Source organism: Microbacterium sp. NPDC079356, from assembly GCF_049545465.1.
Classification (GTDB): domain Bacteria; phylum Actinomycetota; class Actinomycetes; order Actinomycetales; family Microbacteriaceae; genus Microbacterium; species Microbacterium gawkjiense.
Map to the genome: position 1 here is coordinate 1 of NZ_JBMWDN010000002.1, position 55,247 is coordinate 55,247.

Here is a 55,247-nt window from a genome sequence, read left to right on the forward strand (position 1 = left end):
TCGACGGTCGAGGACCCGACGCGTTTGCGGCGACGCCGCTGCGGGACGCGCAGTCCCTCCTCGCGCCACAGCCGTTGGATCTTCTTGTGGTTCACGCCCCAGCCCTCGGCTCGGGCGTCGTGATACGCCCGCCGATACCCGTAGCGGGGATGGTCCTTCGCCCAGGCGCGCAGCCAGTCCCGCAGCGCCATGTCCGGATCGTCGGTGGTTTCGCCCTTGAGCGGGCGCCGGTATGCGGAGCGTGAGAGCCCGGCCAGGCGGCACGCCATCCGTTCGCTCACCTGCAGTGTCCTGAGCAGGTGCGAGACGGCGGCGCGACGTCTGCCCGGGCCTAGAAGTTTCCCTCAGCCAACTCCTTCAGCGCCGCCTTCTCCAGCTCCGCTTCGGCGAGTAGCCGCTTGAGGGTGGCGTTCTGCTTCTCCAGCTCCTTCAGGCGCTTCGCGTCGTCGGCCTTGAGCCCGCCGAACTGGTTCCGCCACCGGTAGTACGTCTGCTCGGACACCCCGAGCTCCCGACACACCGCCGCGACATCCTGCCCGTCGGCGAGCATCCTGTCGGCCTGCCCGAGCTTACGGACGACCTGCTCCGGGGTGTGACGCTTCCTGCTGTTCGACATGATCTGACCAGTCTCCCTGCCCGCGACTCCGGGCGACAGGACGACTCTCAGAACCACCGGACCTACGAAACGGGGTCAGCCCATCTCCACCGCGGATCAGGACCTCACATCGCAGCGAGACGCGCTGCTGCGACTCGGAGTCCTCGATCGAAACATCTACGTCGATCATGGGCTGACCGGCACCAACCGGGCCCGGCCCGGGCTGCGCGAGGCACTCGCAGCGATTCGAGAAGCCGACACACTCGTCGTGACGAAACTCGATCGGCTCGCCCGTTCGCTGAAGGACGCGCGCGACATCGCCGACGAACTCACAACGAAGGGTGTCGCGCTCAGTCTCGGAGGGAGCAGGTACGACCCCACCGACCCGGTGGGGCGACTGCTCTTCAATGTGCTCGCGATGGTCGCAGAGTTCGAGCGCGACCTCATCAGCATGCGCACAAAGGAGGGGATGGCGGTGGCGCGCGCGAAGGGTCACCTGAGAGGCCGACAGCCGAAGCTCTCGACAACGCAGCGGAAGCTGTTGTTCGACGTCCAGGACCGGGGCGAGTACACGCAGACGGAGATCGCCGAGTTGTTCAACGTGTCCCGTGCGACCGTCTATCGCGAATTGCAGCGCCGCCGAGCGGCGTTCCTAGCTACCTGTGAGGCGCACATCTACTGAGCCGCTCGCATCCCAGTTGGGACAGCGCCGCGACAACGGGCTGTCAGCCGCCGGGCCGGAGGACGGCCCAACCCGCGTTCAGCCCGTCCGCGAAAATCTTGAGTTGCACGAGGGTGTCCGCGTCGTAGGCGATGCCCTCGATCCGGCCGGGCGCGGCGCAGTCCTGTGCGACGGACGTCGGTCCCACGGGATTGGCCGGCTCCTCGCCCGCGGCGGGCGCTGGGGCCCATTCGAGCGTCACCCGAGCGGTCGACGGACTGCAGTCGAAGTCGATCACGTACCGCTCCCCCGTCACCACGACACCCGAGACGGCCGCCTCGCCTTCCGAGATGCCACCGGCCCCCTCAGCGACGAAGGTGATCCGCGAGAACTCGTCGTCAGCGACGCCGGGCACGGCGTAGTCGCCAAGGCCCGCCACGGCCATTCAGCACCACGATCGCCTGACCCCCGACCCCGCGGGACGGGGCCGGGGTGCACGCGCCGGCTTACTTCATGCGCCCGAACGTGGCGTCGATGTCGGCCATCTCCATCGCCGCGGTCGCCTCGATCAGCGCGCGGAGATCCTTGTCCGCGCCCGGCGAGAACTCCTCGGGCCGTTCGGGCGAGATGGTCATCGGCGATCCGACGGGTGCCTGCTCACTGGCATCCAACTCGGTGCCGTCGTTCGACGGCGAGGCGCCCTGGAAGATACGGCCGGCCTCGGACTGGTTGCCGAGATCGAACGAGTACTGCTTGCTCTGCAGGCCCATGTCGACGAGCTTCTTCACCTCGGGGAACTGCTCGGCGTTCGTCTTCGGGATCGGCAGCGCGGTGCGCCAGCTCACCCCGAGCGTCTCGAGCGCCTTCGCGTACGCGTTCTCGTGCGCCTGGTCACGGACGATGAGGTACGAGATCGTGCTGCGGGCCATCTTGTTGTCGGTCATCTCGTACAGGCGGCACTTCTGTAGCCGGCCCGTCGACTCGAGCATGAGGTTGTAGAGCAGGTCGAGCACGAGGTTGCCCGAGTTGTAGACGTAGCTGCCCATCCATGGGTTGCCCGCCGCATCCACCGGCAGCGCACCCTGCGCGCCGACGAGGTAGTGGTGGATGTTGCTGTGGTCGACGGCGATGCTCAGCGGCGTCGCACCGCCGGCACCCGGCTCGTCCACGGGGTCGGTCGGCTTGCCCTTGTACCGCGGCGATCCGTCGAGCAGGCGCGAGATCGTCGTGCCGATGAGCTCGACGTGGCTGATCTCCTCGGTCCCGATGCCCTGGATGAGGTCCTTGAACGGCTTGCCCGAGGGCCCGCGGAAGTTGATGCTCTGGAAGAGGTACTGCATCATCGTGCGCATCTCGCCGAACTGGCCGCCGAGACCCTCCTGCAGTGCGTTCGCGGCAGCGGGATCCGGCTCGTCCTGCGCGATCTCGTTGATGAACTCTTGAACCCCTCGCCAAGCGGAGCCACAGCGCGTACCCTCCCGTATCAGCCCCGCGCCTCCCCCTCGATGCGCTCGTGCGTCGCGCGGACGAACGCCGCGTAGCCCCCCGCGGTCCGGCCCCAGAAGCGGCCGGAGGTAGTCACCTCGGTCTCATCCGTCGCGTGCACCCGCGCGCCAACAGTGCGAGCGGCGCGGACCAGCTCGACATCCTCGTGCTGGTCGAGGTCGGCGAACTCCCCCGCCGCGATGTAGACGTCCGCCCGCAGCCCCAGGTTCGCGCCGTGCACGTTGCCGGCGGGACGACCCCGCGGGTGGGTCGCGAGCCAGTGCGCAGCGTGCTCGACGGTGAGGTCGGCGAAGTCGGGACGGACCGTGCCCAGGACGACATCGGTCCCCGCTGCCCGCAAGTCGAGCTGATGGCTGAGCCACGCGACCGGCACCGTCGAGTCACCGTCGGTCGTGGCGATCCAGGTGGCGCCCAGCGGCACGTCCCGCAGTGCTGCGAGCGCGGCGGCGACGCCGAGCCGCCGCGCGGTGCCCACGTTCCGTGCGTCGATGTGCAGCGTCTGCACGGGCCACGACGCCGCGATCTGCTCGGACGCGTCCGTGCAGGCATCCAGGACGACGACGGTCACGACTCGCACGTCCGGATGCGTCCGGCGGGTGTGCGCGATCGCTGCGTCGAGCGCCGCGAGACAGCCACCCAGCAGGGCGGCCTCGTTGTGCACCGGGACCACGATCGCGACGGCGGCGACGGCATCCGACTCCGCCGCTGTCACGCGATGAGCCCGGTCTCGGCAGCGACCGACCGCGCGCCCGCCAGCCCGTAGACCTCGAGCACGTAGTCCTCCTCCTCGTGCACCACCAATCGGACGAGGCCGTCCGCGGCCCGGAGCGCCGCGTGGACGTCGTCTCCCGACAGCGGGTACTCCTCGACGGGATGCCGCCAGTGGCACGCGAGCAGCTGCCCGTCGCGCGTGAGGGCGGCCCGCATCCGCTCGACCCCGTCGGCCAGGTCGGCTGCGCCCCAGTAGTAGCCGGCCTCGGACAGGACGATGAGGTCGAACGAGCCCTGGGGCCACTCACCCGGCAGCGCGCGGCGCTCGAGGCGCACATCCGCCCCCTCACCGATGCGGCGACGCGCGGTCTCGAGCGGCGCCTCGGCGATGTCGATGGCGAGCACAGCGTCGCACCGCTCGGCCAGCAGCTGGGTCAGCGCGCCGGTCGAGCACCCCAGCTCGAGCGCGCGGCCGTACCGGGGTCGCGGTAAGCACGCCATCGTGACCGCACGCTTCCGCTGCTCGTACCACCGCGATTCGAACCCCCACGGGTCGTCGCCGTTGCGACGGTAGAACGCGTCGAAGTAGGTCTCGTCCAGGCTGCCGCGCTCACTTGCGGGCCGGATGAAGACCTCGAACGGACGGTCGAAGTGCGCCTGCATCCGTTCGTGCAGCATCACTTCGTCGCCCGGCGCGTCGGACAGCGGCTCGATCTGGCTGCGGTGGCGATGCAAGGCGTGCCGCTTCGCGTCGACGGTCGCATCATCGAGTGAAAGGACCTCGATCTCGTCCCACGGCACATCGTCGGGCGTGCCCCAGTGCCACAGCCAGATCGGGTACCACCGGTACGGGATGCCCCGCTCGGCGCACACCTCGGCCGTCACCTCGCCGACCACGCGGTGATCGCGATGCCCATCGCCGGTCCATGGCGCGACGACGAGACATGAGCCCGCGTCGGCGACGGTCTCGCGGAGCGCCGTGGCGATAGGGGTGCGGTGACCGTCGGTCCCACCGTCGGGGATGCCGAGGAACCGCAGCTCGGTTGACGGCGCCAGCTGCGCGAGCGCGTCGGCCGCCTCGCGGCGGCGCAGCGCGCCGAGCTCGACGGGTGTCGCGGACGGCGAGTCGGGGTGCGACCCCTCCCCGTCCGTGACGACGAGCACGGTCGCCCTCGCCCCGCGGCGAGCGGCGGCGGCCATCAGCCCTGCCGCTCCGAGGGTCTCGTCATCGGGGTGCGCTGCAACGACGACGAGGTGATCGAACTCGACGTCGAGGCTCGCGGGGTTCCGCCCGGCGAAGGTCTCGGCCCACACGTCCTCGCCCGTCCCGGGGTCGAGGTGGCTGAAGCTCACCATGCGCCGCGACCCTGACCGAGGTCGGCGCCGATCCGAGCGAGGTCCCGCTCGCCGTGGTGCTGGCGGAGGTAGATCCCCAAATCCGCGACCCGACGCGCGTGCGCGTCGTCGGCGACCAGCGGCAACGGTCCGAGCGCACGGGCTGACTCGGCGAGCGTGGTCTCGACGGCGCCCGCCACGATGGCCCGCACGCGGGCGGCCAGGATGCCGGGGTCGGGAGCACGGTCGGATGCGGCGGGCGCGGCATCCATCTGGTCCGCAGCCGACCGCAGCGCGAGCCGCGCCGCCCACAACGCCGTGTCCACGCGACCGAGATGCAGACGCGACAGCTGGTCGGCGCCGTCGCGCTGCGCCGCTGCGAGGAGCGCCGCGCGGAGCGGCAGCGCACCGCCCCACCAGCACGCGGCTACCCCGACCCCGCCGGCCACGAACCCCGGCCGCCTGAGGTACCAGCCGGGCTCGCCGACCGGCACGGCCGGCGCCGACGCGAAGTCCACCGGAGCGCTCACGACCTGGCGCAGCCCGCGCGCATGCCATGGCCCGTCGTGAGGGCTGACCGCGGGCCCTCGCAGGGCCACCGCGAAGAGGCGACGCTCGTCGCCGACCCAAGCGGTGACGAGCGCGTGGGTCAGGTGCTGCGCGAGCGAGCACCACGGCTTGGTTCCCGTCAGCAACCAGCCGGAGCCGTCGTCCCGCGCATCGAGGCGCACGCCCGCACCTTCGGCGGCGAACACGCCCCACGACGAGCCCGGGCCGGCACCGATCGCTTCGAGGTCCGGCCCGACGGCCGCGCGTTGCGCCTGGTCGAGGATGTCGAGCGCGTCGAGGTGCGGTTCGAGGATGCGGGCGGCCGCGACATCCCGCTCCGCGACCGCCGCCAGGAACGACCAGTCGTCGGCGAGGGAGCGGGCGTCGTCGCGGGCGGCGCCGACGCCGATCGCCCACGCAAGGGTGGCGGACACATCGGTGCCGAACCCAGCGAGCTCGTCGGCTTCGGCGAGCGCGGACCGCTGTGCGCTGGGAAGCGGGTGGTCGCCGAGGGCGCACGACGTCGAGGGATCTGCAGCGGGAGAGCTCACACTCGTGAGTCTCGGGTCGTGGGTCGCGGGACGGCAGAGGCTTGCCATCGCATCCACCTGTTCGCTAGCGGTCGACGACCCGCGCCTCACGCACCGCCGTCGACGGAAGTCAAGCCTGTCGTGCAGATGGACGAAGATCCACGAGCCTGAAGCCCTACCACCCGATGAGAGGAGTCGGTCGTGACGCAGGCCAAACCATCATCCGAACCGTCGACCGCGGAGCTGATCTCCCGTCTGTCCGAGCAGACGTCTCGCCTCGTGCGGGATGAGATGCGCCTCGCCCGAGCGGAGCTCTCCTCGAAGGCGAAGCAGGGCGGACTCGGCGTGGGGCTGCTCGGCGCGGGCGGTGTGCTCGCGTGGTTCGGCGTCGGCACGCTCATCGCGACAGCGATCATCGCGCTGTCGCTGCTCCTCCCCGCATGGGCCGCCGCCCTGATTGTGACCGCCGTGCTGTTCATCGTCGCCGGCATCCTCGCGCTCGTCGGCAAGAAGAAGGTGTCGGCCCTGTCGCCGACGCCGGAGCGGACCGTGCAGAACGTGAAACAGGACATCACCGAAGTGAAGGAGCGCACCCACCATGACCACGCCTGACGTCCCCGCACGCGAAGTGCCCCTCTCGTCCACCCCCGCGGCGAAGCCGGAACCCGCGGAGGACGCGTCGGTCGCCGAGATCGAAGCCGACATCGCACAGACCCGCGCGGAGCTCGGGGACACGGTGGAGCAGCTCGCAGGCAAGCTCGACGTGAAGGCGAGGGCGAAGCAGCAGGTCGAGACCGTGAAGACGAACGTCGCTGCGCAGATCGGCGACGCCCGCGAGCACGCCGCCGATTACGTGCATCAGGCGACGGATGCCCTCACGGACGACGCCGGCAGGCCGAACCGCAACGGCTGGATCGCCCTGGCCCTCGCGGTCGTCGCGATCGGCGCCGTCATCACCGCTGTCGCACGCCGCGGCCGCTGAGACACACCTCGAAAGGACCCCCGCATGTCGAAGAAGACCTCGAAGCCGGAGAAGAAGTCGAGCACGTCGGCGAAGATCCTGTACCGCCCGATCGGGCTCATCAGCGGCATGGTGAGCGGCGCCCTCGCCGGTGTGATCTTCAAGCAGCTCTGGAAGCGGGCGAGCCCGACCCACCGCGAAGACAGCCCGAAGGCCCTGGAGTCAGAATTCGGCCTCGGCGAGGTGCTGATCGCAGCCGCCTTGCAGGGCGCCTTGTTCGCTCTGGTGAAGGCGCTCGTCGACCGCGGCGGCGCCCGGGCGTTCGAGCGCGCGACCGGGGAGTGGCCCGGCGACTGAGCCCGCGGTCAGCCCCCGATCGCGTTCATCCCCCGCGCGGGCTGCAGGAACGACGGGTCGTTGATCGCGTGCCCGGGGAGCTTGCCCAGCACGCACGCGTGCAGCACCTCGGCAATCACGCGCCGACGATCGGCGGGCGCGGCATCCACCGGCATCCTTCGCACCGCGGTCGTCACGTCGTACTCGGTCAGCGAGAACAGGCAATTGCGGAACTGTCCGTCGGCGGTCAGGCGCAGCCGGTCGCACGCACCGCAGAAGGGCGCCGTCACCGACGCAATCACGCCGACCTCGTGCGGGCCACGGTCAATCCGCCACTTCTCGGCCGGAGCGCCGCCGCGGCCGGGCACCGGCTCCAGCGACCACCGCTCCGACAGCGCCGCGAGGATCTCCTCGCGCGTCACCATCGCGCTGCGATCCCACGTGTGTCCCGCATCCAGCGGCATCTGCTCGATGAACCGCAGCTGCGCGCCCACCTCCATCGCGAACGCGACGAGGTCGACGAGCTGATCGTCGTTCACTCCTCGCATCGCGACGGCGTTGAGCTTCAACGGCTTCAGGTCGGATGCCGCGGCTGCCGCAATCCCTTCGAGCACGTCATCGAGCCGGTCACGCCGCGTCAGCGCGGCGAACCGTTCGCGATCGATCGTGTCGATGCTGATGTTCAGCCGCGTCAGGCCCGCGTCGATCAGGTCCGGTAGCACCTCGGCCAGCCGGATCCCGTTCGTCGTCATCGCCACCTCGACCGGACCCTCGGGGCCGGATATCTCGGCCACCCGACGCACCACGTCGACGATGTCCGTCCGCAGCAGCGGCTCCCCGCCGGTCAGCCGGAACGTACGGATGCCGAGACTCGCCGCCACCTGCGCGATCTCGACGATCTCATCCGTCGTCAGGATGCTCGTGCGCGCCAGCCACTCGTTGCCCTGCTCGGGCATGCAGTACGTGCAGCGCAGCGAGCACCGGTCGGTCAGTGAGATGCGCAGATCGCGGTGGACACGGCCGTGCGTGTCGACGAGGCCGACGGCCGGGTCGGGCACCGTTGCGGCGGGTACCTGCGGCGCTCGGCCGAGCGAGATCGGCACGGCCGTCACCGGCTCATCCCCCCGCGGCATCCCATTTTCCGAGCCTAATCGCCCTGACCGGCGAGGCGGCCTGTCAGACTGCCCACGGGCTGGGAAGTCGGCACCAATCCCCCCGTCGGGTGACGATCCCGCGGCACGTTTCGGCGCATGAGCCTCCGCCGCATCGCCCTGCCGGTCCTCGCCGCGTCCGCCCTGCTCCTCACGGCGTGCGCGCCGACCGAGTTCGCCCGCGAGCAGACCGCCGCTGACCGCCCCGACGCCGTCGTCGACGGGGCCGACGGCGCGATCGACATCGCGACGCTGCGATACGTCGGGAAAGCCGACGCGTACGACGTCTACCTGGCGCGCGCAGCGGGTGACAGCGATTCGCTGTGCCTGTCGCTCACCCTCGACGACGCCTGGCAGACCACGGAATGCGCGCGCGACTCCATCTCGGTGCGGATCAGCGACAGCGCGAGCGTCGCCGCCGACCTCAGCTACCGCAGCGGCGAGGACCGCGACATGCTCTCCGACAACGTCTGGGTCAACCGGAAGTAGCCGGTACCGCGACGAACCGCACGCGGGACGGGTCGACCTGCAGCCATACCGTCTCGCCCACCGAGAGCGACATCTCCCGCACGTCCACCGCACCCGCCGTCGTCCGCACTCGCGCTCCCGACAGCGTCGGCTCCACCCCCACCACCGTCGCCGACCACGCGTTGTCGCCCGCAGCGCCCACGATCCGCACGTCGCCCGGCCGGAACACAGCGGCGAGCCCGACACCGTCCCCGGCGGCGAGCGCGGTCGACGCGGCATCCGTGCTCGTCAGCACCTGCCCCGCCGCACCCCGCCACACGCCGCGCGCGGCGACCCCCGGCATCCGATTCATGTCCGCGATCGACGCGACGAAAGCGGATGCCGGGGCCCGCAGCACCTCGCGCACCCCGCCGCTCTGCACCACGCTTCCCGCCTCGATCACGAACAGCCGCTCGGCGAGGGCGACGGCGTCGCCGGCGTCGTGCGTGACCGCGACGGTCGTCGTGCCGGCGAGCTGCTCGCGCAGCATCCCTCGGATCGCGGACGCCGTCACGGGATCCAGCGCGACCAACGGCTCGTCGAGCAGCACCACCCGCGGCGACGCCGACAGCGCCCGCGCGATGGCGACACGCTGCTGCTCGCCTCCCGACAACTCGCGCGGCATCCGCGCACCCGTCCCGCCGAGACCCACCCGCTCGAGCCACGCGTCGGCCTCGGCGCGCGCCTGGGCGGCGCGCATCCCGGTGGCGCGCGGACCGAACGCGACGTTCTCGCGCGCGCTGAGGTGCGGGAACAGCCGCGGGTCCTGCCCGAGCAGCACCACGCCGCGCTGCATCGGCGGCGTGCGCACCCGCGGAACGGCCGCCCGCTCGACCGTGCAACCGGCCACCGCGATCTCGCCGCCGTCGAGCGGCACGAGACCGGCGAGCGCCTCGAGCAGCGTCGACTTGCCGGCGCCGCTTGGACCCATGACCGCGACCGTCTCCCCGGCATCCGCGTCGATCTCGACGTCCACCCGGAACCGCGGACGCTCCACCACGACGCGCGCCCGCAGCCCGCTCATCGCACCGCTCCCGGTCGCCAGCCGCGCACCAGCATCAGCACCACGACCGCCGCCGCGAGCAGCAACAGCGCGAGCGCGACGGCCGTGCCCTGCGTCACTCCGGCGCCGTTGAACGCCGTGTAGATCGCGAGCGGCATCGTCTGCGTGACGCCGGGCCGGTTGCCGGCGAAGAGCGCGGTCGCGCCGAACTCGCCGATCGCGCGGGCGAAGCACAGCACGACGCCGGCCACGATCCCGGGGGCGGCGAGCGGCAGCGTGATGCGCCGCAGGATCGTCCAGCGTCCGGCGCCCAACGCGGCGGCGGTGCGCTCGAACTCCACCCCGGTCGAGCGCACGGCGCCCTCGACGGCGAGCACGAGGAACGGCAGCGCCACGAACGTCTGCGCGACCACGACGGCGGGCGTCGTGAACGACAGCCCCCACCCGCCCAGCCAGCCCTGCCGGCCGAAGAGGTACAGCAGCGCAATGCCCCCGACCATCGGCGGCAGCACGAGCGGCACCGTCACCGCGGCCCGCAGCACCGCAGCCAGACGCGGACCCGTCCGCGCGATCAGCAGCGCCAGCGGCACACCGATCACGACGCAGATCGCGGTCGCCGCCGCCCCCGTGCCGAGCGAGAGGCCCAGCGCCGACAGCGCCGCGGGCGACGTCACGTCGGCGACGAACGTCGACCACTGCACCCGGGCGATGAGCGCGACCAGCGGCAGGATCAGGAACGACAACCCGACCAGCGCCGGCACCGACAGCGTGCGCGGGACGTAGCCGCGCCCCGCGCTCACGGCGCCCCGAACCCGCGGTCCGCGAGGATCCGCTGCCCGGGCTCCGACAGCACGAACGCGACGAACGCGTCGGCGGCCGCGGGGTTCGCGGCATCCGTCAGCGCCGCGATCTCGTACCGGTTCACGACGTCGCCGCTGCCCTCGGGGACGATCGACTCGACGTCGTCGCGCCCGACCACGTCGGTCGCGTAGACGAGGCCCGCATCGGCCTCACCCGCCGCCACCTTCGCGAGCACGGCGGTCACGTTCTGCTCGAGGCTCGCGGCGTCGACCGTGACATCCGCGCCCTCGAGCAGTCGAGCGGATGCCGCGCCGCACGGCACCTCCGGAGCGCAGAGCACCGTCACGACGCCGGCCAGATCGGCCAGCGAGGCGACGCGTTCCGGGTTGCCCGCCGGGACGACGATCACGAGCGTGTTCGTCGTGAAGACCGCGGAGTCGGGTGCGAACTCCGACACCTTCGCCATCGTCGACACATCGGCCGACGCGAAGACATCCGCGGGCGCGCCCTCGGCGATCTGCGTGGCGAGCGTCGACGACCCGTCGTACACGGGACTGATCCGCACGTCCGGATGCTGCGCCGTGAACGCCTCGGCGACCTCGTCGAACGACGCCTGCAGGGATGCTGCGGCGTACACGGTCAGGGTGCCGTTCATGTCGTCGTCCAACGCCTGCGGAGTCGAGGCGGCGCAGCCGGTCAGCGCGAGCACGAGCGCAGCGAGCGCGACGGCCGGGCGGCGCACGTCAGCCCCCCGCCAGCTCGACGACGACGTTCGTCGCCTTCACCGATGCGCGCGCTGTCGTCCCGACCTCGAGCTGCAGCTCGCGCACCGCCTCGGCCGACAGCAGCGACACCACCCGGTGAGGACCGGCCTGGATGTCGACCTGCGCCATGACCCCGTCGACCTGCACCCGCGTGACGATCCCGACGAAGGTATTGCGCGCGCTGGAGCGATGCTCGAAGCCGTCACCGGGGTCGTTCGCCATGGTCACCGCGAACGCCGCGAGGGCTTCGCCGGGGATCTCGGCGGGCACGGCATCGGTCACGGGGAGCAGGCCCTGGTCGATCCAGCGCCGCACGGAGTCGTCGCTCACACCCAGCAGACGGGCGGCCCGGGCCACACGGTAGGTCGTCATGATTCGATCATGCCGCATACGCGGATGATTCGGACCCGAAGATGCCGCATCTGCGGACCCGTTCGCTCGTTGGCATCCGATTCCGCGGCGGCCCTGCCATCACCGACACACGTACACTCGGGACATGCGCCCGTTGGTCGATCCCGTGCCCGAGTTGGATCCCGACGAGCGTCGGCGCACCGCGCGCCACACCGTGCTGAAGGGCATCGGCGACGAGGGTCAGCGGCGGCTCGCGAACACCCGCGTCGCCGTCGTCGGCGCGGGCGGCATCGGCTCGCCGGCGATCCTCGCCCTCGCCGCCGCGGGCATCGGCGCGATCACCGTCATCGACGACGACACGGTCGAGCTGCACAACCTGCAGCGCCAGATCGCGCACCGTATCGAGGACATCGGGGTGCACAAAACCGTCAGCTCGGTGCGCGCAGTCGCCGCCCTCTCCCCCGTCACCGTCGTCACCCCCGTGACCGCCCGACTCGACGAGACGAACGCGCGGGAGTTCTTCGCGGGCGCCGACATCGTCATCGACACGAGCGACTCGTTCGCCACCCGACGCGCAGTCGCCGCGGCGACCGAGACGCTCGGCGTGCCGCTCGTCTGGGGCGCCGTCCGCGAATGGCACGCGCAGATCACGGTGTTCTGGTCGCGGCCGATCGAGGGCGACCCCGTCGTTTTGAACGACCTCTTCGCCGTCGGCACCGAGGGCGATCCGCCGACGTGCGCCCAGGTCGGCGTGCTCGGCGCGCTGTGCGTGCAGGTCGGCGGCATCCTCGCCACCGAGGTCGTCAAGCTCGAGATCGGCGTCGGGCAGCCGCTGCTCGGCCGCATGCTCGTGCTCGACGCCCTCTCGAGCCGACAGCACGAACTGCCGCTGCGGTCGGCGGCGAGCGCGGCGGCGCGCGCATGAGCGGCCTCCGCACAGTCGAGGAACAGCTCGCCCGCGTCCTGGCCGCGGTGCGCCCGATCGCCGGCGAGACGCTCCGCGTCGGCGACGCCGCGGGGCGCACGCTCACGGCACCCGCCGTCGCCGCGCACGACATCCCCCTCTTCGACAACTCGGCGATGGACGGGTTCGCCGTGCGCGCCGCCGACGTCGCCGCGGCGGGGCCCGGGCATCCCGTGTCTCTCCGTGTCGTCGCGGACCTGCCGGCGGGAGTCGCCACCGATCCCCCGCTCGCTGCGGGCGAGGCGGCGCGCATCATGACCGGGTCGCCGACACCCACCGCCGCCGATGCCGTCGTGCCTTTCGAGAGCACGGTGGGCGGCCTGGCCGACTCGCTCGGCACCGTCGAGGTGCTCGAGACGCCGACCCCGGGCGCGTTCATCCGCCGCCGCGGCGCCGACCTGCGCGCCGGCGACGTGGTCGTCGACGCGGGCGAGCGCCTGGGACCGTTCCAGGTGGCCGCGGCAGTCGCGGCGGGCATCGACGTGGTGACCGTCGCCCGGGCACCCCGCGTCGCCGTGGTCTCCACCGGCAGCGAGCTGCTCGCCCCGGGTGAGCCCGTGCGGCGCGGGCTCATTCCCGACTCGAACGGACCGCTCCTCGCGCAGCTCGTCGTCGACGCGGATGCCGAGCTCGTCCTCACCGCGCGCGTGTCGGACGACGTTGCGGAGGTCGCGCAGGTGACGGCCGACGCCCGCACCGCCGGAGCCGACGTCATCGTCTTCACCGGCGGCGTGAGCGCCGGCGCCTACGAACCCGTCCGTGCCGCCTTCGACGGCCACGGCGAGGTCGAGTTCACCCGGGTGTCGATGCAGCCGGGCAAGCCGCAGGCGTTCGGCACAGTGGGTGACGGATGCCTCGTGTTCGGCCTTCCCGGCAACCCGGTCAGCGTCGCCGTGTCGTTCGAGGTGTTCGTGCGCCCCGCCCTCCTCGCCCTGCAGGGGCGCTCGGTCATCCAGCGCCCGCGGATCACCCTCACCGCCACGGAGTCGTGGACGACACCGCCCGGACGGCGCCAGTACCTGCCCGCGGTCGTCGACCTCGCCGTCCGCACGGTGCGTCCCGCGACGGCGGGCGGCTCGGGCTCGCACCTGGCCGGCGGGCTCGCCCGGGCATCCGCTTTCGCGATCGTCCCCGCCGAGGTCGCGAGCGTCGCCGCGGGTGACGAGGTAGATGTCATGCTGGTCGGATGACGTTCCCCCACCTCGACTCCGCCGGCCGCGCGCACATGGTCGACGTCAGCGCGAAGAGCCCGACGGTCCGCACCGCGACCGCGCGCGGGTTCGTGCGCTGCAGCGCCGACGTCGTCGCCGCCCTCCGCGACGGCACCGCGCCGAAGGGCGACGTGCTCGCCGTGGCCCGGATCGCCGGCATCCAGGCGGCGAAGTCCACCGCCACGCTGCTGCCCCTGGCGCACCTCATCGGGGTGCACCGGGCGTCGGTCGAGCTCGAGATCACCGACGAGGGCGTCGAGATCGAGGCCACCGTGGGGACCGCCGACCGCACCGGCGTCGAGATGGAGGCCATCACCTCGGTGTCGGTCGCCGCGCTCGCCGTCGTCGACATGATCAAGGGACTCGACCGCGCAGTCGTCATCGAGAACGTCCGCATCGTCGCGAAGTCCGGCGGTCGCTCGGGCGACTGGGTGCGCCCCGGCGAGAAGGTGCGGGCATGACCCTCGTGCGCTACTTCGCGGCAGCCGCCGAGGCCGCCGGGACCGAGAGCGAGGAGCGGACCGAGGCGACCCTCGACGAGCTCCGCACCGCCGTGCTCGACGAGCACCCGAAGCTGTGGTTCGTGCTGCCCGACTGCGCCGTGCTGGTCGACGGCGTGCGGACCGACGGCGACGCCTCGCTCGCCGGCGCGCGCCTCATCGACGTGCTGCCGCCGTTCGCCGGCGGATAAGGGCGGGCGGGTGAGCGCGGGTCAGCCGCCGATGCCCTTCCAGGCGGTCGTACCGTCTTCCTCGACCTGACGCTTCCACACCGGCAGGTCGGTCTTGATCGTCTCGATGATGGCGCGGCAGACCTCGAACGCCTCGGCGCGATGCTCCGACGCGACCGCGATGACCACTGCCGCGTCGCCGACGGCGAGGCTGCCGACGCGGTGACTGACGGCGACGACGGTGTCCGCGGCATCCCCCGCCTCGGCGGCGATGCGGTGCAGCGTCGTCTCGGCGTCGGGGTGGGCGCTGTACTCGAGCCCGACGACCGTGGTCGCGGCATCCGGATCGTTGTCGCGCACCCGCCCGATGAACGTCGTCACCGCGCCGTACCGGGGGTCCTCGACGGCGCGCAGGTGCGCCTCGACGTCGAGCGCGGCCTCTTCGAGCCGCGCGATCCGCACCGTGTTCACGAGTGGTCCCCACCCTTCGCCTGATCGACCACGTGCCGGGCGACCGACACGATCACCGGGATGCCGGAGGTCACCGCGCGGGTCGAGCCCGGCAGGTTGACGACCAGCGCCCCCTCGGGCTCGACGACGCCCGCGAAGCCGCGGGAGAGCAGCGACATGGGGGTGTCGGCGAGGCCGACGCGACGGAGCTCCTCGGCGATGCCCGGGATCGTTCGCGTCACCACGCGCTCCGTGCCCTCGGGGGTGCGGTCTCGCGGACCCACTCCGGTGCCGCCGGTCGTGACGATGAGCCGGGCCGGGGTCGCGAGCGCACGGCGGAGCGCCTGCTCCACGGCATCCGCTCCGTCGGGGACGATCTCGCTGCCGACGCACGGAATGCCGGCCTCGCCGAGGAGCGCCACCGCGAGCGGCCCGCCGCGGTCCTCTCGTTCGCCGGATGCCGAGCGGTCGGACACCGTGATGACGTAGGCGCGCAGGGTCACGTGCTCACCCTAGGCGGTCGCCGGCAGGCGGTCACGAGACGGTGATGAGCGAGCGCTGCCAGCCGGTCGATCCGTCGGGCGCGATCGGTGCACGCTCCTCGATCTGGGTCTCGCCGTTCTTGTTGATCGCACGCACCGCGACGTAGTGGGGGCCGGGCGTGGCGTCCCATTCGAGGACCCACTGCACCCAGGTGTCCTCGTTGATGGGGGTCGAGAGCTTCGCCCGCTGCCAGTCGCCGTCGTCGATGCTGACCTCGACGCGCTCGATGCCGACAGTCTGCGCCCATGCCATGCCGGCGAGGGGGACCCTCCCGGCCGCGACGGGCGTGCCGCTCTTCGGGGTGTCGAGCCGGGACGAGAACTTGATGGGCGCCTCGGCGGAGTATCCGCGCGGGGTCCAGTACGCCTCGTCCGCGGCGAAGGTGGTGATCTTGAGCTCGGTCACCCACTTGGTCGCCGAGACGTAGCCGTAGAGCCCGGGGATCACCATGCGGACGGGGAAGCCGTGCTCGGGCGGCAGCGGCTCGCCGTTCATCGCGACGGCGAGGATCGCGTCGATGTTCTCGTCGGTCCCGGCCGACAGCGGAGTGCTGGCCGTGTACCCGTCGACGCTGCGGGAGAGGATCATGTCGGCATCCGCCTTCGGACCCGCCATCTTGAGCACCTCACGCAGTGGCACGCCCTGCCAGATGGCGTTGCCGACGAGCCCGCCGCCGACCTCGTTCGAGACGCACGTGAGCGTGATCGAGTACTCGTCGAGGCCCATGTCGAGCAGGTCCTGGAAGCTGAGCTCGACGCGCTGGTCGACCATGCCGTCGATCACGAGCCGCCACGTCGAGGGGTCGACCGTGGGCACGGTGAGCGCCGTGTCGACGCGGTAGAAGTCCGCGTTGGGGGTGATCAGGGGGCTGATGCCCTTCACGTCGAGCTCGGCACCCGCGGGGATCGTCACGGTGCCTCTCGGGGCGGGCAGCTTGAGCGCCCGACGGATCGCGTCGGCCGAGGCGGTGGCGGCGCTCACGGCTCGCGCAGTGACGCCCACGACGACAGCGGATGCCCCGGCGATGACGGTCGTCAGAAGGAAACGCCGGCGGTCGAGGCCCTCTGCCTCGCCGGTGTGGGTGTCGTCGCGCCAGCCGCGCAGCCACCGTCCGAGCAGGAACAGGACCGCGGCGGAGCCGAGCGTGCCGAGCGTGGGCGGGAGGAACGCCAGCGGCGTGGCGTCGGCGCGGGTGACGATCGCCGCACCCGACAGGATCCCCGCGACGAAGAGCGCGATCACGCCGACGGGCGGTCGCACGTACTCGAGGATGCCGGCGATCGCCGACGCGATCGCGACCGCGAGGCCGAGCCCCGCGAGCAGAGCAACCTTGTCGTACTCGCCGAACGTCGTAATCGCGAACTCCTTGAGCGGCCGCGGCACGATGTCGACGACGAACGATCCCACGGCGAGGATCGGACTCGCCGTGCTCGAGAACAGGAGGGCTGCGAGTTCCGCGATGGCGAGGAACACCGCGCCCGCGACGATCCCCGAGAGGGCGGCCCACAGAGTGAACCGCTTACCGCTGGTGTGAGTGCTCATGTCATCCCTTCAACAGGTGTTCGGAGCGAACACGCGATCGGATGAACCGAGGAGCGGCACGCGAGGCGAGCTGATGCGTCTCACTCTGGCTGGTCGTGTGAGCGAAAGCCCGCCCTTGCGGAAGCGGGGCGGATGCCGCAGGGGCTCACGCGCGCCGGCGGGACGCGTCGGGCCGTCGACGGCGTCGAGTAGTGTCGGCCCGGTGACCCCCGCGCACCTCGCCGATCGTCTCGAGAAGACACCCGGGCCCCAGCTCCCCTCGCACCCGGCGATCGCCGTGTGGCGCGCAGCGGCATCCGCCGACATCGACGCGATCCACGCGGTCGTCAGCGCGGCAGACGCGATCGACCACCCCACGTGGACGACTCCGCGGCAGGACGTGGCCGAGGCGTTCGAGTCGACACACATCGACCCCGCGCGGGACACCCTGGTCGCCGTCACCGCCGACGGCGAGATCGTCGCGACCGGCGTCAGCGCACTGCACCCGTCGCGGGCCGGAGGGATGCTGTCGGTCGACCTGAGCGGCGCGGTCCACCCGCAGTGGCGCCGCCGCGGCATCGGAACCGCACTGCTGCGCTGGCTCGACGCGCGGGCGCAGCAGCAGGTCGCGCGGGCGGCGCAGTCGCTCGAGGGCGGCGGGTCGGAGGGTCGGCTCAAGGCGTACGTCGAAGAGCCCAACACCGACCACGCCACGATCCTCGCGGCGCAGGGGTACACGGCCGAGCGCTGGTTCTCGACGATGGAGCGCGACCTCGCCCAGCCCGTCACCGCCCTTCCGGTGCCGGAGGGCATCTCTCTCGTGCCGTACGACCGGGCACGGGATGCCGACGCGCTCGCCGCGCGCAACGACGCCTTCCGAGACCACTGGGGAAGCCTGCCGTCGAACGAGGAACGCTGGCAGCAGTTCGTCGGCGGCGACTTCTTCCGCCCCGACCTGTCCCGCATGGCCGTTACGAACGACGGGCAGATCGTCGCGTTCTGCCTCGCCTCGGTGAACGAGGAGGACTTCGCGGCGCTCGGGGCATCCCACGCCTACATCGACCTGATCGGCGTCGTCCGGTCGCACCGAAAGCAGGGGCTCGCACCGCTCGTCATCGCGGCCGCCCTCGAGGCGATCACGGCCGAGGGGCTGGAGCGTGCCGTGCTCGATGTCGACACCGACTCCCCCACCGGAGCCAACCGGCTCTACGAGGGGGTCGGGTTCGTCGCCACGCACCGGGTCGTCGCGATGGTGCGGCGGCTCTGAGGGCCATCGAGCTCTTGGCGGCGGTCAGCGGCCTCCGTCCGCGAACGGCCAGGCGACGGTCAGCCGCAGGTCTTCGTCGTCGCGGGGCGAGTTGTGCCAGATCTCCCGCGGCGGGCCGACCGGCGTGCCCCCGGCATCCGTGATCCACGCATGCACCTCGTCGTAGAGCGCGAGGATCTCGGGGAAGTCGGTCTCGCGACCTTCGGCGTGGCGCAGCGCGAGCCGGCCACCCGTCATCCGATAGCTGCGGACGCCGTCGGCCTCGTCGGTGAGTCCATCGACGGGCAGCACGATCTCGAGCGGACCGTCGGATTCGTCGGTGACGGGGGCGTGGAAGACCCCGAACGGGTCGCCCGTCGGACTGAGCCCGGCGCGTGCGGCGACCTGCCGGAGGCGGGTCGTCTCGGCGTGGATGATCTCGTCCATCTCGTGCGGCGCCATCCGACGCATGACGCTGAGCACGGGCCGATCGGCCTCGACCGCGGTCTCGACAGCGGACATGGGGGTCTCCTTCGTGAGATGGAGTCGGGCTCGGGCGAGCACGACGTCGTGGGCCTGCACGCGGCGATGCATCGACGCGACCGCTGCGTCGAGGAGGGCGACCGCGCCGACGGGGTCCGCCTCGGCGCGGTCGACGATCGCGGCGATCTGCTCGAGCGACAGGTCGGCCGAGCGCAGCAGCGCGATCAGCCATCCGGTCGCCACCTGGTCGGCCGAGTAGTAGCGGTAGCCGCTCGCCTCGTCGACCCGTCGCGGCGCGAGCAGTCCCCGGTCGGCGTAGATGCGCAGCGCCTTCGCCGACAACAGGGTCTCCGCCCCGAACCGGCCGGCGGTCATCCACTCCTCGTGTTCTGTCACGTGCTCAGCCTCGGCCATGCCCCTGGGGCGAGGTCAAGCACCGACAACGTGAGGCCTGCCACCCCCACTACTCCTCGTCGGCGGGCGCGGAGCAATCGGAGGCGACGACGAAACGGGCCGTGCTGGTCGCTTCGATCAGCCGTCCGTCGAGCCAGTACCGTGCGGTGTACCCCGCTGATCGGTGGACCTCGCCGCCGCCGACGGGTGCCACGGCGAACAGCGCCGTGATGTCGGTTCCCGGATCGACCACCGTGCCGCGGACGTCGATGCGTCGGTTCCAGACCTCCGGGTCCGGCGGGTAGGCATCGCTGCCGAGGCTCGTCGTGCCCTCGATCGGAACCAGGTAGCTCTCGCGGAGTTCGAGACCTTCGGGGTCGATCAGGTCGATCGAGTCCATGAGGACGGCAGCCCCGTTCGACGTCCGCACCACATCGCCGAAGGTGACCATCGCCGCGTCCGACTGGACACAGACTTCGTACCCGCCGCCGAGCGTCACAGGCGCCTCGCCCGCGCAGGCGGAGAGGCCGCCGGCGACCAGAACGCATCCGAGTGCGGCGATGGGGGTTCGACGGGCCATGCGCTCACCCTGGCACAGCGGCGGTCGACGCGCACCCAGGCGCTGATGTCAGCCGATGCGCGTGCGGAGGGCCTCGGCATCCGTCTCACCGTCGACCAGCACTGCGCGCGCGAGGTCACGGGCGTCCTCGACGTTCCAGAGCAGCACGCCGACGGGAGCGCCGGACTCGTCGCGGTAGTAGACGACCGTGCGGTCCGCGTCGAGGTCGACGACGAGGGGATCCTTCTCGGGATCGAGCGCGCCGACCGCCTCCCATCGCACGCCGAACACGGCCGAGTAGAAATACGGCGTGTGCGTGTACGGCAGGCGCTCCCCCGCCATGGAGCGGCCGACCGCGGCCCCCATCTCGTTCGCGTTGTCGACATGCTCGACGCGCGTGCGGCCCAGGATCGGGTCGGGGTACGACGCGATGTCGCCCGCAGCCCAGATCGCGTCGTCGCTCGTGACGAGGTGCTCGTCGACGACGACGCCCTCATCGACGACGAGGCCCGCCTGCTCGGCGAGGTCGGTCACGGGGTCGACGCCGAGGCCGAGCACGACGATGTCCGCCGGCCGCTCGTCGCCGCCCTCGAGCACGACGTGCAGGCGGTTCCCCTCCGTCCGGACCTCTTCGACGCGCGCGTTCGGGCGGAGCTCGACCCCTCCGTCACGGAACAGCTGCTCGTAACGCCGGGCGAGCTCGGGCGGGAACGTGCCGTCGCCGAGAACCTCGGACGGGAACACCAGCTCGGTCTCGACGCCGTTCTGCACGAGCGCGGCCGCGATCTCGGCGCCGATGTAGCCGCCGCCGACCACGACGGCGCGACCGCCCTGTGCCGCGAGTTCGCGCAACCGTCGATAGTCGTCCGCCGAGCGGAAGAACAGCACGCGGTCGTCCTCCGGCGCCGGGATCTCGCGGGGCTTCGAGCCGGTCGCGAGCAGCAGGCGGCGGTAGCCGAGCTCGTGCCCCTCACCGATCGCGACCGTCTTCGCTTCGCGATCGATGGACGTGACGAGCGTCTCGAGCCGCAGCTCGGCGCCGGTCGCCTCCTCGGTGCCGAGCGGAACCTGGTCCCACGTGAAGTCCGGGTCGGTCCAGAGCTTCTTCGACAGGGCCGGCCGCGTGTACGGCGGGTCGATGTCCGCGCTGAGGATCCCGATCGTCCCGTCCGGATCCAGTTCCCGGATGCCGCGCGCCGCCGCATCCGCCACCATTCCGCCGCCGACGATCAGATAGTCGTAGGTCCTCATCGCATCGCTCCACTCGGTTCGTTTGGGGCAACGGTAGGTGGGAGCGGTGGGATCGGCGGCGGGGTTGCGTGTGTGCGCGGGGGCGGTTAGGTGGGGGCGGGGCGGTGCGCGCGGGGGCTGCGGGGGCGAGGTGCGCGGGGGGGGCGGCAGGCGCGGGGGCGCGGTGCGCGGCGGGCGGTCAGGCGCGGGGGCGCGGTGCGCGGCGGGCGGTTAGGTGGCGCGGATTCGGAGATGTGCGTCGGATTCGGATCGCGTGGGGTGGTGCATCCGAATCCGGCGACTCCCTCCGATTCCGGCGCCTTCACCTTGAGTCGCGCGGGCCGTCGGGGCGGACCGCGTCGCTTCTCCCGCTCCCGTGAAGAATGAGAGGACTCTCATTTTCGGGATGTGCATAACGTGTGTTTTCGGCCGGTTTTGCCGGGGGGGATGTCGGTGGCCAGTGGCAGAGTGCAGGTATGACGGATGCGGCGGAAACCCCCGATGGCGAGGACTATCTCGCCATCCTGGCGGGCGTCGTTGCGGACGCGGGTGACGTCGCCGTCGAACTTGCGCGGGCGCAGGTCCGGGAGCTGCGGATGCTGGCCGCCGCCGGCCGTCTCGCCGAAGCGCAGACCGCGCAACGCAACGCGCGTGTGCAGGTCCACGACATGGCGTTGCGGTCGATCGCGGCCGAGGTCGGCGGAGTCATGCGCGTCACCGACCGAACCGTGCAACGCCGGATCGGCGAAGCACGGACCCTGATCGAAGGCTTCCCCGCGACGGTCGAGGCATGGGAGCAGGGCCGGATTGTTCGGGGCCACGCGAACGCGATCCTCGAGACCGGGACGAGTCTGCCGGCCGAGATGTGGGCGGAGTTCGAACAGGTCGCGATCACCCGATGCGAGCGTGACACCCCCAACCGTGTGCGGGGAGAGTTGAAGATCCTCGCCCACCGGATGCACCCGCGCTCGTTCGCGGAACGGCACGAAGAGGCCGCCGCGACGCGATGCGTGCGGATCGTGCCGGGACGGGACGGGATGTCCGACGTGATCGCAACCGTCCCGACGGTGATCGCCGAGGGCATCCACGACCGGCTCACGCAGCAAGCGCGAGCGATCATCGACACCCGCGACGAACGCGTCGCTGCGCGCGGCTGTGCGGGTGTCGCGTTCGGGGAAGCCGCCAGCGACGGCGACACTGACGGCGATCGCGACGACGACGCCGCCGCGATCATCGCCACCGACCAGCGCTCCATCGACCAGGTCCGCGCGGACGTGCTCGCCGACCTGCTCCTCGCGGGAACACCCGCCCTCGACGACACCCGCGACACCACCGCAGGACCCCTCGGCGCGATCCGCGCGCGCGTACAAGTGCTCATCCCCGCCGCTACGCTCACGGGCGAGGACGACGGACCGAGCGACCTCGCCGGCCGGTCCCCCATCGATCCCGCGACCGCGCGCACGCTCGCCGGCGGCGCTGGGATGTGGGAACGCCTGTTTCACGACCCGACCACCGGGGTCACTGTCGCAACCGATTCGTACCGGGTCCCGTCCGGGATGCGACGGTTCCTGCAAGCCCGGGACCAGCACTGCCGGTTCCCCGGATGCCGCGTCGCAGCCATCCGCTGCGAGGTCGATCACACCCACGACTATGCGCTCGGCGGACGAACGGAACTCTCGAACCTGGCTCACCTGTGCCAACGGCACCATTCGATGAAGCAGTTCACCGCGTGGAGAGTGCGACAACTGAAGGGTGGAGTCCTGGAATGGACCTCACCCCTCGGCAGGATCTACAGAGAAGACGCACCCACCCCGGCCGTCGCCTTCACCCCTGCCGCACCACCATCACCACCACCCGCACCAGCGGAACCCGCACCTTTCTGATGTGACTATCGGGCGCGCCAAGACGCCGTGCGCGTGCGAGCGCCAGTCGAGTGCCGCACCCTCCGAGCCACTCCTCCAGCGCGCCCACCGCACCCTCGAGCGCCAGGCGAGCCCCGCAGCCTTCGCACACCCGCGGCGAGCCCAGACGCCGCGAGTGTGCGCACCAGTCGAGTGCCGCACCCTCCGAGCCACTCCTCCAGCGAACACACCACACCCCGAACGCCAGCGAGCCCGCGCGCTCGAAGCCACCCCGCCGACCGGGCCGACCTACTCCGCGCCGAGCCCCGCCGCCTTCTCCCGCAGCACCGCCTGCTGCACCGTGTTCGCGGTCAGCTCCGCTGCTGCCAGCAACTCGGCCCGCGCCTCCGACACCCGCCCCAACTGCGCCAGCAACTCCCCCCGCACGCTCGGAACCACATGCGACCCGCGCAGCGCCCCGGCACGCTCCACCTCATCGACGATCGCCAGCGCCTCCGCCGGACCCACCGCCATCGACACCGCTGCGGCCCGGTTCAGCTCCACCACCGGACTCGGCGCGACCCGACCGAGGATCTCGTACAGCAGCACGATCCGGCCCCAATCGGTCTCCGCCACACTCGACGCCACCGCATGGCACTGCGCGATCTCCGCCTGCAGCGCGTACGGACCCCGCCCGAGCCCGCGCGCCGCAGCCACGGCATCCGCCCGCCGCAACTCGTCCACCGCCCTCGCGATCTGACCGCTATCCCAGCGCGTTCGGTCCTGGTCGGCGAGCAGCACCGCACCCCCCGACGCGGTCTCGCGCGCGGCGAACCGTGACCGCTGGAACTCCATCAGCGCCAGCAGCGCCAGCGGTTCGGGCTCCCGCGGCAGCAGCCCCGACACCACGCGTCCCAGCCGGATCGCCTCATCCGCCAGATCCGGACGCACCCACCGGTCACCCGCCGTCGCCGCGTACCCCTCCGTGAACACGAGGTAGACCACCCCGAGCACGGCACCGAGCCGCGCCTTCCACTCCGATGGATCCGGCGTCTCGAACGGCACCCCCGCCGCCGTCAACGTCTTCTTCGCCCGCGTGATCCGCGCCTGCACCGTCGGCACCGACGTCAGCAGCATCCGCGCAATCTCCGCCGTCGTCAGCCCCGCCACCACCCGCAATGTCAGCGCGACCTGCGACTCGCGTGACAGCGCCGGGTGGCACGCCGTGAACACGAGCCGCAGCATGTCGTCGTCGATCGGCTCCCACTCGGCATCCACCGCTTCGTCCCACTCGCGCGCGATTCCCGCGTAGCGCTCGTCGAGCGCCGACCGGCGCCGCCACGCATCCACGACCCGGCGCTTCGCCACCGCCGTCAGCCACGCGCCGGGGTTGGCCGGCGCTCCCTCATTCGGCCAGGAACGCAACGCCTCGACGAGAGCCTCCTGCGCGACATCCTCGGCGAGGCCGAGGTCGCCCGTCATCTTGGCGACGGATGCCACGATCCGCGCGCCCTCGATGCGCCAGACGGCCTCGACCTGACGCCGAGCATCACTCACGATCGGCTCAGTCGCCCGCGTTCTCGGCCTGCTCCGCGCGCCAGCCCTTCTCCTTCTGGATGTACTCGTTGTCCGAGTAGTCCGCGAAGTCCGACTCGTCCGTCACGCGACGCACCTCGAGCTTGTTGCCCGGCGTCAGCGGCGCCCGCTTCGCCCACTCGATCGCCTCTTCGGCCGTCGCGGTCTGCAGGATCCAGAACCCGTTGAACAGCTCGTGGATCTCGCCGTAGGGGCCATCGCTGACGACCGGCGTCTCGCCCGAGAAGTCCACGACGTACCCCGCCTCGGGCGCGAGCCCCTCACCGGCGACCAGCACACCGGCCTTCATCATCGCTTCGTTGTACGCGCCCATCGCATTGATGACCGCCTCGAAGTCCATGTCCTCGTAGTTCTCCACGGCCGCCTGGGTGGCCCGCATGATCAGCATGTGCTTCATGGTTGTCTCCTGAGTGTCCGGGGGGACGCGATCTCGTCCCTCTCACTATCGCGTCGAACGAGCGCATGCGGAATCGACATCACGTCGAGAAATTCTTCCGCGCTCTAACGTGGAGGTGTGCGTGCCACCGCGAGTCCCCGACGAACCGTCGTCCTGATCGTCACGCTCAGCCTCATCGCGGCGGCGATCCTCGCCTACGGTCTCCGCGTCGCCTGGCTCATGGTCCTCGCCGACGAAGGCGATGTGCCCCCGGCATCCGCCTTCACCCTCCCGGCCGACGTCACCGTGTCATCGGACACGATCGGATGCGGCAGCGGCGGCTGCTCGCGCACGCTCACCCTCACCCTCGCCGACGGAACCACCCCCGAGGCACTCGCCGACGAGCTCGGGACCACTCCGCAGCAGCTCATCCCTGGGACCTTCTTCGACCCGCGCACCGTCTCGGCGTTCGGGACGGTCGGCGACGGCGAGCTCGTCGTCGTCCTCGACTACTCGTCGACGCCGTACGTGCCCTGACGGGTCACCCGTCCGCGAGCACCGACCTGCGCGGCTCGACCACGGCCGCCACGATCGCCTCGATCGCGAACTCCGACGCGCGGCCGAGGTCCACCGCCGTCGGGTCGAGCAGCCACTGGATCTGCAGCCCGTCCATCACCGCGAGGATCGCGGCCGAACCGTGCGCGATCGACCCCGGCTCGGTGATGCCGCGCTCCTGGCAGATGCGCTCGAACGCCTCGCGCAGATCCTTGCGCAGCACCGTGTACCGGTGCTCGAAGTACGACCGCCCGGGGTGGTCGTCGGTGACCGACTCCGCCGACAGCACCGCGTAGGCCTGCACGATCCCCGCCCGGCGCATGTTCATCATCGCCGTGTGCACGAGGTGGCGGAACAGCTCCATCCCGCCCGGGATCCGCCCGCCGTCCAGGTCGACGACATCCGTCTGATCACGGTGCTCGAGCACTTCGAGGAGCAGCTGATCCTTCGACCCGAAGTGATGCAGGATGCCGGCGTGCGTCATGCCGACCTGTTCGGCGATGTCCTGCAGGGTGCCGTTCGCGAAGCCCTTGGACCCGAAGATCTCCTGGGCCGCGTCGAGGATCTCCCGACGACGGACGAGCGTCGCCGGGCGCGACTTCGTCTGGTGCCGACTTTCGGCCATGATCCGCCTTCTTCTCCTCGCTGCGGATCAGATCTTACGCAGATCCCGGCGCCCGCATCATCCGAGGTTGTGAACTTACTTACTTGATTGTAAGTTTTCCCATGCAATCACACTCAGCGCCGAGTGGCACTCCTTCGGAGGTCTGTATGCGGCGCCGGGACCCACAGATGAAGGAGAAGCAATGAGGCTGAAGACCTCCCTCGCCGCCGCCGGTCTCACCGCGGCACTCATCCTCACCGGCTGCGCCGCCGGTGGCGGAGACACCAACGGCAACTCGGGCAACGGCACCGGAGCCGCGCTGACGATCGCGAAGCCCGACGGCGCCATCACGACCGAATCGCACAACCCCTACCTCGGCGACTCGTCCGCGTCGAAGTACGGCTACGGCAAGGTCATCTTCGAGCCCCTCGCCCTCGTCAACCCGACCGGCGACCTGGGCACCACCCCGTGGCTCGCCGAGACGGTCGAGTGGAACGACGACTACACGCAGCTCACCGTCACGCCCCGCAGCGGCGTGACGTGGAGCGACGGTGAGGACTTCACCGCAGACGACATCGTCTTCACCTTCACCCAGTACCTCAGCGGCAAGCTCACCGACACCGGTGCCCTCGGCGTCACGGACGTGCAGGCAGACGGCGACACCGTCGTGATCAGCTTCGGCACGTCGAAGTTCACCGCCCAGGGCCGCGTCCTGCACACCCCGATCGTGCCGGAGCACATCTGGAAGGACATCGCCGACCCCAACACCGACCCCCTCACCGACGAGGGCAAGGCTGTCGGCACCGGTCCGTACGTGCTCTCCAACTGGTCGACCGAGTCCGTCTCGCTGACCGCCAACCCCGACTACTGGGGCGGCGACCTCGCCGTGCCGCAGCTCAACTACGTCTCCTACGGCGACAATGCAGCCCTCACGACCGCGCTCGCGACCGGTGACGCCGACTGGGCGCAGGCATTCATCCCGCAGATCCAGCAGAGCTACCTCGACGCCGACCCCGACAACGTGTTCCTCGTGTCCCCGACCCCGGGCGCCGGCACGCTGTTCATGAACCTGCAGCGCAAGCCGTTCAACGACCCCGCCCTCCGCGAGGCGCTCGCGTGGACGATCGACCGGCAGGCCTACGTCGACATCGCCCGCGAGGGTGCGAGCGAGGCGATCTGGAACAAGACCGGCCTGAGCTCGGTGCTCGAGAGCGAGATCATCGACGAGTACAAGGACGACAACTACTCGGTCGACGTCGACAAGGCAAAGGAAGTCCTCGAGGACGCCGGCTACACCTGGAACAGCGGCGCGCTGACCGACCCCGACGGTGAGGCCGTCGAGTTCTCGATCTCCGTCCCCGCCGGCTGGAGCGACTGGAACACCGAGCAGGCCCTGATCTCCGAGGAGCTCGACAAGGCGCTCGGCATCAAGGTCAACGTCGACCAGCCCGACTGGGGCGGCTGGGACGCCGCCCGCCAGGAAGGCGACTTCGACGCGATCATCCACTGGCTCGAGGACACCGGCAACGCGTACGGCCTGTACACGTCGACGATGGACCCGAAGTGGATCGTCGACGACAAGGCGTCGTTCAACTTCGGCCGCTTCGACGACCCGAAGGTGACCGAGGCGCTGAACACGTACGCCAACGCGAGCTCCGATGAGGACCGCGCGGGCGCCAGCGCCGTGCTGCAGAAGGCGTTCGTCGAGAACGTCCCGGCCATCCCGCTCGGTGCGCACCCGCTCCTCGGCGAGTTCAACACGCGCAACTACGTCGGCTGGCCCTCGGAGGACGACCAGTACGCCGCAGGTGACCCGACGCAGGCCGGTGTCGTTCAGATCCTGACGAAGCTGAAGCCCAAAGAGTAACCCGACCGAGTGACGGGGCGGATGCCGCTGGCCCGGCGGCATCCGCCCCTCCACCCCTGCCACCCCCACGAAAGCGAGCACGCACCGATGCGCGATTCGTTACTGTCCGTCGACGACTTCTCCGTCGTCTACGACGTCGACCCCCCGGTCGAAGCCGTCAAGAACGTCAGCCTGGAACTGCGCCGCGGCGAGATCCTCGGGCTCGCCGGCGAGAGCGGATGCGGCAAGACGACCCTCGCCTACGGTGTGCAGCGCCTGCTCAAGGCGCCCGCCGTCATCTCGAGCGGCTCCGTCGTCTTCCGCGACGTGTCCGGCGAGGACATCGACGTCAACTCCCTCGACGCGGAGGAGATGCGCCGTTTCCGGTGGGACAAGATCTCCATGGTCTTCCAGGGCGCGATGAACGCCCTGAACCCCGTCGCCACGATCGGCTCGCAGCTCTCCGACGTCTTCGAGGTCCACCGCCCCGACATGAACCGCGCCGCCCGGCGCGACGCGGTGAACGAGCTCCTCGACATCGTGAAGGTCGGCGCAGCCCGCAGCCGCTCGTTCCCCCACGAACTCTCCGGCGGCATGCGCCAGCGCGTCATGATCGCCATGGCGCTTGCCCTGCGCCCGCAGCTGATGGTCATGGACGAGCCGACCACCGCGCTCGACGTGCTCGTGCAGCGCGAGATCCTCAAGCAGATCTCGCAGCTTCGTCACGAGTTCGGCTTCTCCGTCATCTTCATCACCCACGATCTGCCGCTGCTCCTCGAGATCAGCGACCGCATCGCCATCATGCGCGAGGGCGAGATCGTCGAGATCGACACCGCCGAGCGCATCTGGAACGCCCCGCAGCACGAGTACACGCGCACCCTGCTGTCCTCGTTCCCGCGACTGACCGGTGAAAGGGGGGTCGTCGTCCGATGACCACACTCGAATTCGACGGCGTCACGAAGGTGTACCACGTGCGCGGCGCCGGCCAGATGAAGGCCCTCGACGACGTGTCGTTCACCCTGACGTCCGGTCAGACGATCGGCCTCGTCGGCCAGTCCGGCAGCGGTAAGTCGACGATCGCCAAGATCCTCACGCAGCTCGAGACGCCCACGAGCGGCGAGGTCCGCCTCGACGGCGCCCCCATCCCCCGCCGAGGCAAGGGTCTGCGCGCGTACCGGCAGCAGCTGCGCATGGTGTTCCAGGACCCGTTCGCCTCGCTGAACCCGTACCACTCCATCCGTCACCACGTCGAGCGCCCGCTGCGCCTGGACAACGTGGTCCCGAAGCGCGAGGTCGAGGACGAGGTGCGCCGCCTGCTCGAGCGCGTGCGACTCGACCCCGACTCGGTCATCGACCGCCGCCCGCACGAGCTGTCGGGCGGACAGCGGCAACGCGTCGCGATCGCCCGGGCCCTGGCATCCCGCCCCCGCCTGCTCGTCGCCGACGAGCCCGTCTCGATGCTCGACGTCTCGATCCGCATGGGCGTGCTGAACCTCCTCGCCGACCTGCAGCGCGAAGAGGGCCTCGGCGTGCTCTACATCACGCACGACCTCGCGACCGCGCGGCACTTCAGCGACGAGATCCTCGTCCTCAACCAGGGCCGCGTCGTCGAGAGCGGCACCGCGGACGACGTCATCCTGCGCCCGCAGAACCCCTACACGCAGGAGCTCCGCGCTGCCTCGCCCGACCCCGAGAGCCACTTCGCGTCGACTCCCGGCTTCTCCGGAGGTGCCCGATGACCGCCGTCGAACCCCAGCTGCCCGTCGAGACGTCCGACGCGCTCGAGGTCGGCACGACCGCCACGACCGCCGTCAAGGGACGCTCCCGCATCCCGTGGCGCTTCCTCGGCAGTCGCGCGCTGTTCTACCTGTTCACGCTGTGGGCCGCGATCACGATCAACTTCTTCCTGCCCCGGTTCATGAAGGGCGACGCGGTCGACCAGTACCTCGCCCGCAACCGCAACGTCACCCCCGAAGCGGCCGACGCCCTGCGCGCCCTGCTCGGCATCGACACCGACAAGTCCCTGTGGCAGCAGTACCTCGACTACTGGGGCCTCATGCTGCGCGGCGACCTCGGCGTCTCGCTGCTGCACGGCCTGCGCCCCGTCACCGAGGTCATCAGCCAGTCCCTGCCGTGGACCGTCGGTCTCGTCGGCTTCGCCACGATCGTCTCGTTCCTCATCGGCACGATCGGCGGCGCCATCATCGGCTGGCGTCGCGGCAGCCGCGCCGAGGTGATGATCCCGATCACGACGTTCCTCAGCACCATCCCGTACTTCTGGCTGGGCCTGCTCGCCATCGCGCTCTTCTCGGTGAACCTCAAGTGGTTCCCGATCGGCAAGGCCTACGGCGTCGGCTACTCGCCCGAGTTCACCCCCGAGTTCATCGGACAGGTGATCCACCACGGCACCCTGCCCGCCGTGACCATCATCATCGCCTCTCTCGGCGGCTGGATGCTCGGCATGCGCAACATGATGCTCACGGTCCTCGACGAGGACTACATCACGGTCGCGCAGGCCAAGGGGATGCCGAACTCGCGCGTCCTCTGGCGGTACGCCGCGCGCAACGCAGTGCTGCCCCAGATCCAGAGCTTCGCGCTGTCGATCGGCTTCATCGTCGGCGGCACGATCGTCATGGAGATGGTCTTCAGCTACCCCGGCGTCGGCAAGCTGCTGCTGGACGCCACCAACGCGAAGGACTACGCGCTCATGCAGGGCGTCTTCCTCGTGATCACACTCTCGGTGCTCGTCGCGAACATCCTCGCCGACGTCGCCTACGCGTTCCTCGACCCGCGCACCCGCCAGACGGAGGCCTGACATGACCACGACCGCCACCATCCGGATGGCCCGTACCGAGGACCCGACGCCCAACACGTTCTGGGCCCGCCTGGGGTCGGCGTTCGCGATGTTCCGCAACGCCAAGTCGATCACGGGGCTCGCCATCCTCGGCTTCTTCGTCCTCATCGCGATCTTCGCCGACGTCCTCGCTCCGTTCTCGCCCACCCAGGTCGACAACACGGCGCGGTTCCAGCCGCCGTCCGCCGAGCACTGGCTGGGCACCACCCACATCGGCGAGGACGTGCTCAGTCAGGTCATCCACGGCACGCGCGGCGTCATCGTCGTCGGCTTCCTCGCTGCGATCCTGGCCACCGTCATCGCCATCGTCGTGGGTGTCGTCTCGGGCTACGTCCGCGGGTGGAAGAGCGCGGGCCTCTCGGCGCTGACGAACGTGTTCCTCGTCATCCCGGGTCTGCCGCTCATCATCATCGTCGCCTCGATGTTCGAGGAGCCGCCGCTCGTCCTCATCGCCGCGGTCCTCGGGATCACCGGCTGGGCGTGGGGCGCCCGCGTCCTGCGCGCCCAGACGATGTCGCTCCGCAACCGCGACTTCATCCAGGCCGCCCGCGCCAACGGCGAGCCGCTGCGCCGCATCATCGCCGTCGAGATGCTCCCGAACCTCATGGCGCTCATCGCCGCGAGCTTCGTCGGCACCGTGACCGCCGCGATCCTCGGCCTCACGACGCTCTCGTACATCGGCGTCATCCCGGTCAACACCTACAACTGGGGCACGATCCTCAACTGGGCCAGCGCGCAGGGCGCGTTCCGGCAGAACCAGTGGTGGTGGTACCTGCCTCCGGGCCTGTGCATCGCCGCGATCGGCGTCGCGCTGTCGCTCATCAATTTCGGCATCGACGAGTACGTGAACCCGCGTCTGCGCTCCGCCGGCGAGCGCGCCCGCGCCATGAAGAAGAAGGGGCTCGACGTCAACGACGCCGTCACGGTCGTCCGCGCACCCGCCTCGACGCACCGCACCACCTCGAAGGACAGCACCGCATGACCGTCGTCGACCTGCCCACCGCCCCCTACCTCGACCCCGCACGGACCGTCGAGGAGCGGGTCGCCGACCTGCTCGGGCGCATGACGCTCCCCGAGAAGGTCGGGCAGATGATGCAGTTCGACGCCCGCGAGAATCTCGAGCACATCGTGCACGAACGCCACGCCGGCTCGATCCTGCACACGTCGCCCGAGAAGGTGCTCCGCGCCGCCGAGCTCACGGCGCAGACGCGCCTGCGGATCCCGCTGCTGGTGGCCGAGGACTGCATCCACGGACACTCCTTCTGGGAGGGCGCGACCATCTTCCCGACGCAGCTCGGGATGGCCTCGACGTGGGACCCCGAGCTCGTCGAGCAGGTCGCGAAGGCGACCGCCGCAGAGGTGGCGGCCACCGGCATCCACTGGACCTTCTCCCCCGTCCTCTGCATCGCGCGCGACCTGCGCTGGGGCCGTGTGAACGAGACGTTCGGGGAGGACCCGTTCCTCATCGGCGAGCTCGCCTCGGCGATGGTGCGCGGGTACCAGGGCGACGGCCTCGACGATCCCGATGCGATCCTCGCGACGGCGAAGCACTTCGCCGGGTACTCCGAGACCCAGGGCGGGCGCGACGCGAGCGAGGCCGACATCTCGCGCCGCAAGCTGCGCTCGTGGTTCCTGCCGCCGTTCGAACGCGTCGCGAAGGAGGGATGCCGCACCTTCATGCTCGGCTACCAGACCACCGACGGCGTGCCCATCACCGTCAACGACTGGCTGCTGAGCGACGTCCTCCGCGGCGAGTGGGGCTACACCGGCACCCTCATCACCGACTGGGACAACGTCGGCCGCATGGTGTGGGAGCAGAAGGTGCAGCCCGACTTCGTGCACGCCGCGGCGGCCGCCGTGAAGGCCGGCAACGACATGGTCATGACCACGCCGGGGTTCTTCTCCGGCGCGCTCGAGGCCGTCGAACGCGGGATGCTGACCGAGGCCGACATCGATCAGGCCGTCGCGCGCATCCTGTCGCTCAAGTTCCGCTTCGGTCTGTTCGAGAACCCCCGCCTGCCCGACCGCGAGCGCATCGCCGCGATCGTCGCCCGCAGCGCCCACACCGACCTCAACCTCGAGGTGACCCGCCGCTCGCTCGTGCTGCTGCGCAACGACGGCACCCTGCCGCTGGCCGCCGGCACCCGCCGGATCGCCGTCGTCGGCCCCCTCGCCGATGACGCGCAGACCCAGCTGGGCGACTGGGCGGGGTCCTCCGGACAGGTCGATTGGATGCCGGACGGCCACCCGCGTGCCCAGATCACGACGGTCCTCGACGGGCTGCGCGAGCGCTCGGGCGGGGCGGTCGAGTACGCGCGGGGCGCCGACATCCTGCGCCTGACCGACGACCCCGCCGGCACGTTCCCCGACGGGCAGCCGCGCCCGCCGATCGTCGTCCCGAGCGACCCCGACGAGGAGGGGATCGCCGAGGCGGTCGCCGTCGCCGAGCGCTCCGACGTCGTCGTCGCCGTCGTCGGCGACCGGATCGAGCTCGTCGGCGAGGGCCGGTCGACCGCGACCCTCGAGCTCATCGGCGGGCAGCGCGCACTCCTCGACGCCCTGGCCGCGACGGGCACGCCGCTCGTCGTCGTGCTCATGGCGTCGAAGCCGCTCATCCTGCCGGCGTCGGTGCGCGAGGCATCCGTCGTCTGGGTCGCGAACCCCGGCATGCAGGGCGGTCGCGCGATCGCCGAGTTGCTGCTCGGCGAGATCGAACCCGCCGGACGCCTGCCGATCTCGTTCGCCCGTCACGCCGGACAGCAGCCGACGTACTACAACCAGATCCGCGGCCAGCACGGCGACCGCTACGCCGACCTCACCCAGGAACCGGCGTTCGCGTTCGGCGACGGCCTCTCGTACACGACCGTCGAGTACGACGAGCCCGAGATCCTGACGCCCGTGATCTCCGCCGGGGACACCGTCCGCGCCCGCGTGACCGTCCGCAACACCGGCACGCGCCCCGCGCACGAGGTCGTCCAGGTCTACGTGCGCGACACCGTGACCTCGGTCAGCTGGGCCGACAAGGAGCTGAAGACGTACCGCCACGTCGACCTCGCCCCAGGGGCTGCGGCGACGGTCGAGATCGAGCTGCCGGCGTCCGACTGCACGATCGTGGATGCGGCCGGCCGCCGCATCGTGGAACCCGGGGAGTTCGAACTCCTCATCGGGCCGTCGTCCCGCGACGAGGTGCTGCGGGCGGTCTCGTTCGAGATCCGCTGACACGACGGAACAGCGAGGGGCGGGTGCGTGGTGTCACCCGCCCCTCGCTCGCGTCACGTGCCCCGCGCTTCAGCGGGAATCTGCGCTCCAGCGGACATTCGGCGTCGGTTCAACCGCTGGAACGCGGATCCCCGCCGTTATGACGAGCCGACCGCACCCCGGAGCCGCCGGGCGACCTACTTCAGCCCGGTCATCGCGATGCCCTGCACGAAGTAGCGCTGCAGGAACAGGAACAGGATCGGCGTGACGACGAGGACCGACCCCGCCATCAGCAGTCCGTAATACGTGCCGTTCGACCCGACCGAGTAGAGCGACAGCGAGATCCCGACCTTCCTCGCCTACGGCCTCGAGAAGCGCCTGGACAAGCGGCGGAAGAACCCGATGTTCGGCAAGGGCGGCGCGATCCGCGGCCTCGCCGCCCCCGAGGCCGTCGGCAACTCGACCACCGGGATGGCGATGGGCGCCCTCCTGGCGCTCGGCCTGCCGATCTCGGCGACCGCCGCGATCATGCTCGCCGCCTGTACGCGGGCATCACGGTCTTCTGCGGCCTCGGGATCTACGCCTCGTCGGGCTCGACGTTCGACCTCGTGATGCTGCTCGGCATCGGCATCCTCGGCTTCCTCCTGCGGGCGCTCGACTTCCCGCTCGGCGCTAGATGCGGCGGGGCCTTCGTCATGCGATCGTCAGGGCGTCGGCATCCCGCCGTTAACGTTGAGGGTCTCGCCGAGCACGTAGCTCGACTCCGGCGACGCCAGGAACACGTACGCCGGGGCGAGCTCCGCGGGCTGTCCCATGCGTCCGAGCGGGGTGTCCTCGCCGAACTGCTCGAGCTTCTCGGGCGGCTGCCCGTCCGTCACCTGCAGCGGCGTCCAGATCGGTCCCGGAGCGACCGCGTTGACGCGGATGCCCTTGGGCGCGAGCTGCTGGGCGAGCGCCTTCGTGAACGCGTTGATCGTCGCCTTCGTCGAGGCGTAGTCGACGAGCGTCTCGGACGGCGAGTACGCCTGGATCGAGGTCGTGTTGATGATCGTCGATCCCGCGGGGAGGTGGGGCACCGCCGCCTTCGTGATCCAGAACATCGCATCGACGTTGGTCGTGAACGTGTGGTCGAACTGCTCGTCGGGAAGCTCGGTGATGTCCTCGCTGTAGATCTGCTTGCCGCCGTTGTTGACGAGGATGTCGAGACCGCCGAGGCCCTCGACCGTCTGCGCGACGAGGCCGACGCAGTACTCCTTGTCCTTCAGGTCGCCCGGCAGGGTGAGGACGGTCGCGCCGGCCTCGCGGAGAATGCCGGCGATCCGCTGCGCGTCCTCCTCCTCTTCGGGCAGGTACGACAGGGCGACGTCGGCACCCTCGCGCGCGAACGCGATCGCCGTCGCCGCACCGATGCCCGAGTCGCCGCCGGTGATGAGGGCCTTGCGCCCCGTCAGCCGGCCGGTGCCGCGGTAGGTGTCCTCGCCGAGGTCGGCCTGCGGAGCGAGGTCGGCGTCGAGGCCGGGCTCCTCCTGGTGGCCCTTGCGGGGTTCGATCTCGGAGTAGAGCTCCACCGGGTTCGTGAACGTGTACTGGTCGCGTGCCATCGTGCTCTCCTTCTTCGTGGTGGTCGTGGTGCGGTCGGTGAGGGTCAGCGGCCGTCGGCGTCGTCGCCGACCAGCTCGCGGATCGTCAGGGCTGCGCGGATGAGCGCCAGGTGGCTGAGCGCCTGCGGCAGGTTGCCGAGGAACGCGCCGTCGTCGGGGTCGATCATCTCGGCGAACATGCCGACGTCGTTGCCCGAGGCGACGAGCTCGTTCATCGCGGCGATGCCTTCGTCGTGGCGGCCGACGCACACGAGCGCGGCGGCGCGCCAGAAGCCGCACGCGACGAAGGTCGCCTCCTCCTCGCGCATGCCCGTGTAGCGGAAGAGGTGCGGCCCCTCGCCGAGCTCTCCCGAGAGCGCGTCGATCGTGCGCGACATCCGCTCACCGCGGTCGAAGCCGCTCAGCGAATGCAGCAGGACGGAGGCGTCGAGGTCGCGGCTGCCCTGGGCCATGACATACGCGCCGCGGGACTCCGACCAGCCGTGCTCGTCGACCCAGTCACGCACGAGCTCCGCCTCGGCCGCCCACCGCTCGCTGCTGCCCGGGATCTGCTCGAGCTCGGCGAGCCGCACTGCGTCGTTGAGCGCCTGCCAGCATCCCATCTTCGACGAGACGTAGTGCCGCTCCTCGGGCAGCTCCCACATGCCCGAGTCGGGGTTCCGCCACGAATCGCACACCTTGTCGGCGTACATCGACAGCATGCGTCCGGTCTGGACGTCGAGGGCGTTCCCCGCCTCGACGTAGGCCCGGCAGATCGCGAACAGGTCGCCGTAGACGCCCAGCTGCACCTGCTCGCGGGCGGGGTTTCCGGTCACAACCGGGCCGATCCCGCGCCACCCGGGCACGTCGTACTCGGTGACGTGGCCGTCGAGCTCGCCGTCGAGGGTGTACATGACGTGCAGCTCCGGCCCGTGCCGGCGGATCGTCCGCAGCAGCCACGAGATGGCGGCGTGCGTCTCTTCGCGCAGCCCGAACCCGACGAGGGCGTCGAGCGTGTACGCGAGGTCGCGCACCCAGGCGAGGCGGTAATCCCAGTTCTTGCCCCCGGCGAGGTTCTCGGGGAGCGACGTCGTCGCGGCCGCCGCGATCGCACCGGTCGGGCTGTGGATGAGGAGCTTGAGCATGAGGGCGCTCCGCTGCACGTCGGTCGCCCACGGACCGTCGTACGAGAACTCGCGCGACCAGGCGCGCCAGGCCTCGATGGTGCGGTCGATGCCGCGGTCGACGTTGTCGGGGTCCGGGAAGTGGATCGGCTCGTCGTGCGTGCCGACGACGATGAGCAGGTGCCGGCTGCCCTTCGTGGCCGTGAAGCCGCCGGCGAGTCCCGTCGCGATGCCGTCGGCGGATGCCGCGGGTTCCGGCCCGTGGTCGCGGCCGGTCACGCCGATCGTCGTGAGTCCCGAACGCAGGATGCTGCGGCCGTTCGCCCGGTCGTGCCACGGCGCTGCCGTCTTCAGCGACGTGCCGGGCTGGACGCGCCAGCGGAACGCCACCACACCCTCCACCCCGTCGACGCGGCGGGCGAGCTCCGCCCACGGCAGCCGCCCCGCGACACCCGTCACGAGCGCGTCGGTCACGGTCGCCGTGCCCGACGCGGTGCGGAAGGTCGTCACGAGGACGTTGGTCCGCGGCAGGTATCGGCGACGCACGTCGTACTCCTCCACCGGTTCGAGCTCGATGCACCCACCGGCGTCGTCGTCGAGCAGTCGCCCGAAGATCGGCAGGTCGTCGATGCCGGGCAGCGGCATCCAATCGATCTGACCGCGCAGCCCGATGAGCGCGACCGTGCGGCCGTCACCGATCGGCGCGTAGCTGCGCAGATCCTGACCGGGAGCGGCGTCGTCGTGAGGGGGCATGACCCGAGTCTTCCCGGGGCGCCGACCGAGCGGATGCCGGTTGACACCCCGCCGACGATGTGTGACGGCGCCGGGTCAGGCAGCCGCCTCGCGACGTTCGGCCAGTCCGTCGATGACCCCGCGGTAGGCGTCGAGCATGCGATCCGCGCCCAGTCGAGGGCGGGCGGCGAGGGCCGCGGCGCGGTAGTCCGGCCGGCGGGCGATGACCTTCGCCCAGGCGGCGGCGATCGCGTCGGGGTCGTGCGGCGTGACGAGCCCGATGCCCGCGACGACCTGCGCGGCGTCGCCGACCGCCGTCGTCACCGGGGTCGCCCCGCTCGCCGCTCCCTCGATGAGGCAGAGCGGCGACGCCTCGCCGAACGCGCTCGTGAGTGCCACGATGTCGGCCCCGCGGTACAGGCGCGGCATGTCGTCGCGGATGCCGAGACGATGGATCCGCTCGACGGGAGCACCCGCCTCGGCGATCGCAGCGGTGAGCGCGGGGTCGTCGACCGTCATGCCGGCGCCGCACAGGACGTACTGCGTGCGGGTGTCGCGCGCCGCGTGCGCGGCGACCGCCCGCAGGAACAGCCCGGGGTCCTTCATCGCGTCGAAACGCGCCGCGAACAGGACGACCGGCGCGGTCGGGGCGATCCCGAGGTGGGCGCGCAGCGGCATCCGCTCGTACGGCTTGGGACGGTACCGCGTCAGGTCGATCCCGTTCGGGATCACGACGCGCTCGACGGACGGCGGCGTGTAGCGCGCGTAGGCGTCGCTCGTGGATTCCGCGCACGAGATGGTCGTGGTGAGCCGACCGGATGCCGCCAGCTCCCCCATCCAGCGCGCCGCGGCGCCCGAGTGCGTCGGGTCCGACCGGTGCAGGCACGCGGCGATCGGCACGTCGGGGAGGAGTCCGCGGGCCTCGAGGGCGAGGAGGAGGCCGAGCGGCTGCTCCTTGAGGGTGAGGATCACGTCGGCGCGCCGGACGGCCGCGGCGGCGACCTCGAGCTCCGCATCGGTGAAGCTCTCGGGTTCGGGCGGCAGGGCGCCGGCCTCGCGCCCCAGGTCGGTGACGTCGACACCGGCGTCGCGCAGCCACCGGTACCGCGGGTCGTCGGCGATGTGCTGCACGGCGCCCTCGCGCCGGGCGCGCGACGCGATCGACAGCACGGCATGCTCGTGCGAACCGTCCTGGTGGAGCGACGTCACGACGTTCGTGTGGAGCACGCGGGCGCCACCCGAGAAGAGGCCTTCGTACAGCGAGAGCACGCGGTGACCGGTCATCCCCCCATGCTGAGGCGGGGCCGCGCCGGCGCGATGAACCGCAGATGACCATCGCGTGAAGATCGCCGCGAAGGGGTCACCGTGCGGTGGTGACCGCCTCCCACGCCGCGTCCGAGAACAGGGTGATCCAGACGGCGAAGACGACCAGGCCGACGGCGGTCGCGATCAGCCAGCCCCAGAACGGCGCGAGCCCGCGCCCCGTCTCGCGGTGCACGACGAACGTACGACCGGCGACGTAGACGCCGAGGGTGGCGACGAAGGCGAGCGCCGCCCAGCCCCAGCCGAAGGGTGACGGGATGCCGCGACGCCGCAGGGCGCGATGGTCGAGGCGCGCGAACAGCACCGCGAGGGCGACGAGGACGAGGTCGACGACGACCAGCAGGCTGAGGCCGGCGACGATCCACCCCGCCGGCGTCAGCGCGGCGGACGCCTCACCGAACAGGCGCGCGACCGCCTCCCCGTCGAGGAACGCCCCCGTGTAGAGCGGCAGCACGGATGCCGCGATCGCCGCCCAGATCCAGACGGTGCCGGCGCGCGCGGCGCCGGGGGCCGGGGCGGGAGTGGGCGCCGGGGCGGGGTTGGGAGAAGACGTGGGGGCGGGCGCCGGCGCGGGAGCCGGGGCAGCGGCGGGTTCCGGGTCGTCGACCGCGACGGACGTGCGCGGAGCGACGGTGTCGGTCGCCCACTCGGTGCCGTCCCACCATCGCAGCTGATCCGGCTCGCCCGGGTCGGGGTACCAGCCCGCGGGCGCCTGGCGGCTCACCGGCCGCTCTCGTCCCGGTCGCCCGTCGACGAGGCGAGCTCGGCACCGGCGTGCGCGAGTTCGGCGAGCGCGGCTTCGCTGGGGGCGGGTGCGACGCCGGCGATGAGGTCGGTGAGGATGCGGACACGTCGACCGTGCGCGATCGCGTCGAGGGCGGATGCCCGGACGCAGTGATCCGTCGCGATCCCGGTGACGTCGACGTCGACCACGCCGTGCGCCGTCAGCAGGTCGGCGACCGTCTCACCGGCATCCGTCACCCCTTCGAACAGCGAGTAGGCGGGCTGGCCCTGCCCCTTCTTGACGTGGTGCGTGACCGCGCTCGTGTCGAGGCCGGGGTCGTAGTCCGCGCCCGGGGTGCCCGCGACGCAGTGCACGGGCCACGAGTCGACGAAGTCGGGCTCGGCGGCGAAGTGCCCGCCGTTGTCGCCGTCGCCGTCGTGCCAGTCGCGCGAGGCGACGATGAGGTCGTAGTCGGCGGCGTGTGCTCTCAGGTGCGACGTGATGGCTGCGGCGACCGCATCCCCTCCGTCGACGCCCAGGGCCCCGCCCTCGGTGAAATCGTTCTGCACATCGACGATGAACAGCGCTCGGGTCATGTGACGAGGGTACGACGGCGCGGGGCCGGCGGTCATCTCCGTGTCGCGGGCGGCGCGGCTACGCTGGCGGCATGACCGTCCCCGTCCGCGACCGCCGCTCGACCGCAGGCATCCTCGCCGCCCTCGGTCTCGACGTCGTGCTGGTCACGGTCTTCGCCGCGATCGGACGGGCCAGCCACTCCGAGGCGCCGTTCGCGGGTCTCGCGACGACGGCGGGGCCCTTCGTCGCCGCCCTCGTGGCCGGCTGGCTGGTGGCCCTCGCCTGGCGCGCCCCGCTCGCGGTGGTGCGCACCGGCATCCCGGTGTGGGCGGTCACCGTCGTCGGCGGCATGATCCTGCGCGCCCTCTCCGGTCAGGGCGTGCAGGTCGCCTTCGTCATCGTCGCGGCATCCGTCCTGCTCCTGCTGCTGGTGGGATGGCGCCTCGTCGCCGCGCTCGCCGCCCGCCGCCGCTCGGCCGACTGACGGCGCCCCTCACGCGTCGAGCGTGCGGCGGTACTCGGCGCGCGTCGTCTCCTCCGGCGCGGCGTCCACAGGCGCATCCTCCGCATCGACACGGGACAGCTTCGAGGGCCACCAGATCTTCCGGCCGATGTCGTACGCGAGGGCCGGCACGAGCAGCGAGCGCACGATGAACGTGTCGAGCAGCACGCCGAAGGCGACGATGAAGGCGAGCTGGACGAGGAAGAGGATCTGGATCACGCCGAGCGCCGCGAACGTCGCCGCCAGCACGAGGCCCGCCGAGGTGATCACCCCGCCCGTCGCGACGAGTCCGCGGAGGATGCCGCGGCGCGTCCCGTGCGCCAGCGACTCCTCGCGCACGCGCGACATGAGGAAGATGTTGTAGTCGATGCCGAGGGCGACGAGGAAGACGAAGCCGTAGAGCGGCACGGCGGGATCGCCGCCCGGGAACCCGAACACGTCGTTGAAGACGAGCGCGCTCACGCCCAGCGCCGCCGCGAACGACACGATGACGCTGAGGATCAGCAGCACCGGTGCGAGCACCGAGCGCAGCAGCAGCATGAGGATCAGCAGCACGACGACGAGGATGACGGGGATGATCACCGTCCGGTCGCGGATCGAGGTGTCGTTGGTGTCGAGGTCGACGGCGGTGGTGCCGCCGACGATCCCCTCGAACGGCGCGCCGGCGAGGGAGGCTCGCAGTTCGCGCACCGTCTGCTCGGCCTCGAGAGAGTCCGCCGCGTCCGAGAGGGTGGCCACGAGCATGACGTCGCCGCCGTCCACGGTCGCCTCGGGGGCCGGCGTCCCGGGAGGGCCCTGCGGCGCGAGGACGAGCTCACCGCCCTCGACGCTGACGGCGGCCTGCCCCGACGGCGTGTCAGCGGCCACCACACCGACCGAGTCGACACCGTCCTGACCGGCGACGAGCTCGGCGGCCTCGGGGGCGTCGCCCTCGGACACGATGACGTAGAGCGGGCTGCCCGACCCCGCCGGGAAGTGCTCGGCGAGCACGACCCCGCCGTCCCGCGCTTGGGACTCCCCCAGCACGAGTTCGCTGGCGGGGACGCCGTCCGCCTTCAGCTGGGTGACACCGACGGATGCCGCCAGCAGCACGACCGTCGAGAGGATCCAGACGACCCGCGCGCGGCGCGCGACGAACCGTGCGAGCTTCGCCCACAGCCCGCGGGCGGGCTGCGTCAGGTCGGCGGGGAGCTCCGCCATGCCCGTCTTCGGGATGAACGGCCAGAACGCCGCGCGCCCGACGAGCGCGAGGAGCGCGGGCAGGAAGGTCAGCGCCGACAGCATCGCGAAGGCGATGCCGATCGAGGCGATGGGGCCGAGGGCACGGTTGCTCGCGAGGTCGCTCAGGAGCAGGCAGAGGAGGCCCGCGATGACCGTGCCGCCCGAGGCGAGGATGGGTTCGATCGAGCCCTTCCAGGCGGCGGTCGCGGCATCCCACCTCCGGCGGCCCTCCCCGATCGCCTCCCGGAAGCGCGCGACGTAGAGCAGGGCGTAGTCGGTCGCGGCGCCGATGACGAGGATGAAGAGGATGCCCTGGACCTGACCGTTGAGGACGACGATCCCCGCCTTCGCGAGCCACCACACGCTCAGGAGGGCGACGCAGAGCGCGAACACCGAGGTCAGCAGCACGAGGATCGGCAGCAGCGGCGAACGGTAGACGACCACGAGAATGACGAACACGGCGCCGAGCGCGACGAGCAGCAGCAGGCCGTCGATGCCGGTGAAGCCGGTCGCGAGGTCGGCGGTGAAGCCGGCCGGACCCGTGACCCACGCCTCGAGGGAGTCGGGAGCGTCCGCCGCGACGAGTTCGCGCACCTCGCCGACGATGTCGGTGACCTCCGCCGAGGCGTCGATGGAGACCACCACCTGCGCCGCCTCGCCGTCCTCGGACGGGATGGCGGGCGAGACCTCGAGGACGCCCTCGAGTGCACCGATCTCGTCGGCGACGGTCTGCACGCCCTCGAGGTCGGCGGCGTCGAGACTGCCGGTGCCCTCGAAGACGACGAGCGCCGGGATCGCGTCGCCGCCGAGGAAGTCGTCGAGGCGCTCCTGCACCTGCGTCGACTCGGCGCTCTGCGGCAGGAAGGTCGACTGGTCGTTCGTCGAGACCTCCTCGACCTTGCCGAAATAGGGCCCTCCGATGGATCCCCCGGCGAGCCAGATGACCACGAGGACGAGCGGAAGCGCGATGCGCAGCCAGCGTGAGGATGTCGATGCGGATGACATATACCTAGCTTATCTAGATATACGCTTTTACAACAATCTCAGGATCGCAGGAAGAAGACGATCACCGAGGCGAGCACCGTCACGACGCCCAGCGCACCGCCGCCGACAGCCAGCCCCACCAGCAGTCGCAGGACGGGCGGACGCCTCGTGAACCGCATGCGATCGCGCCAGCCGTGGCGATACCAGATGCGCGCCGTGCCGCCTGCCCCGAGGTGATCGCGGTCGTGAGCAGACAGCTCGGCGGCGTTCACCTCGCCGGCGTCGTCGAGCCACCGCAGGGTGCGACCGTCCTCGTCGAGGTACGCGTCCGCGGGGAGCCAACTGCCGTCGGACGCCCACACGACGAGGGCCGCGATCCCGAAGACGACGGCAGCCCCGAAGCCCACCCACGAGAAGATCTCGAGAATCGCATCGAGGGCCTGTGTCACCCGTGTGTCCTCTGTTCTGGAGCCACCTAAGGGAATCGAACCCTTGACCTATTCATTACGAGTGAATCGCTCTGCCGTCTGAGCTAAGGTGGCGCGCTTCGCTCGCGCGTTGCACGATCATCGATCCTACAGGGTCCGAGGGGATGGTGCGAACGCGCCCCTATCCGGCATCGCAGCGGACGTCGCCGGTGGGCACCTCGCCGTCCTCGACGTACGCCACGACGGTCTCGTCGACGCAGGCGTTCCCCTTGTTGAACCCGGTGTGCCCCTCCCCCACCCGCGTGATCAGGATGCCGGAGCTCAGCTGCTCGGCCAGGGCCGCCGACCACTCGTAGGGGGTCGCGGGGTCGTTCGTGGTGCCGATGACGAGGATCGGCGCCGCCCCGTCGGCGGTGATCTCGCTGCGTGAGCCCGTCGGCGGGTAGGGCCATTCGTCGCAGAGGTCGACGTCGGAGCTCCAGTACGGCGCGAAGGTGGGCGCGTCCTCGGCGACCTGAGCCTCCGCCTCCGCGACGACGTCGGCCGGGTCGGCCGGGTAGTCCATGCAGTTGTACGCCGAGAACGCTTCCGTCGAGTTGTCGAGGTACGACCCGTCGTAGCGGTTGTAGTAGCGGTCGACGAGGGCGAACATCTCGTCGGGATCGCCTTCGAGGACCGCGGTGAGCGCCGACGAGAGCGTCGCCCAGCTGCCCTCGCTGTAGAGCGCCGAGATGATGCCCATCACGAGCGCATCGGCCCCCAGCATCCGCCCGTCCGAGGCCGGCAGCGGGGACGCGTCGACGGCGGCGAGCGCGTCCTCGAGCTGCTGCTGCGCCGCGTCCTGCGCCCCGTCGAACGGGCAGTCCGAGCCGGCGAGGCACCAGGTCAGATAGGCGTCGAGCGCGGATTGGAAACCGGCGGCCTGTCGCGCGCCGACGATCGCGCCCGGGATCGACGGGTCGAGTCCGCCGTCGAGGACGACCCGGCCGACGTTCTGCGGGAAGAGCTTCGCGTACGTCGCGCCGAGGAACGATCCGTACGAGTACCCGAGGTAGGCGAGCTTCTCGTCGCCGAGCACAGCGCGCATGAGGTCAAGGTCGCGGGCCGCGTTCTCGGTGGTGATGAAGGGCAGGATGCCGCCGCTGTTCGCGTCGCAGGCACGGGCGAACGCGGCGGCCGACTGCCGCTGCTCGCCGGCGCGCTCGGGCGTGCCGCGCGGGGCGGCGGGGATGTCGAAGAGGTACCGGTCCATCGCGGCGGCGTCGAGGCAGCGCACCGCCGTGGAGCGTCCGACCCCGCGCGGATCGAAGCCGACGACGTCGTACGACTGCAGCAGCTTCGGCCCGACGGCGAAACCCGCCGACTGCCGGACCATGTCGACGCCGCTCGCACCCGGTCCGCCGGGGTTGACGAACAGCGACCCCTTCGACTCGCCGTTCGAGGCGACGCGGACGATGACGGCGAGGTCGAGGTCGCCGGCGTCGGGGTCGGTCCAGTCGCGCGGCGCGGTGATCGTGCCGCAGAAGTAGCCCCCGTCGTCGAAGCCGGTGCACTGCTCCCACGCGACGTCCTGGCCGTAGAAGTCCTCGAAGCCGGCGGGGGCGCCGGAGACCACCGGCGCGCGGTCGGGGGCGACGGGCGTCCTCGGGGTGCAGCCGGCGAGCATCGCCGCGAGACCGGCCGCCAGGACGGCGGCCGCCGCGCGGCGGAGCACGCCGCGGATCACGACGCGCGCCCCGTCGCGACGGTGATCAGCATGCTCTCGAGGGCCAGGGCGGGGGCGGCATTGCCCTGCAGGTTGGTGCGCGTCAGCGCGATGGCGTCGAGGACGGTCAGGGTGTGCTGCGGCGTCCACGCCGCCGCGAGCGCCTCGATGTCGGGCGTGAGCTCGCGGTTGATGAGCTCGGTCTCGCGGCCGAACTGACGCATGAGCGTGTCGCGGTAGAGCGACTCGAGGTCGGTCAGCACCCGGTCGATCCCGTCGCGCAGGCTGCGGGTCGCGCGCCGCTTCTGCTCGTCCTCGAGGGCGCTGACCTGGCTGCGCACGGCGGGAGGCACGGCGCTGCCCGGAGCGACCCCGAGCGTGCGCAACAGCGCCTCGCGCTCGCTCTCGTCGCGTTCCGCGGTGCGCGCCTTCGCGTCGTCGGTCGCGGACTGCACGATCGTGGCCGCGACCTCGACCGCGTCGCCGACACCGCGCACGCGGAGCACCGCGCGGAGGGTGCGCTCGCGACGCTCACGGGATGCCGCATCCGTCGCCAACCGCTGCGCCATGCCGATGTGGCGCTGTGCGAGCCGGGCCGACTGCTCGGCCACGGCCTCGTCGACGCCCGTCCGCTGGACGATGAGCCGGGCCACGTCGGCGACGTCGGGCTCGCGCAGCCGCAGGATGCGCACGCGCGAGCGGATCGTGGGGAGCAGATCCGCGTCGCTCGGCGCGCAGAGGATCCAGACGGTCTGCTCGGGCGGCTCCTCGAGGGCCTTCAGCAGGACGTTGCTCGTCCGCTCGACCATGCGGTCGGCGTCCTCCATGACCATGACCCGGTAGCGCCCGAGCGACGGCGAGAAGTAGGACCGTTCGACGAGCGAGCGCGCCTCTTTGATCGAGATGATGACGCCCTCGGTGCGGAGGGCCGCGAGGTCGGGGTGGGTCCGCGCCATGACCTGCCGCATCGCGTTCTCGTCGCCCGACTCGGCGATGAGCGCCGCCGCGAACGCGTACGCGAGGGTCGACCGGCCCGATCCCGGCGGTCCGGTGATGAGCCACGCGTGCGCCAGTTGGGAGGGGTCGGATGCCGCGGACCGCAACTGCGCGACGGCCTCGTCCTGACCCCAGACCTCGCCCCACGGGAGCACGTCGGTGGAGGCGGTCATGCCGTTCAGCCTACGAGGTGCCGGGGACGCTCAGGACAGGTGCGGGGCGACGCGGGAGCGGATCTCCGCCGCGATCTCGTCGATCGCCCGCGTCGCGTCGACGACGAGGAAGCGGTCCGGATCGGCTTCCGCGAGCGCGAGGAACGCTGCGCGCACCCGCTCGTGGAACGCGCTCTTCTCGGCTTCGAGCCGGTCGAACGGCTTGTCGGCGGCATCCAATCGTCCGCGCGCCGTCGCCGGATCGACATCGAGCAGAACCGTGATGTCGGGGAGCGCACCCTCGGTGGCCCACAGCGACAGGTCGCGGATCTCCCCTCCGTCGAGCACGCGGCCGGCGCCCTGATAGGCGACCGAGCTGTCGAGGTAGCGGTCCTGGAGGACGACGTCGCCGCGCTCGATCGCCGGCCGCACGAGGGTCGCGACGTGGTGGGCGCGGTCGGCGGCGTAGAGGAGCGCTTCGGCGCGCGGCGCGATGTCGCCGCGGTGGTGCAGGACGATGTCGCGGATGAGGACGCCGACGTCGGTGCCGCCGGGTTCGCGCGTGCGCACGACCCGGCGGCCCTGCTCGCGGAGCCACTGCTCCAGCAGGGCCGCCTGCGTCGTCTTGCCCGAGCCGTCACCCCCCTCGAGGGTGATCCACAGCCCGGAGGTCACTTCTTCTTCGCCGCCGGCTTGCGCGCCGCGGGCTTGCGGGTCGTGCGCTTGGGCGCCGGCCCCTTGGCCCGCTTGTCGGCGAGCATCTGCACGGCGACCTCGAAGGTGATGTCGTCGGGCGTCTGACCGCGCGGGATCGTCACGTTGGTCGTGCCGTCGGTGACGTAGGCCCCGAAACGGCCGTCCTTGATGCGGATCGGCTTGCCGCTGACCGGGTCGGCCTCGAACTCCTTCAGCGAGGTCGCGGCGCGGTTGGCGTACTTCGGCTGCGAGTAGATCTCGAGGGCCTGCTCGAGCGTGATGTCGAAGATCATGTCCTCGCTCGCAATGCTGCGCGAGTCGGTGCCCTTCTTGATGTACGGACCGTACGGACCGTTCTGGGCCGTGATGACGGTGCCGGACTCGGGGTCGACACCCACTTCGCGCGGCAGCGACAGGAGCTTCAGCGCGGTCGCCAGGTCGATCGTCTCGGGCGACATGCTCTTGAACAGCGAGGCGCGCTTGGGCTTGGGTGCCACGGCCTTCTTCGCGCCGCGCTTGGGCTTCGCGTCCTCGGCCGGCGCCTCCTCCTCGGGCAGCACCTCTTCGAGGTAGGGCCCGAAACGACCGTCCTTGATGACGACGTCGCGGCCGTTCTCGGGGTTCTGCCCGAGGACACGGTCGCCGCCGACGGGCGCCTCGATGAGCTCCTGCGCCTTCTCGGGCGTGAGCTCGTCGGGTGCGAGGTCGTCGGGGACGTTGATGCGCCGCGGCGTCTCGGGGTCGTCGCCCGGGACCTCGAGGTACGGACCGTAGCGGCCGAAGCGGAGCACCGCGACGTCGCCGATCCTGGTGGAGTTGATCTCGCGCGCGTCGATGTCGCCCAGGTTGTCGACGATGTTGCGGAGGCCGACGTGGTCCTCGGAGCCGAAGTAGAACTCGCGCAGCCAGGCGGCGCGGTTCTGCTCGCCCCGGGCGATCGCGTCGAGGTCGTCCTCGAGCGCGGCGGTGAAGTCGTAGTCGACGAGATCGGCGAAGTGCTCCTCGAGCAGCCGCACGATGCTGAACGCGAGCCAGCTGGGGACGAGCGCCTGGCCGCGCTTGGACACGTAGCCGCGGTCGAGGATGACGTCGATGATGCTCGCGAAGGTCGAGGGACGGCCGATGCCGCGCTCCTCGAGCGCCTTGACGAGCGACGCCTCGGTGTAGCGGGGCTTGGGGCTCGTCGCGTGGCCCTTCGGCTCGACGTCGGTCAGTCGCAGTGCGTCGCCGACGGCGAGCGCCGGCAGCGACTGGTCGTCGGTGCGGTCGTTGTCGTGGCGCTTCTCGTCGCGACCCTCCTCGTACGCGTCGAGGAAGCCCTTGAACGTGTAGACGGTGCCGGATGCCGTGAACGTCGCCGTGCGACCGGCGGCATCCGCGTCGATCGTGACGGTCGTCGTCTCGTATTTCGCGTCGGCCATCTGGCTGGCGACGGTGCGCTTCCAGATCAGGTCGTAGAGGCGCAGCTCGTCGCGGTCGAGGCCGGAGGTGACCTCCTTGGGCGTGCGGAAGTGCTCGCCCGAAGGACGGATCGCCTCGTGCGCCTCCTGCGCGTTCTTCGCGTTGTTGCGGTAGCTGCGGGGATTGGCGGGCACGGCCTTGTCGCCGTACAGCGCGACGGCCTGCGTGCGCGCCGCGGTGACCGCCTGGGCCGACAGGGCGGTCGAGTCGGTACGCATATAGGTGATGTACCCCTTCTCGTAGAGCCGCTGCGCGACGCCCATGGCGTGCTTGGCGCTCATCGAGAGCTTGCGACCGGCCTCCTGCTGGAGGGTCGAGGTCGTGAAGGGGGGCTTGGGGCTGCGTGTGCCGGGCTTGGCCTCGACGCTGACGACGGATGCCGCGCCCGACGCCTCGAGCGATGCGGCCAGCTCGCGCGCCTGGTCCTCGCTGAGGACGACGACGGCCTTCTTCAGCGCACCGGTGTCGTCGAAGTCGGTGCCGCGCGCCAGAGGGGCGCCGTCGAGGCGGGCGAGGCGGATCGCGAACGAGTCCGCCCCCTTCACGGCGGTCGAGTCGACGTCCCAGTACGAGGCGGACACGAACGCCATGCGCTCGCGCTCGCGCTCGACGACCATGCGGGTCGCGGCGGACTGCACGCGCCCGGCACTCGTGCCCTGACCCACCTTGCGGCGTGTGACGTCCGAGACGTCCCAGCCGTAGAGGCGGTCGAGGATGCGCCGCGTCTCCTGCGCGTCGACGAGGGCGTGATCGAGCTCGCGGGTGTTCTTCACCGCGGCCTGGATCGCGTCCTTCGTGATCTCGTGGAAGACCATGCGCTTGACGGGGACCTTGGGCTTCAGGGTCTCGAGCAGGTGCCACGCGATGGCTTCGCCCTCGCGGTCCTCATCGGTGGCGAGCAGGAGTTCGTCGGCGTTCTTCAGTGCGCGCTTGAGCTCGGCGACCGTCTTCTTGCCGCGGTCGCTCTCCACATAAAGAGGGGTGAAGTCGTTCTCGATGTCGATGGAGTACTTGCCGACGGAGGTCTTCTTCAGATCCGCCGGGATGTCCTTCTTGTCGGCGAGGTCGCGGATGTGCCCGACCGAACTCATGACCTCGTATCCGTCACCCAGGTATCCCTGGATCGAGCGCATCTTCGTCGGCGACTCGACGATGACGAGCTTCTTGCCCTGTGCCACGTGGGGTCCTTTCTTCGTTGCACACCATACACACCGCCTTGTCAAGAGCACGCTGAGAGCGGTTGCGGTCCGGCGCGTCACCCGGCTCCGGGCGGCGGGCCGGCGCGGGCGCGCGCCCGCGCGTCCAGGGGGCCGACGCCGATCGAGACCTCGATCGTGGCGATGAGGCCGTCGATGCGACACGCGGAGACCGATGCGCCCACGCGCGAGGCGACGTCCGCGGCGCGTGCGCACGGTTCGCCGGGAACGAGTCCCGACGCGGTGTCGGCGGCCGCCAGGGCTGCGGCGTCGGCGGCTCCTGCGGCGCGCGCGGCGGTCGCCGCCGCCCCTCCGGCCGCGAGAAATCCGATCGCGAGGGTCGCCGTCACCGCCAGGACGCCGACGGTCGTCGCCGATCCCGCCATCAGTCCCCCTCCCGCGCGGGCAGGGCGCACGACGATGCGCGCAGGTCGGCCAGCGGCAGCGGGACCCCCGGTGCCGCGGTGAGATCGACGCAGACGAGGTCGCCGTCCCGGCGGGTCCCGACCTCGGCGCCCGAGGCGAGGGCGCGCGCGGCGGCGACCACCCGATCGGCGGGCTCCTCCCGAGCGGCCAGACGCGCCGCCTGCGCGGCCGCGTGCTCGAGCCGCACCTGCCGACCGCCCACGGAGAGCGCCGAGACCGCGAGCACGAGCACGAGGACGACGGCGGGGACCGTCACGGCGAACTCCGCCGCGACCGATCCCCGCTCGTCGCGCCTCATGAGACGGTCAGGGCGCGCCGCACCAGGTCGGTGAGGATGCCGCGCACCTCGTCCGAGCGCATGATGATGACGAGCAGGCCCGCGAAAGCGACCGCCGCCATCGTCGCGATGGCGTATTCGGCGGTCGCCGCGCCGGTCTCGTCGGCGAACAGTTCCGCCGCGCGACGGCGGGTCAGGGTGGGCAGGTCGTGGGATGTCATGATCTCCTCCGATGTGGGTTGTGGATGTGGGCACGTCTAGGGCTCACAGCGTGAGCGGGGTCGTGGTGAGGACCGAGAGCAGCATCGGGCCGACGCCGAGCAGCAGGAACGCGGGGAGGGTGCAGACCCCGAGCGGCAGCAGGAGCCGACCGGACAGGGCGGCGGCGCGCAGCCGGCCCTCCGTCCGCGCCGCCTGACGGCGCGCCGCGGCATCCGCTCGCAGCAGTTCGACAGCGGGGGCTCCGGCGGAGCGGGAGAGGGCGAGCACCGCGCCGGTCTCACTCGACGGCGCGAGGCCCGACGCCGCCGCCGCGACCTCGATCGCGCGCGGGATGGAGACGCCGCCCGAGAGGGCGATCGCGATCACCTCGGCGTCCAGGCCCGGGATGTCGTCCCCCGGCTGCGCCCGGGCGACGAGGCCGCGCGTCCACCGGTGGGTGAGGAGCATCAGGGACCCTCCCGCCACGAGACACACGGCGCCCGCCGGAGTGGCGAGGGCCGTGAACGGGTCGAAACCGAGCGCCGCCCCCAGCCCCAACGCGACGAGGGGCAACCACGCGATGAGGCGGGCCGTCGTCTGCGGCTCGGCGAGCGCCGTGCGTACGTCGTCGCGCGCCTGATGGGCGTCGCGGAGCGCCTCGGCGAGGCCGCGCAGGCTCGCCGCCAGGGGCGCCCCGACGACGGTCGCGACCTGCCACGCCACCCCGATCTGGCGCCATGCCTCACCGCGTTCGGCGAGAGCGGATGCCGGCGGATCCCCCGCGTCGAGGCGGGCGCAGACCGCGCCGGCGGTGTCGTCCCCCGCCGCGGCCAGGTGGCGCCAGGCCGCGCCCGGCGCGATGCCGGCGTGCAGCAGGACCGCGAGACGCTGGACGACGGCGGCGACCGCTGCCGCGTCGGGTGCCGCCGCGGCATCCGCTCTCCTCCGGCGCCTCACGGGAGGTCCTCCACGCCGAGCCGGTCGCCGCGCACGACGGGACGCGCGATCCCGGTCACGCGCCGCACCCCGTCACGACCCCGCTCGATGTGCACGATCGCGCCGATCGCGCTGGCGGTCTGCCGCGCGAGCGCCCGGTCGTCCATGCCGGCGAGGGCGCCGAGCGCTTCGAGGCGCGCGGGCACGTCGGCGATCCCGCTCGCGTGGACGGTGCCCGCGCCGCCGTCGTGTCCCGTGTTGAGCGCGGTCAGCAGTTCGCGGACCTCCTCACCGCGGCACTCCCCCACCACGAGACGATCCGGCCGCATCCGCAGCGCCTCGCGCAGCAGGCGCCCGAGCGAGATCGCCCCGACGCCCTCGAGGTTCGCCTGCCGCGCCTCGAGGCGGACGTGGTGCGGGTGGGCGATGCGCAGCTCCGCGACGTCTTCGATCGTGACGATCCGTTCCGACACCGGGACCCGCCCGAGGAGCGCCGCGAGCAGCGTCGTCTTGCCGGCGCCGGTGGCCCCCGTCACGAGGATGTTCGCCCGCTCGTCGACGAGTCTCTCGAGGCGTGCGCCCGTCGCGGCGTCGAAGGTGCCGCGACGGCCCAGCTCGTCGAGGTCGGCCATGCCGGTCCCGGGCAGCCGGATCGAGATCGTCGCGCCCGTGCAGGCGATGGGCGGCAGGACCGCATGGACCCGCACCCCGTGCTCCCACCGCACGTCGGCACACGGCGTCGCGTCGTCGAGGTGCCGCCCTCCCAGCGCGATCAGCCCGACGGCGAGCTCGCGGACGGCCTCCTCGTCGAGGCGCCAGTCCGGGATCCGTTCCGCTCCCCCACCCCGGTCCACGTACAACCCCTGCGTGCCGTTGACGAAGACGTCGGTCACCTCGGGGTCGGCGAGGTAGCGCCGCAGCGGCGCGACGACGGGATGCGGCGGCACCGGGCGCGGCTCGGCGGACGCCGTGCGGCCCCGCGGAGCGACGATGAACGGATGCGGCATGCCCGAGACGCTAGGCGCGGCGACGGGCGCGCCCCGGCGGCCGTCGGGCAGCGGTGGAGGACCGCGTCCGCACTCGAGGTGTGCAGGAATCGGCGCACCCCGCCCGGGAAAAGGAGAAGGGCGGCACCCATTGGGGGGGAGGGTGCCGCCCACGCGACCGCGCTTCAGGGGGGATCAGCGGGGCCGCGAAGCCGAATCGATGTTCGGGCGGTAACGATCTTACGCTCATCGGCGGAGTGCACGTTCACAGACACTCGATGGTTGCCCCGCACCCACTATCGGCGGTAGTAGACGACGACGAGCGATCCTAGAGTGACCGCATCGCAGGACGAGGCCACGACGGCCCGACGCAAAGGAGCGCCGCATGAGCAGCCAGATCGACCACCTCCTCACCGAGACCCGCCGCTTCGCGCCGTCCGCGGAGTTCGCGGCCCAGGCCAACGCCCACGCCGACCTGTACGAGGCCGCCGCGCAGGATCGCGAGGCCTTCTGGGCCGAGCAGGCGCGTGCCCTCCACTGGCACACTCCGTTCACGAAGACCCTGGACTGGTCGAACCCGCCGTTCGCCACCTGGTTCGAGGACGGCGAACTGAACGTCGCCTACAACTGCCTCGACCGGCATGTCGAGGCGGGCCTCGGCGACCGCGTCGCCCTGCTCTGGGAGGGCGAGCCCGGCGACGAGCGCCGGGTGACCTACGCGGAGCTGACCGACGAGGTCAAGCGTCTCGCGAATGTCCTGACCGACCTCGGGGTCGAGGCCGGCGACCGCGTCGCCATCTACCTGCCGATGATCCCCGAGGCCGTCGCCTCGATGCTGGCCGTCGCGCGCATCGGCGCGATCCACTCCGTCGTCTTCGGCGGCTTCTCGGCCGACAGCCTGCGCTCGCGCATCGACGACGCCGGCGCCAAGCTCGTCATCACGAGCGACGGCGGCTACCGCAAGGGCAAGGTGTCCCCCCTCAAGCCCGCCGTCGACCAAGCGCTCGCCGACCGCGGCCACGGCCCGCAGGAGACGGTCGAGCACGTCCTCGTCGTCAAGCGCACCGACAACGAGGTGAGCTGGCAGGACGGGCGCGACCTGTGGTGGCACGACCTCGTGCCCGCGGCATCCGCTGATCACGTCGCGCAGCCGTTCCCGGCCGAGGACCCGCTCTTCATCCTCTACACGTCGGGGACGACCGGAAAGCCGAAGGGCATCCTGCACACGAGCGGCGGCTACCTCACGCAGGCCGCCTTCACGAACAAGGTCGTGCACGACCTGCACGCCGAAACCGACGTCTACTGGTGCACGGCCGACATCGGCTGGATCACCGGGCACACCTACGTCACCTACGGTCCGCTCGCCAACGGCGCGACGCAGGTGATCTACGAGGGGACGCCCGACACCCCGCATCCGGGCCGCTGGTGGGAGATCGTCGCGAAGTACGGCGTGACGATCCTCTACACGGCCCCGACGGCGATCCGGTCGTTCATGAAGCTCGGCCGCAGCATCCCCGAGCAGCACGACCTGTCCTCGCTGCGCCTGCTCGGCAGCGTGGGTGAGCCCATCAACCCCGAGGCGTGGATGTGGTACCGCCACGTCATCGGCGGCGACACGGCACCGATCGTCGACACGTGGTGGCAGACCGAGACCGGCGCGATCATGGTGTCGGCGCTGCCCGGCGTCACCGAGACGAAGCCGGGCAGCGCTCAGGTGCCGCTCCCCGGCATCAGCCTCAACGTCGTCGACGAGAAGGGTCAGGTCGTCGGCAACGGCAACGGCGGCCTCCTCGTGCTGACCGAACCGTGGCCGAGCATGCTTCGCGGCATCTGGGGCGACCCCGAGCGGTTCAAGGAGACCTACTGGGACAAGTTCGCCGACCTCGGCTACTACTTCGCCGGCGACGGGGCTCGCCTCGACGAGGACGGGGACGTCTGGTTCCTCGGCCGCGTCGACGACGTCATGAACGTCTCGGGGCACCGGTTGTCGACGACCGAGATCGAATCGGCCCTCGTCGGCAACGAGGCAGTCGCCGAGGCCGCAGTTGTCGGCGCGTCCGATGAGACGACCGGTCAGGCGGTGGTGGCGTTCTGCGTCATCAAGGAGTCGTACATGAAGGCGCACTCGCTCGACGGCCTCGTCGACACGCTGCGCGTGTGGGTCGGCGAGCAGATCGGCCCCATCGCGAGGCCGCGCGACGTCTACATCGTCACGGAACTCCCCAAGACCCGCAGCGGCAAGATCATGCGGCGCCTGCTGCGCGACGTGGCGGAGGGGCGCGAGGTCGGCGACACCACGACCCTCGCCGACACGATGGTCATGTCGACGATCAAGGGGCAGGTCACGAAGAAGTAGCGCGGCCGGCGGCCCGGTCGATCAGGCGTGCGAGAACACGACCTCGACTTCGACCGGGCTGTCCAGCGGCAGCACGGGCACACCGACGGCGGAGCGCGCGTGACGGCCGGCGTCGCCGAAGATCTCGCCCAGCACGCTGCTCGCGCCGTTGATCACGACGGGCTGGCCGGTGAACTCGGGGACGGATGCCACGAATCCCGTCACCTTCAGGACGCCGGTCAGCCGGTCGACACCGCCCACGGCGGCCGCGGCGGCGGCGATGGCGTTGAGCGCGCACTGGCGCGCGAGCGCGGCGGCGTCGTCCGCGGAGACGAGGCCCTCACCCTCGCCCACCTTCCCGGTGGCCGGGAGCGCGCCGTCGACCATGGGGAGCTGCCCCGCCGTGTAGACGAGGTCGCCGTGCACCTTGGCCGAGATGTAGGCCGCCAGCGGCGGGACGACGGAGCCGAGCTCGATGCCCAGCTCGGCGAGTCGCGCGGAGACCGACATCAGCCCTGCCCGAACTGTCGGGCGGCCTGAGCCGCGGCATCCAGTCCGGCGTTGGCGGAGCCGTCGCCGCCCGAGGGGCGCTTGAAGTAGCCGACGAGGCCGCCCTCGGGGCCGGTCACCACCTGCACGAGCTCCCACCCCTGCTTGCCCCAGTTGTTGAGGATCGCGGCGGTGTTGTGGATGAGCAGGGGCGTGGTCATGTACTCCCACGTGGTCATGCGGTGCTCCCGGAGGTCGAGGCGGGGCGGCCCTGACGGGCGCGACGACGGGAGCGT

Annotated in this window: 57 protein-coding genes, 1 tRNA gene and 3 pseudogenes; 21 read left to right on the forward strand and 40 right to left on the reverse strand. The window is 71.3% G+C overall.

Translation table 11 applies throughout. The features are described from left to right. Positions 1-616, reverse strand: a pseudogene (locus ACPEH0_RS04805) (transposase); the annotation flags it as partial. Between the two features lie 82 nt (positions 617-698). Between ACPEH0_RS04805 and ACPEH0_RS04810 the strand changes: the two are divergent. Further along, a complete protein-coding gene (locus ACPEH0_RS04810) occupies positions 699-1,277 on the forward strand; it encodes a recombinase family protein (protein ID WP_366213967.1) in 579 nt (192 codons plus the stop codon). A 43-nt stretch (positions 1,278-1,320) separates the two neighbouring features. Here ACPEH0_RS04810 and ACPEH0_RS04815 read toward each other — a convergent pair whose 3' ends face one another. From ACPEH0_RS04815 to ACPEH0_RS04835, 5 genes are all read right to left on the reverse strand, one after another. Continuing rightward, positions 1,321-1,701, reverse strand: a complete 381-nt coding sequence (locus ACPEH0_RS04815) for a hypothetical protein (RefSeq protein WP_253036155.1) — start codon at positions 1,699-1,701, stop codon at positions 1,321-1,323. A 61-nt stretch (positions 1,702-1,762) separates the two neighbouring features. After that, positions 1,763-2,740: a manganese catalase family protein gene (locus ACPEH0_RS04820; RefSeq protein WP_217531032.1), complete on the reverse strand. Its 978-nt coding sequence runs from the start codon at positions 2,738-2,740 to the stop codon at positions 1,763-1,765. After that, on the reverse strand, positions 2,740-3,474 hold the full coding sequence (locus tag ACPEH0_RS04825; RefSeq protein WP_217530984.1) for a glycosyltransferase: 735 nt from the start codon (positions 3,472-3,474) through the stop codon (positions 2,740-2,742). The genes ACPEH0_RS04820 and ACPEH0_RS04825 overlap by 1 nt, the downstream gene beginning before the upstream one ends. Next, a complete protein-coding gene (locus tag ACPEH0_RS04830) occupies positions 3,471-4,829 on the reverse strand; it encodes a PIG-L family deacetylase (protein WP_366213952.1) in 1,359 nt (452 codons plus the stop codon). Before ACPEH0_RS04830 ends, ACPEH0_RS04825 begins: the two co-directional genes overlap by 4 nt. Then, the gene (locus ACPEH0_RS04835) at positions 4,823-5,908 is read right to left on the reverse strand and encodes an acyl-CoA dehydrogenase (RefSeq protein WP_366213951.1); all 1,086 of its coding nucleotides are present in this window, start codon (positions 5,906-5,908) and stop codon (positions 4,823-4,825) included. The genes ACPEH0_RS04830 and ACPEH0_RS04835 overlap by 7 nt, the downstream gene beginning before the upstream one ends. A gap of 180 nt (positions 5,909-6,088) precedes the next feature. Here ACPEH0_RS04835 and ACPEH0_RS04840 point away from each other — a divergent pair, with 180 nt between their 5' ends. Genes ACPEH0_RS04840 through ACPEH0_RS04850 form a run of 3 tightly spaced genes read left to right on the forward strand, consistent with a single transcriptional unit; the run spans position 6,089 to position 7,205 of the window. After that, positions 6,089-6,499: a phage holin family protein gene (locus ACPEH0_RS04840; protein ID WP_366213950.1), complete on the forward strand. Its 411-nt coding sequence runs from the start codon at positions 6,089-6,091 to the stop codon at positions 6,497-6,499. Beyond that, entirely contained in the window at positions 6,486-6,869 is a 384-nt protein-coding gene (locus tag ACPEH0_RS04845; RefSeq protein WP_217530976.1) for a DUF3618 domain-containing protein, read from the forward strand. Before ACPEH0_RS04840 ends, ACPEH0_RS04845 begins: the two co-directional genes overlap by 14 nt. Before the next feature lie 24 nt (positions 6,870-6,893). Next, positions 6,894-7,205, forward strand: coding sequence for a DUF4235 domain-containing protein (locus tag ACPEH0_RS04850; protein ID WP_253036215.1), 312 nt, complete (start codon positions 6,894-6,896; stop codon positions 7,203-7,205). Positions 7,206-7,213: 8 nt separating this feature from the next. On the opposite strand, the gene moaA is transcribed toward ACPEH0_RS04850, so the two are convergent. Further along, on the reverse strand, positions 7,214-8,296 hold the full coding sequence (moaA, locus tag ACPEH0_RS04855) for a GTP 3',8-cyclase MoaA (RefSeq protein ID WP_423719418.1): 1,083 nt from the start codon (positions 8,294-8,296) through the stop codon (positions 7,214-7,216). A 138-nt stretch (positions 8,297-8,434) separates the two neighbouring features. Here moaA and ACPEH0_RS04860 point away from each other — a divergent pair, with 138 nt between their 5' ends. Next, on the forward strand, positions 8,435-8,824 hold the full coding sequence (locus ACPEH0_RS04860; protein ID WP_366213948.1) for a hypothetical protein: 390 nt from the start codon (positions 8,435-8,437) through the stop codon (positions 8,822-8,824). On the opposite strand, the gene ACPEH0_RS04865 is transcribed toward ACPEH0_RS04860, so the two are convergent. The 4 genes from ACPEH0_RS04865 to ACPEH0_RS04880 are packed head-to-tail and all read right to left on the reverse strand — an operon-like array spanning position 8,811 to position 11,782. Then, entirely contained in the window at positions 8,811-9,866 is a 1,056-nt protein-coding gene (locus tag ACPEH0_RS04865) for an ABC transporter ATP-binding protein (protein WP_366213947.1), read from the reverse strand. The two genes, ACPEH0_RS04860 and ACPEH0_RS04865, sit on opposite strands and share 14 nt — an antisense overlap. Beyond that, positions 9,863-10,645: a molybdate ABC transporter permease subunit gene (modB, locus tag ACPEH0_RS04870; RefSeq protein WP_366213946.1), complete on the reverse strand. Its 783-nt coding sequence runs from the start codon at positions 10,643-10,645 to the stop codon at positions 9,863-9,865. The genes ACPEH0_RS04865 and modB overlap by 4 nt, the downstream gene beginning before the upstream one ends. Further along, entirely contained in the window at positions 10,642-11,388 is a 747-nt protein-coding gene (gene modA / locus ACPEH0_RS04875; protein ID WP_366213945.1) for a molybdate ABC transporter substrate-binding protein, read from the reverse strand. The genes modB and modA overlap by 4 nt, the downstream gene beginning before the upstream one ends. Position 11,389: 1 nt before the next feature. Beyond that, positions 11,390-11,782 (reverse strand): TOBE domain-containing protein, encoded by a 393-nt coding sequence (locus ACPEH0_RS04880; RefSeq protein ID WP_366213944.1) that lies wholly within the window; start codon positions 11,780-11,782, stop codon positions 11,390-11,392. Between the two features lie 124 nt (positions 11,783-11,906). Between ACPEH0_RS04880 and ACPEH0_RS04885 the strand changes: the two genes are divergently transcribed. Genes ACPEH0_RS04885 through ACPEH0_RS04900 form a run of 4 tightly spaced genes read left to right on the forward strand, consistent with a single transcriptional unit; the run spans position 11,907 to position 14,627 of the window. Further along, entirely contained in the window at positions 11,907-12,686 is a 780-nt protein-coding gene (locus ACPEH0_RS04885; protein ID WP_366213943.1) for a HesA/MoeB/ThiF family protein, read from the forward strand. Beyond that, positions 12,683-13,915, forward strand: a complete 1,233-nt coding sequence (gene glp / locus ACPEH0_RS04890) for a gephyrin-like molybdotransferase Glp (RefSeq protein WP_366213942.1) — start codon at positions 12,683-12,685, stop codon at positions 13,913-13,915. Before ACPEH0_RS04885 ends, glp begins: the two co-directional genes overlap by 4 nt. Beyond that, positions 13,912-14,397 (forward strand): cyclic pyranopterin monophosphate synthase MoaC, encoded by a 486-nt coding sequence (gene moaC / locus ACPEH0_RS04895; RefSeq protein WP_366213941.1) that lies wholly within the window; start codon positions 13,912-13,914, stop codon positions 14,395-14,397. The genes glp and moaC overlap by 4 nt, the downstream gene beginning before the upstream one ends. Beyond that, on the forward strand, positions 14,394-14,627 hold the full coding sequence (locus ACPEH0_RS04900) for a MoaD/ThiS family protein (protein WP_064003096.1): 234 nt from the start codon (positions 14,394-14,396) through the stop codon (positions 14,625-14,627). Before moaC ends, ACPEH0_RS04900 begins: the two co-directional genes overlap by 4 nt. Before the next feature lie 21 nt (positions 14,628-14,648). Here ACPEH0_RS04900 and ACPEH0_RS04905 read toward each other — a convergent pair whose 3' ends face one another. The 3 genes from ACPEH0_RS04905 to ACPEH0_RS04915 are packed head-to-tail and all read right to left on the reverse strand — an operon-like array spanning position 14,649 to position 17,141. Next, positions 14,649-15,077 carry a molybdenum cofactor biosynthesis protein MoaE gene (locus ACPEH0_RS04905; protein ID WP_217530954.1) on the reverse strand — a complete coding sequence of 143 codons (429 nt, stop codon included), beginning with the start codon at positions 15,075-15,077 and terminating at the stop codon, positions 14,649-14,651. Next, positions 15,074-15,559: a MogA/MoaB family molybdenum cofactor biosynthesis protein gene (locus ACPEH0_RS04910; protein ID WP_366213940.1), complete on the reverse strand. Its 486-nt coding sequence runs from the start codon at positions 15,557-15,559 to the stop codon at positions 15,074-15,076. The genes ACPEH0_RS04905 and ACPEH0_RS04910 overlap by 4 nt, the downstream gene beginning before the upstream one ends. A 31-nt stretch (positions 15,560-15,590) precedes the next feature. Then, on the reverse strand, positions 15,591-17,141 hold the full coding sequence (locus tag ACPEH0_RS04915) for a molybdopterin-dependent oxidoreductase (RefSeq protein WP_366213939.1): 1,551 nt from the start codon (positions 17,139-17,141) through the stop codon (positions 15,591-15,593). A gap of 202 nt (positions 17,142-17,343) precedes the next feature. Between ACPEH0_RS04915 and ACPEH0_RS04920 the strand changes: the two genes are divergently transcribed. Then, positions 17,344-18,387 carry a GNAT family N-acetyltransferase gene (locus ACPEH0_RS04920; RefSeq protein WP_366213938.1) on the forward strand — a complete coding sequence of 348 codons (1,044 nt, stop codon included), beginning with the start codon at positions 17,344-17,346 and terminating at the stop codon, positions 18,385-18,387. Between the two features lie 24 nt (positions 18,388-18,411). Here ACPEH0_RS04920 and ACPEH0_RS04925 read toward each other — a convergent pair whose 3' ends face one another. From ACPEH0_RS04925 to ACPEH0_RS04935, 3 genes are all read right to left on the reverse strand, one after another. Further along, on the reverse strand, positions 18,412-19,245 hold the full coding sequence (locus ACPEH0_RS04925; RefSeq protein WP_366213937.1) for a MerR family transcriptional regulator: 834 nt from the start codon (positions 19,243-19,245) through the stop codon (positions 18,412-18,414). 67 nt (positions 19,246-19,312) lie between these two features. Then, positions 19,313-19,822 carry a hypothetical protein gene (locus ACPEH0_RS04930; RefSeq protein ID WP_363378577.1) on the reverse strand — a complete coding sequence of 170 codons (510 nt, stop codon included), beginning with the start codon at positions 19,820-19,822 and terminating at the stop codon, positions 19,313-19,315. A 48-nt stretch (positions 19,823-19,870) separates the two neighbouring features. Beyond that, positions 19,871-21,052, reverse strand: coding sequence for an NAD(P)/FAD-dependent oxidoreductase (locus ACPEH0_RS04935; RefSeq protein WP_366213936.1), 1,182 nt, complete (start codon positions 21,050-21,052; stop codon positions 19,871-19,873). A 455-nt stretch (positions 21,053-21,507) separates the two neighbouring features. Here ACPEH0_RS04935 and ACPEH0_RS04940 point away from each other — a divergent pair, with 455 nt between their 5' ends. Beyond that, complete coding sequence (locus tag ACPEH0_RS04940; RefSeq protein WP_423719419.1) at positions 21,508-22,914, forward strand: DUF222 domain-containing protein; 1,407 nt, start codon at positions 21,508-21,510, stop codon at positions 22,912-22,914. Between the two features lie 267 nt (positions 22,915-23,181). Here ACPEH0_RS04940 and ACPEH0_RS04945 read toward each other — a convergent pair whose 3' ends face one another. Both ACPEH0_RS04945 and ACPEH0_RS04950 read right to left on the reverse strand, forming a co-directional pair. Next, a complete protein-coding gene (locus ACPEH0_RS04945; RefSeq protein ID WP_366213934.1) occupies positions 23,182-24,429 on the reverse strand; it encodes an RNA polymerase sigma factor in 1,248 nt (415 codons plus the stop codon). Positions 24,430-24,436: 7 nt separating this feature from the next. Continuing rightward, entirely contained in the window at positions 24,437-24,865 is a 429-nt protein-coding gene (locus tag ACPEH0_RS04950) for a YciI family protein (RefSeq protein WP_366213933.1), read from the reverse strand. Between the two features lie 117 nt (positions 24,866-24,982). Here ACPEH0_RS04950 and ACPEH0_RS04955 point away from each other — a divergent pair, with 117 nt between their 5' ends. After that, a complete protein-coding gene (locus ACPEH0_RS04955; protein ID WP_366213932.1) occupies positions 24,983-25,381 on the forward strand; it encodes a hypothetical protein in 399 nt (132 codons plus the stop codon). 4 nt (positions 25,382-25,385) lie between these two features. Here the strand turns inward: ACPEH0_RS04955 and ACPEH0_RS04960 are convergent, their stop codons facing one another. Beyond that, positions 25,386-26,024, reverse strand: coding sequence for a TetR/AcrR family transcriptional regulator (locus tag ACPEH0_RS04960; RefSeq protein ID WP_311860037.1), 639 nt, complete (start codon positions 26,022-26,024; stop codon positions 25,386-25,388). Between the two features lie 181 nt (positions 26,025-26,205). On the opposite strand from ACPEH0_RS04960, the gene ACPEH0_RS04965 reads away from it, so the two are divergent. The 6 genes from ACPEH0_RS04965 to ACPEH0_RS04990 all read left to right on the forward strand — a co-directional run bounded on the left by ACPEH0_RS04965 (position 26,206) and on the right by ACPEH0_RS04990 (position 33,922). Continuing rightward, positions 26,206-27,870 (forward strand): ABC transporter substrate-binding protein, encoded by a 1,665-nt coding sequence (locus tag ACPEH0_RS04965; protein ID WP_366213931.1) that lies wholly within the window; start codon positions 26,206-26,208, stop codon positions 27,868-27,870. An 87-nt stretch (positions 27,871-27,957) separates the two neighbouring features. Beyond that, complete coding sequence (locus ACPEH0_RS04970; RefSeq protein WP_366213930.1) at positions 27,958-28,782, forward strand: ABC transporter ATP-binding protein; 825 nt, start codon at positions 27,958-27,960, stop codon at positions 28,780-28,782. After that, entirely contained in the window at positions 28,779-29,588 is an 810-nt protein-coding gene (locus ACPEH0_RS04975) for an ABC transporter ATP-binding protein (protein WP_366213929.1), read from the forward strand. The genes ACPEH0_RS04970 and ACPEH0_RS04975 overlap by 4 nt, the downstream gene beginning before the upstream one ends. After that, positions 29,585-30,664, forward strand: a complete 1,080-nt coding sequence (locus tag ACPEH0_RS04980) for an ABC transporter permease (RefSeq protein WP_359919410.1) — start codon at positions 29,585-29,587, stop codon at positions 30,662-30,664. The genes ACPEH0_RS04975 and ACPEH0_RS04980 overlap by 4 nt, the downstream gene beginning before the upstream one ends. A gap of 1 nt (position 30,665) precedes the next feature. After that, a complete protein-coding gene (locus tag ACPEH0_RS04985) occupies positions 30,666-31,685 on the forward strand; it encodes an ABC transporter permease (protein ID WP_423719420.1) in 1,020 nt (339 codons plus the stop codon). Then, positions 31,682-33,922: a glycoside hydrolase family 3 N-terminal domain-containing protein gene (locus ACPEH0_RS04990; protein WP_366213928.1), complete on the forward strand. Its 2,241-nt coding sequence runs from the start codon at positions 31,682-31,684 to the stop codon at positions 33,920-33,922. The genes ACPEH0_RS04985 and ACPEH0_RS04990 overlap by 4 nt, the downstream gene beginning before the upstream one ends. A 176-nt stretch (positions 33,923-34,098) precedes the next feature. Here ACPEH0_RS04990 and ACPEH0_RS04995 read toward each other — a convergent pair. Beyond that, positions 34,099-34,245 (reverse strand): annotated as a pseudogene (locus ACPEH0_RS04995) (carbohydrate ABC transporter permease); the annotation flags it as partial. On the opposite strand from ACPEH0_RS04995, the pseudogene ACPEH0_RS05000 reads away from it, so the two are divergent. Further along, a pseudogene (locus ACPEH0_RS05000) lies at positions 34,238-34,569 on the forward strand (tripartite tricarboxylate transporter permease); the annotation flags it as partial. The pseudogenes ACPEH0_RS04995 and ACPEH0_RS05000 sit on opposite strands and share 8 nt — an antisense overlap. 36 nt (positions 34,570-34,605) lie before the next feature. Here the strand turns inward: ACPEH0_RS05000 and ACPEH0_RS05005 are convergent. The 5 genes from ACPEH0_RS05005 to ACPEH0_RS05025 form a co-directional block, all read right to left on the reverse strand. Continuing rightward, positions 34,606-35,502 carry an SDR family oxidoreductase gene (locus ACPEH0_RS05005; protein ID WP_217530926.1) on the reverse strand — a complete coding sequence of 299 codons (897 nt, stop codon included), beginning with the start codon at positions 35,500-35,502 and terminating at the stop codon, positions 34,606-34,608. A gap of 44 nt (positions 35,503-35,546) precedes the next feature. Continuing rightward, the gene (locus tag ACPEH0_RS05010) at positions 35,547-37,358 is read right to left on the reverse strand and encodes a glycoside hydrolase family 15 protein (RefSeq protein ID WP_366213927.1); all 1,812 of its coding nucleotides are present in this window, start codon (positions 37,356-37,358) and stop codon (positions 35,547-35,549) included. Positions 37,359-37,433: 75 nt separating this feature from the next. Next, positions 37,434-38,621, reverse strand: coding sequence for a glycosyltransferase (locus ACPEH0_RS05015; protein ID WP_366213926.1), 1,188 nt, complete (start codon positions 38,619-38,621; stop codon positions 37,434-37,436). Between the two features lie 76 nt (positions 38,622-38,697). After that, the gene (locus ACPEH0_RS05020) at positions 38,698-39,384 is read right to left on the reverse strand and encodes a DUF2510 domain-containing protein (RefSeq protein ID WP_366213925.1); all 687 of its coding nucleotides are present in this window, start codon (positions 39,382-39,384) and stop codon (positions 38,698-38,700) included. Then, positions 39,381-39,980: an isochorismatase family protein gene (locus ACPEH0_RS05025; RefSeq protein ID WP_311285497.1), complete on the reverse strand. Its 600-nt coding sequence runs from the start codon at positions 39,978-39,980 to the stop codon at positions 39,381-39,383. Before ACPEH0_RS05025 ends, ACPEH0_RS05020 begins: the two co-directional genes overlap by 4 nt. Positions 39,981-40,051: 71 nt before the next feature. Between ACPEH0_RS05025 and ACPEH0_RS05030 the strand changes: the two genes are divergently transcribed. Further along, positions 40,052-40,444: a DUF3054 domain-containing protein gene (locus ACPEH0_RS05030; protein ID WP_366213924.1), complete on the forward strand. Its 393-nt coding sequence runs from the start codon at positions 40,052-40,054 to the stop codon at positions 40,442-40,444. Positions 40,445-40,453: 9 nt separating this feature from the next. Here the strand turns inward: ACPEH0_RS05030 and ACPEH0_RS05035 are convergent, their stop codons facing one another. From ACPEH0_RS05035 to ACPEH0_RS05090, 12 genes are all read right to left on the reverse strand, one after another. Next, the gene (locus ACPEH0_RS05035; protein ID WP_366213923.1) at positions 40,454-42,688 is read right to left on the reverse strand and encodes an MMPL family transporter; all 2,235 of its coding nucleotides are present in this window, start codon (positions 42,686-42,688) and stop codon (positions 40,454-40,456) included. A 38-nt stretch (positions 42,689-42,726) separates the two neighbouring features. Next, positions 42,727-43,116, reverse strand: a complete 390-nt coding sequence (locus ACPEH0_RS05040) for a hypothetical protein (protein WP_311860057.1) — start codon at positions 43,114-43,116, stop codon at positions 42,727-42,729. A gap of 17 nt (positions 43,117-43,133) precedes the next feature. Further along, positions 43,134-43,209: transfer RNA gene (locus ACPEH0_RS05045), tRNA-Thr, on the reverse strand. Positions 43,210-43,276: 67 nt separating this feature from the next. Next, complete coding sequence (locus ACPEH0_RS05050; RefSeq protein WP_366213922.1) at positions 43,277-44,821, reverse strand: alpha/beta hydrolase; 1,545 nt, start codon at positions 44,819-44,821, stop codon at positions 43,277-43,279. After that, the gene (locus ACPEH0_RS05055; RefSeq protein ID WP_366213921.1) at positions 44,818-45,969 is read right to left on the reverse strand and encodes a DNA polymerase III subunit delta'; all 1,152 of its coding nucleotides are present in this window, start codon (positions 45,967-45,969) and stop codon (positions 44,818-44,820) included. Before ACPEH0_RS05055 ends, ACPEH0_RS05050 begins: the two co-directional genes overlap by 4 nt. Positions 45,970-45,999: 30 nt before the next feature. Further along, positions 46,000-46,623: a dTMP kinase gene (tmk, locus tag ACPEH0_RS05060; RefSeq protein ID WP_217530906.1), complete on the reverse strand. Its 624-nt coding sequence runs from the start codon at positions 46,621-46,623 to the stop codon at positions 46,000-46,002. Further along, a complete protein-coding gene (topA, locus tag ACPEH0_RS05065; protein WP_366213920.1) occupies positions 46,620-49,283 on the reverse strand; it encodes a type I DNA topoisomerase in 2,664 nt (887 codons plus the stop codon). The genes tmk and topA overlap by 4 nt, the downstream gene beginning before the upstream one ends. 77 nt (positions 49,284-49,360) lie before the next feature. Beyond that, on the reverse strand, positions 49,361-49,687 hold the full coding sequence (locus tag ACPEH0_RS05070; protein WP_366213919.1) for an Rv3654c family TadE-like protein: 327 nt from the start codon (positions 49,685-49,687) through the stop codon (positions 49,361-49,363). Continuing rightward, a complete protein-coding gene (locus ACPEH0_RS05075; RefSeq protein WP_366213918.1) occupies positions 49,687-50,025 on the reverse strand; it encodes a TadE family type IV pilus minor pilin in 339 nt (112 codons plus the stop codon). The genes ACPEH0_RS05070 and ACPEH0_RS05075 overlap by 1 nt, the downstream gene beginning before the upstream one ends. Then, complete coding sequence (locus tag ACPEH0_RS05080; protein ID WP_064003058.1) at positions 50,022-50,225, reverse strand: DUF4244 domain-containing protein; 204 nt, start codon at positions 50,223-50,225, stop codon at positions 50,022-50,024. The genes ACPEH0_RS05075 and ACPEH0_RS05080 overlap by 4 nt, the downstream gene beginning before the upstream one ends. Positions 50,226-50,268: 43 nt before the next feature. Beyond that, a complete protein-coding gene (locus ACPEH0_RS05085; RefSeq protein ID WP_366213917.1) occupies positions 50,269-51,162 on the reverse strand; it encodes a type II secretion system F family protein in 894 nt (297 codons plus the stop codon). Then, positions 51,159-52,148 carry a TadA family conjugal transfer-associated ATPase gene (locus tag ACPEH0_RS05090; RefSeq protein WP_366213915.1) on the reverse strand — a complete coding sequence of 330 codons (990 nt, stop codon included), beginning with the start codon at positions 52,146-52,148 and terminating at the stop codon, positions 51,159-51,161. The genes ACPEH0_RS05085 and ACPEH0_RS05090 overlap by 4 nt, the downstream gene beginning before the upstream one ends. Positions 52,149-52,512: 364 nt before the next feature. Between ACPEH0_RS05090 and acs the strand changes: the two genes are divergently transcribed. Further along, entirely contained in the window at positions 52,513-54,483 is a 1,971-nt protein-coding gene (acs, locus tag ACPEH0_RS05095) for an acetate--CoA ligase (protein WP_366213914.1), read from the forward strand. Positions 54,484-54,504: 21 nt separating this feature from the next. On the opposite strand, the gene ACPEH0_RS05100 is transcribed toward acs, so the two are convergent. Both ACPEH0_RS05100 and ACPEH0_RS05105 read right to left on the reverse strand, forming a co-directional pair. Beyond that, positions 54,505-54,972, reverse strand: a complete 468-nt coding sequence (locus ACPEH0_RS05100; RefSeq protein ID WP_366213913.1) for a RidA family protein — start codon at positions 54,970-54,972, stop codon at positions 54,505-54,507. Further along, positions 54,972-55,190: a DUF4177 domain-containing protein gene (locus ACPEH0_RS05105; RefSeq protein ID WP_064003053.1), complete on the reverse strand. Its 219-nt coding sequence runs from the start codon at positions 55,188-55,190 to the stop codon at positions 54,972-54,974. Before ACPEH0_RS05105 ends, ACPEH0_RS05100 begins: the two co-directional genes overlap by 1 nt. Positions 55,191-55,247: the final 57 nt, after the last annotated feature.

Coding starts and splice junctions, on each gene's coding strand:
- ACPEH0_RS04815 (WP_253036155.1), bottom strand. CDS start 1,701: ATGGCCGTGGCGGGCCTTGGCGACTACGCCGTGCCCGGCGTCGCTGAC.
- ACPEH0_RS04830 (WP_366213952.1), bottom strand. CDS start 4,829: ATGGTGAGCTTCAGCCACCTCGACCCCGGGACGGGCGAGGACGTGTGG.
- ACPEH0_RS04845 (WP_217530976.1), top strand. CDS start 6,486: ATGACCACGCCTGACGTCCCCGCACGCGAAGTGCCCCTCTCGTCCACC.
- ACPEH0_RS04850 (WP_253036215.1), top strand. CDS start 6,894: ATGTCGAAGAAGACCTCGAAGCCGGAGAAGAAGTCGAGCACGTCGGCG.
- ACPEH0_RS04860 (WP_366213948.1), top strand. CDS start 8,435: ATGAGCCTCCGCCGCATCGCCCTGCCGGTCCTCGCCGCGTCCGCCCTG.
- ACPEH0_RS04865 (WP_366213947.1), bottom strand. CDS start 9,866: ATGAGCGGGCTGCGGGCGCGCGTCGTGGTGGAGCGTCCGCGGTTCCGG.
- ACPEH0_RS04880 (WP_366213944.1), bottom strand. CDS start 11,782: ATGACGACCTACCGTGTGGCCCGGGCCGCCCGTCTGCTGGGTGTGAGC.
- ACPEH0_RS04885 (WP_366213943.1), top strand. CDS start 11,907: ATGCGCCCGTTGGTCGATCCCGTGCCCGAGTTGGATCCCGACGAGCGT.
- glp (WP_366213942.1), top strand. CDS start 12,683: ATGAGCGGCCTCCGCACAGTCGAGGAACAGCTCGCCCGCGTCCTGGCC.
- moaC (WP_366213941.1), top strand. CDS start 13,912: ATGACGTTCCCCCACCTCGACTCCGCCGGCCGCGCGCACATGGTCGAC.
- ACPEH0_RS04900 (WP_064003096.1), top strand. CDS start 14,394: ATGACCCTCGTGCGCTACTTCGCGGCAGCCGCCGAGGCCGCCGGGACC.
- ACPEH0_RS04915 (WP_366213939.1), bottom strand. CDS start 17,141: ATGAGCACTCACACCAGCGGTAAGCGGTTCACTCTGTGGGCCGCCCTC.
- ACPEH0_RS04930 (WP_363378577.1), bottom strand. CDS start 19,822: ATGGCCCGTCGAACCCCCATCGCCGCACTCGGATGCGTTCTGGTCGCC.
- ACPEH0_RS04935 (WP_366213936.1), bottom strand. CDS start 21,052: ATGAGGACCTACGACTATCTGATCGTCGGCGGCGGAATGGTGGCGGAT.
- ACPEH0_RS04940 (WP_423719419.1), top strand. CDS start 21,508: ATGACGGATGCGGCGGAAACCCCCGATGGCGAGGACTATCTCGCCATC.
- ACPEH0_RS04950 (WP_366213933.1), bottom strand. CDS start 24,865: ATGAAGCACATGCTGATCATGCGGGCCACCCAGGCGGCCGTGGAGAAC.
- ACPEH0_RS04960 (WP_311860037.1), bottom strand. CDS start 26,024: ATGGCCGAAAGTCGGCACCAGACGAAGTCGCGCCCGGCGACGCTCGTC.
- ACPEH0_RS04965 (WP_366213931.1), top strand. CDS start 26,206: ATGAGGCTGAAGACCTCCCTCGCCGCCGCCGGTCTCACCGCGGCACTC.
- ACPEH0_RS04970 (WP_366213930.1), top strand. CDS start 27,958: ATGCGCGATTCGTTACTGTCCGTCGACGACTTCTCCGTCGTCTACGAC.
- ACPEH0_RS04975 (WP_366213929.1), top strand. CDS start 28,779: ATGACCACACTCGAATTCGACGGCGTCACGAAGGTGTACCACGTGCGC.
- ACPEH0_RS04980 (WP_359919410.1), top strand. CDS start 29,585: ATGACCGCCGTCGAACCCCAGCTGCCCGTCGAGACGTCCGACGCGCTC.
- ACPEH0_RS04985 (WP_423719420.1), top strand. CDS start 30,666: ATGACCACGACCGCCACCATCCGGATGGCCCGTACCGAGGACCCGACG.
- ACPEH0_RS04990 (WP_366213928.1), top strand. CDS start 31,682: ATGACCGTCGTCGACCTGCCCACCGCCCCCTACCTCGACCCCGCACGG.
- ACPEH0_RS05005 (WP_217530926.1), bottom strand. CDS start 35,502: ATGGCACGCGACCAGTACACGTTCACGAACCCGGTGGAGCTCTACTCC.
- ACPEH0_RS05010 (WP_366213927.1), bottom strand. CDS start 37,358: ATGCCCCCTCACGACGACGCCGCTCCCGGTCAGGATCTGCGCAGCTAC.
- ACPEH0_RS05015 (WP_366213926.1), bottom strand. CDS start 38,621: ATGACCGGTCACCGCGTGCTCTCGCTGTACGAAGGCCTCTTCTCGGGT.
- ACPEH0_RS05025 (WP_311285497.1), bottom strand. CDS start 39,980: ATGACCCGAGCGCTGTTCATCGTCGATGTGCAGAACGATTTCACCGAG.
- ACPEH0_RS05030 (WP_366213924.1), top strand. CDS start 40,052: ATGACCGTCCCCGTCCGCGACCGCCGCTCGACCGCAGGCATCCTCGCC.
- ACPEH0_RS05035 (WP_366213923.1), bottom strand. CDS start 42,688: ATGTCATCCGCATCGACATCCTCACGCTGGCTGCGCATCGCGCTTCCG.
- ACPEH0_RS05055 (WP_366213921.1), bottom strand. CDS start 45,969: ATGACCGCCTCCACCGACGTGCTCCCGTGGGGCGAGGTCTGGGGTCAG.
- ACPEH0_RS05070 (WP_366213919.1), bottom strand. CDS start 49,687: ATGGCGGGATCGGCGACGACCGTCGGCGTCCTGGCGGTGACGGCGACC.
- ACPEH0_RS05075 (WP_366213918.1), bottom strand. CDS start 50,025: ATGAGGCGCGACGAGCGGGGATCGGTCGCGGCGGAGTTCGCCGTGACG.
- ACPEH0_RS05080 (WP_064003058.1), bottom strand. CDS start 50,225: ATGACATCCCACGACCTGCCCACCCTGACCCGCCGTCGCGCGGCGGAA.
- ACPEH0_RS05090 (WP_366213915.1), bottom strand. CDS start 52,148: ATGCCGCATCCGTTCATCGTCGCTCCGCGGGGCCGCACGGCGTCCGCC.
- acs (WP_366213914.1), top strand. CDS start 52,513: ATGAGCAGCCAGATCGACCACCTCCTCACCGAGACCCGCCGCTTCGCG.
- ACPEH0_RS05100 (WP_366213913.1), bottom strand. CDS start 54,972: ATGTCGGTCTCCGCGCGACTCGCCGAGCTGGGCATCGAGCTCGGCTCC.
- ACPEH0_RS05105 (WP_064003053.1), bottom strand. CDS start 55,190: ATGACCACGTGGGAGTACATGACCACGCCCCTGCTCATCCACAACACC.